Annotated in this window: 51 protein-coding genes, 1 pseudogene and 1 riboswitch (2 of these 53 cut by a window edge); of the genes and pseudogenes, 16 read left to right on the forward strand and 36 right to left on the reverse strand. The window is 63.1% G+C overall.

From position 1 onward, the window contains the following. The 6 genes in view from ACVENA_RS10525 to cyoA are tightly spaced (at most 14 nt apart) and all read right to left on the reverse strand, a layout consistent with a single transcriptional unit that may run on beyond the window. Positions 1 to 368, reverse strand: the 5' portion of a protein-coding gene (locus ACVENA_RS10525; RefSeq protein ID WP_449328746.1) for an ATP-binding protein. The gene continues 937 nt to the left of window position 1, outside the view; 368 of the gene's 1305 nt are visible here — the first part of the coding sequence; its start codon is at positions 366 to 368; its stop codon lies off the left edge, out of view. Then, positions 368 to 1060, reverse strand: a complete 693-nt coding sequence (locus ACVENA_RS10530) for an SURF1 family protein (protein WP_449328747.1) — start codon at positions 1058 to 1060, stop codon at positions 368 to 370. The genes ACVENA_RS10525 and ACVENA_RS10530 overlap by 1 nt, the downstream gene beginning before the upstream one ends. Beyond that, positions 1057 to 1428, reverse strand: a complete 372-nt coding sequence (gene cyoD / locus ACVENA_RS10535) for a cytochrome o ubiquinol oxidase subunit IV (RefSeq protein ID WP_449328748.1) — start codon at positions 1426 to 1428, stop codon at positions 1057 to 1059. The genes ACVENA_RS10530 and cyoD overlap by 4 nt, the downstream gene beginning before the upstream one ends. After that, positions 1425 to 2057 carry a cytochrome o ubiquinol oxidase subunit III gene (cyoC, locus tag ACVENA_RS10540; protein ID WP_449328749.1) on the reverse strand — a complete coding sequence of 211 codons (633 nt, stop codon included), beginning with the start codon at positions 2055 to 2057 and terminating at the stop codon, positions 1425 to 1427. Before cyoC ends, cyoD begins: the two co-directional genes overlap by 4 nt. A gap of 4 nt (positions 2058 to 2061) precedes the next feature. Beyond that, positions 2062 to 4068: a cytochrome o ubiquinol oxidase subunit I gene (cyoB, locus tag ACVENA_RS10545; protein WP_449328925.1), complete on the reverse strand. Its 2007-nt coding sequence runs from the start codon at positions 4066 to 4068 to the stop codon at positions 2062 to 2064. A 14-nt stretch (positions 4069 to 4082) separates the two neighbouring features. Further along, the gene (gene cyoA / locus ACVENA_RS10550) at positions 4083 to 5261 is read right to left on the reverse strand and encodes a ubiquinol oxidase subunit II (protein ID WP_449328750.1); all 1179 of its coding nucleotides are present in this window, start codon (positions 5259 to 5261) and stop codon (positions 4083 to 4085) included. A 167-nt stretch (positions 5262 to 5428) separates the two neighbouring features. Here cyoA and ACVENA_RS10555 point away from each other — a divergent pair, with 167 nt between their 5' ends. Then, a complete protein-coding gene (locus ACVENA_RS10555; protein ID WP_449328751.1) occupies positions 5429 to 6757 on the forward strand; it encodes an MFS transporter in 1329 nt (442 codons plus the stop codon). Next, positions 6754 to 7287 (forward strand): molybdenum cofactor guanylyltransferase, encoded by a 534-nt coding sequence (gene mobA, locus ACVENA_RS10560; protein WP_449328752.1) that lies wholly within the window; start codon positions 6754 to 6756, stop codon positions 7285 to 7287. The genes ACVENA_RS10555 and mobA overlap by 4 nt, the downstream gene beginning before the upstream one ends. Here mobA and ACVENA_RS10565 read toward each other — a convergent pair. Then, entirely contained in the window at positions 7284 to 8177 is an 894-nt protein-coding gene (locus ACVENA_RS10565) for an ROK family protein (protein WP_449328753.1), read from the reverse strand. The two genes, mobA and ACVENA_RS10565, sit on opposite strands and share 4 nt — an antisense overlap. Positions 8178 to 8256: 79 nt before the next feature. On the opposite strand from ACVENA_RS10565, the gene ACVENA_RS10570 reads away from it, so the two are divergent. Continuing rightward, the gene (locus tag ACVENA_RS10570) at positions 8257 to 9717 is read left to right on the forward strand and encodes a helicase HerA domain-containing protein (RefSeq protein WP_449328754.1); all 1461 of its coding nucleotides are present in this window, start codon (positions 8257 to 8259) and stop codon (positions 9715 to 9717) included. A 113-nt stretch (positions 9718 to 9830) separates the two neighbouring features. Here ACVENA_RS10570 and ACVENA_RS10575 read toward each other — a convergent pair whose 3' ends face one another. Both ACVENA_RS10575 and ACVENA_RS10580 read right to left on the reverse strand, forming a co-directional pair. Further along, positions 9831 to 10736 (reverse strand): oxygenase MpaB family protein, encoded by a 906-nt coding sequence (locus tag ACVENA_RS10575; protein ID WP_449328755.1) that lies wholly within the window; start codon positions 10734 to 10736, stop codon positions 9831 to 9833. 135 nt (positions 10737 to 10871) lie between these two features. Continuing rightward, positions 10872 to 13340, reverse strand: coding sequence for a TonB-dependent receptor (locus ACVENA_RS10580; protein ID WP_449328756.1), 2469 nt, complete (start codon positions 13338 to 13340; stop codon positions 10872 to 10874). Positions 13341 to 13471: 131 nt separating this feature from the next. Here ACVENA_RS10580 and ACVENA_RS10585 point away from each other — a divergent pair, with 131 nt between their 5' ends. Together ACVENA_RS10585 and ACVENA_RS10590 are read left to right on the forward strand one after the other, a co-directional pair. Beyond that, positions 13472 to 14230 carry a helix-turn-helix transcriptional regulator gene (locus tag ACVENA_RS10585; protein ID WP_449328757.1) on the forward strand — a complete coding sequence of 253 codons (759 nt, stop codon included), beginning with the start codon at positions 13472 to 13474 and terminating at the stop codon, positions 14228 to 14230. A gap of 55 nt (positions 14231 to 14285) precedes the next feature. After that, positions 14286 to 15422 carry an acyl-CoA dehydrogenase family protein gene (locus ACVENA_RS10590; RefSeq protein WP_449328758.1) on the forward strand — a complete coding sequence of 379 codons (1137 nt, stop codon included), beginning with the start codon at positions 14286 to 14288 and terminating at the stop codon, positions 15420 to 15422. Here the strand turns inward: ACVENA_RS10590 and ACVENA_RS10595 are convergent, their stop codons facing one another. From ACVENA_RS10595 to ACVENA_RS10625, 7 genes are all read right to left on the reverse strand, one after another. Next, positions 15423 to 16445, reverse strand: a complete 1023-nt coding sequence (locus tag ACVENA_RS10595; RefSeq protein WP_449328759.1) for an acyl-CoA dehydrogenase family protein — start codon at positions 16443 to 16445, stop codon at positions 15423 to 15425. It lies immediately after the preceding gene. Positions 16446 to 16549: 104 nt separating this feature from the next. Next, the gene (locus ACVENA_RS10600; RefSeq protein ID WP_449328760.1) at positions 16550 to 17122 is read right to left on the reverse strand and encodes a TMEM165/GDT1 family protein; all 573 of its coding nucleotides are present in this window, start codon (positions 17120 to 17122) and stop codon (positions 16550 to 16552) included. Between the two features lie 18 nt (positions 17123 to 17140). Beyond that, positions 17141 to 17328, reverse strand: a riboswitch (yybP-ykoY riboswitch). Beyond that, positions 17300 to 17524: a hypothetical protein gene (locus tag ACVENA_RS10605; protein ID WP_257550869.1), complete on the reverse strand. Its 225-nt coding sequence runs from the start codon at positions 17522 to 17524 to the stop codon at positions 17300 to 17302. It overlaps the preceding riboswitch by 29 nt. Further along, positions 17524 to 21753, reverse strand: a complete 4230-nt coding sequence (locus tag ACVENA_RS10610) for a translocation/assembly module TamB domain-containing protein (RefSeq protein ID WP_449328761.1) — start codon at positions 21751 to 21753, stop codon at positions 17524 to 17526. Before ACVENA_RS10610 ends, ACVENA_RS10605 begins: the two co-directional genes overlap by 1 nt. Beyond that, on the reverse strand, positions 21753 to 24059 hold the full coding sequence (locus ACVENA_RS10615) for an autotransporter assembly complex protein TamA (protein WP_449328762.1): 2307 nt from the start codon (positions 24057 to 24059) through the stop codon (positions 21753 to 21755). The genes ACVENA_RS10610 and ACVENA_RS10615 overlap by 1 nt, the downstream gene beginning before the upstream one ends. Before the next feature lie 173 nt (positions 24060 to 24232). Then, a complete protein-coding gene (locus ACVENA_RS10620) occupies positions 24233 to 25402 on the reverse strand; it encodes a nucleotide sugar dehydrogenase (RefSeq protein WP_449328926.1) in 1170 nt (389 codons plus the stop codon). A gap of 103 nt (positions 25403 to 25505) precedes the next feature. Next, positions 25506 to 27008, reverse strand: coding sequence for a protein adenylyltransferase SelO (locus tag ACVENA_RS10625; protein WP_449328763.1), 1503 nt, complete (start codon positions 27006 to 27008; stop codon positions 25506 to 25508). Between the two features lie 80 nt (positions 27009 to 27088). Here ACVENA_RS10625 and galE point away from each other — a divergent pair, with 80 nt between their 5' ends. Together galE and ACVENA_RS10635 are read left to right on the forward strand one after the other, a co-directional pair. Beyond that, a complete protein-coding gene (gene galE / locus ACVENA_RS10630; protein ID WP_449328764.1) occupies positions 27089 to 28117 on the forward strand; it encodes a UDP-glucose 4-epimerase GalE in 1029 nt (342 codons plus the stop codon). 380 nt (positions 28118 to 28497) lie between these two features. Then, positions 28498 to 30438, forward strand: a complete 1941-nt coding sequence (locus tag ACVENA_RS10635) for a polysaccharide biosynthesis protein (RefSeq protein ID WP_449328765.1) — start codon at positions 28498 to 28500, stop codon at positions 30436 to 30438. Positions 30439 to 30464: 26 nt separating this feature from the next. Here the strand turns inward: ACVENA_RS10635 and ACVENA_RS10640 are convergent, their stop codons facing one another. The 15 genes from ACVENA_RS10640 to ACVENA_RS10710 form a co-directional block, all read right to left on the reverse strand. Then, entirely contained in the window at positions 30465 to 31676 is a 1212-nt protein-coding gene (locus ACVENA_RS10640) for a DegT/DnrJ/EryC1/StrS family aminotransferase (RefSeq protein WP_449328766.1), read from the reverse strand. Beyond that, the gene (locus ACVENA_RS10645) at positions 31670 to 32257 is read right to left on the reverse strand and encodes an acetyltransferase (RefSeq protein WP_449328767.1); all 588 of its coding nucleotides are present in this window, start codon (positions 32255 to 32257) and stop codon (positions 31670 to 31672) included. The genes ACVENA_RS10640 and ACVENA_RS10645 overlap by 7 nt, the downstream gene beginning before the upstream one ends. Positions 32258 to 32307: 50 nt before the next feature. After that, complete coding sequence (locus ACVENA_RS10650; protein ID WP_449328768.1) at positions 32308 to 32904, reverse strand: sugar transferase; 597 nt, start codon at positions 32902 to 32904, stop codon at positions 32308 to 32310. A 1-nt stretch (position 32905) separates the two neighbouring features. Then, positions 32906 to 34024 carry a glycosyltransferase family 4 protein gene (locus ACVENA_RS10655; protein ID WP_449328769.1) on the reverse strand — a complete coding sequence of 373 codons (1119 nt, stop codon included), beginning with the start codon at positions 34022 to 34024 and terminating at the stop codon, positions 32906 to 32908. Between the two features lie 18 nt (positions 34025 to 34042). Continuing rightward, positions 34043 to 35068 carry an EpsG family protein gene (locus ACVENA_RS10660; protein WP_449328770.1) on the reverse strand — a complete coding sequence of 342 codons (1026 nt, stop codon included), beginning with the start codon at positions 35066 to 35068 and terminating at the stop codon, positions 34043 to 34045. A gap of 107 nt (positions 35069 to 35175) precedes the next feature. Next, positions 35176 to 36114 (reverse strand): glycosyltransferase family 2 protein, encoded by a 939-nt coding sequence (locus tag ACVENA_RS10665; protein WP_449328771.1) that lies wholly within the window; start codon positions 36112 to 36114, stop codon positions 35176 to 35178. A 3-nt stretch (positions 36115 to 36117) separates the two neighbouring features. Then, positions 36118 to 37332, reverse strand: a complete 1215-nt coding sequence (locus tag ACVENA_RS10670) for a polysaccharide pyruvyl transferase family protein (RefSeq protein ID WP_449328772.1) — start codon at positions 37330 to 37332, stop codon at positions 36118 to 36120. Next, positions 37329 to 38303, reverse strand: a complete 975-nt coding sequence (locus tag ACVENA_RS10675) for a nitroreductase family protein (RefSeq protein ID WP_449328773.1) — start codon at positions 38301 to 38303, stop codon at positions 37329 to 37331. Before ACVENA_RS10675 ends, ACVENA_RS10670 begins: the two co-directional genes overlap by 4 nt. A 17-nt stretch (positions 38304 to 38320) precedes the next feature. Then, on the reverse strand, positions 38321 to 39637 hold the full coding sequence (locus ACVENA_RS10680; protein ID WP_449328774.1) for an oligosaccharide flippase family protein: 1317 nt from the start codon (positions 39635 to 39637) through the stop codon (positions 38321 to 38323). 65 nt (positions 39638 to 39702) lie between these two features. Beyond that, the gene (locus ACVENA_RS10685) at positions 39703 to 40746 is read right to left on the reverse strand and encodes an NAD-dependent epimerase/dehydratase family protein (protein WP_449328775.1); all 1044 of its coding nucleotides are present in this window, start codon (positions 40744 to 40746) and stop codon (positions 39703 to 39705) included. Positions 40747 to 40766: 20 nt separating this feature from the next. Beyond that, positions 40767 to 41978 (reverse strand): hypothetical protein, encoded by a 1212-nt coding sequence (locus ACVENA_RS10690; protein WP_449328776.1) that lies wholly within the window; start codon positions 41976 to 41978, stop codon positions 40767 to 40769. Positions 41979 to 42012: 34 nt separating this feature from the next. Further along, positions 42013 to 44196, reverse strand: coding sequence for a GumC family protein (locus ACVENA_RS10695; protein ID WP_449328777.1), 2184 nt, complete (start codon positions 44194 to 44196; stop codon positions 42013 to 42015). Positions 44197 to 44213: 17 nt separating this feature from the next. Further along, positions 44214 to 44954 (reverse strand): polysaccharide biosynthesis/export family protein, encoded by a 741-nt coding sequence (locus ACVENA_RS10700; protein ID WP_449328778.1) that lies wholly within the window; start codon positions 44952 to 44954, stop codon positions 44214 to 44216. Between the two features lie 68 nt (positions 44955 to 45022). Then, positions 45023 to 46408 carry an O-antigen ligase family protein gene (locus ACVENA_RS10705; protein WP_449328779.1) on the reverse strand — a complete coding sequence of 462 codons (1386 nt, stop codon included), beginning with the start codon at positions 46406 to 46408 and terminating at the stop codon, positions 45023 to 45025. A 156-nt stretch (positions 46409 to 46564) separates the two neighbouring features. Continuing rightward, positions 46565 to 47353, reverse strand: coding sequence for a metallophosphoesterase (locus ACVENA_RS10710; RefSeq protein WP_449328780.1), 789 nt, complete (start codon positions 47351 to 47353; stop codon positions 46565 to 46567). A gap of 260 nt (positions 47354 to 47613) precedes the next feature. Between ACVENA_RS10710 and wecB the strand changes: the two genes are divergently transcribed. Genes wecB through ACVENA_RS10730 form a run of 4 tightly spaced genes read left to right on the forward strand, consistent with a single transcriptional unit; the run spans position 47614 to position 51916 of the window. Further along, on the forward strand, positions 47614 to 48732 hold the full coding sequence (wecB, locus tag ACVENA_RS10715; RefSeq protein WP_449328781.1) for a non-hydrolyzing UDP-N-acetylglucosamine 2-epimerase: 1119 nt from the start codon (positions 47614 to 47616) through the stop codon (positions 48730 to 48732). Next, positions 48719 to 50017 carry a UDP-N-acetyl-D-mannosamine dehydrogenase gene (gene wecC, locus ACVENA_RS10720; protein WP_449328782.1) on the forward strand — a complete coding sequence of 433 codons (1299 nt, stop codon included), beginning with the start codon at positions 48719 to 48721 and terminating at the stop codon, positions 50015 to 50017. Before wecB ends, wecC begins: the two co-directional genes overlap by 14 nt. A gap of 46 nt (positions 50018 to 50063) precedes the next feature. After that, a complete protein-coding gene (locus tag ACVENA_RS10725) occupies positions 50064 to 50867 on the forward strand; it encodes a class I mannose-6-phosphate isomerase (RefSeq protein ID WP_449328783.1) in 804 nt (267 codons plus the stop codon). Continuing rightward, a complete protein-coding gene (locus ACVENA_RS10730) occupies positions 50864 to 51916 on the forward strand; it encodes a mannose-1-phosphate guanylyltransferase/mannose-6-phosphate isomerase (RefSeq protein ID WP_449328784.1) in 1053 nt (350 codons plus the stop codon). The genes ACVENA_RS10725 and ACVENA_RS10730 overlap by 4 nt, the downstream gene beginning before the upstream one ends. Before the next feature lie 645 nt (positions 51917 to 52561). Here ACVENA_RS10730 and ACVENA_RS10735 read toward each other — a convergent pair. From ACVENA_RS10735 to ACVENA_RS10750, 4 genes and pseudogenes are all read right to left on the reverse strand, one after another. Then, positions 52562 to 52786 (reverse strand): annotated as a pseudogene (locus ACVENA_RS10735) (transposase domain-containing protein); the annotation flags it as partial. Between the two features lie 126 nt (positions 52787 to 52912). Then, entirely contained in the window at positions 52913 to 53491 is a 579-nt protein-coding gene (locus ACVENA_RS10740) for a lytic transglycosylase domain-containing protein (protein ID WP_449328785.1), read from the reverse strand. After that, positions 53488 to 53967, reverse strand: coding sequence for a S26 family signal peptidase (locus ACVENA_RS10745; RefSeq protein ID WP_449328786.1), 480 nt, complete (start codon positions 53965 to 53967; stop codon positions 53488 to 53490). The genes ACVENA_RS10740 and ACVENA_RS10745 overlap by 4 nt, the downstream gene beginning before the upstream one ends. 65 nt (positions 53968 to 54032) lie before the next feature. Next, the gene (locus ACVENA_RS10750) at positions 54033 to 54272 is read right to left on the reverse strand and encodes a helix-turn-helix domain-containing protein (RefSeq protein WP_449328787.1); all 240 of its coding nucleotides are present in this window, start codon (positions 54270 to 54272) and stop codon (positions 54033 to 54035) included. A 493-nt stretch (positions 54273 to 54765) separates the two neighbouring features. Here ACVENA_RS10750 and ACVENA_RS10755 point away from each other — a divergent pair, with 493 nt between their 5' ends. Both ACVENA_RS10755 and ACVENA_RS10760 read left to right on the forward strand, forming a co-directional pair. Then, a complete protein-coding gene (locus tag ACVENA_RS10755) occupies positions 54766 to 55002 on the forward strand; it encodes a hypothetical protein (RefSeq protein ID WP_449328788.1) in 237 nt (78 codons plus the stop codon). Positions 55003 to 55018: 16 nt separating this feature from the next. Beyond that, a complete protein-coding gene (locus ACVENA_RS10760; RefSeq protein ID WP_449328789.1) occupies positions 55019 to 55564 on the forward strand; it encodes a DNA -binding domain-containing protein in 546 nt (181 codons plus the stop codon). Here ACVENA_RS10760 and ACVENA_RS10765 read toward each other — a convergent pair. Further along, a complete protein-coding gene (locus ACVENA_RS10765) occupies positions 55561 to 56211 on the reverse strand; it encodes a helix-turn-helix domain-containing protein (protein ID WP_449328790.1) in 651 nt (216 codons plus the stop codon). The two genes, ACVENA_RS10760 and ACVENA_RS10765, sit on opposite strands and share 4 nt — an antisense overlap. A gap of 180 nt (positions 56212 to 56391) precedes the next feature. Here ACVENA_RS10765 and ACVENA_RS10770 point away from each other — a divergent pair, with 180 nt between their 5' ends. The 3 genes from ACVENA_RS10770 to ACVENA_RS10780 form a co-directional block, all read left to right on the forward strand. Next, positions 56392 to 56973 carry a GntR family transcriptional regulator gene (locus tag ACVENA_RS10770; protein ID WP_449328791.1) on the forward strand — a complete coding sequence of 194 codons (582 nt, stop codon included), beginning with the start codon at positions 56392 to 56394 and terminating at the stop codon, positions 56971 to 56973. A 126-nt stretch (positions 56974 to 57099) separates the two neighbouring features. Continuing rightward, on the forward strand, positions 57100 to 57243 hold the full coding sequence (locus ACVENA_RS10775) for a hypothetical protein (protein WP_449328792.1): 144 nt from the start codon (positions 57100 to 57102) through the stop codon (positions 57241 to 57243). A gap of 60 nt (positions 57244 to 57303) precedes the next feature. Further along, a protein-coding gene (locus ACVENA_RS10780; protein WP_449328793.1) for a lasso peptide biosynthesis B2 protein crosses the window boundary here: on the forward strand, positions 57304 to 57671 show its 5' portion. 223 nt of this gene lie beyond the right edge of the window; only the first 368 of its 591 coding nucleotides appear in the window; it begins with the start codon at positions 57304 to 57306; its stop codon lies beyond the right edge, outside the window.

Below are 57671 nucleotides of genomic sequence, written 5' to 3' on the forward strand. Positions count from 1 at the left end.
ATCGCGCCGATCACGACCTGAAGCAGGAAAAGCGAGGCGAAGGGATTGGCGAGCCCGCCGCTGTGATGAAGCTGCCAGCCGAGCGCCGCGACATCGAACAGCAGCGCCGCGGTCAGCTCGGCATTGGTCACCGCGCGCCCGCGCCGCAGCAGCGCGAGACTGGCGAAGTTGATCGCGATCAGCACCGCGATCGCCGCCACCAGCGGCGCAAGCGGCAGGTGGATGCGCATCGGGCCGGTGACGATGGCGATCGTCGCAAGCTGCCCCCCCACCGCGAGCCAGCGGAGCTGGATCAGCAGCGCCATGTTCCGACGCCCGGCATTCGCCTCGGCGGGCGCATCGACTGGCGGGATCGTGGGCTCGGTCATCAATCCCGGATACGCCACAGCCGTCCCGCGAAAAAGAGGCTCAATGCACAAAGCGCGAACCAGGTCAGCGCATAGACCATATGATTGTCGGGAAAGCGCACGATGGTCAGCCCGCCAACCGGATAGCCGCCGGGGTTGGGCGTGGCGTCGGCATCGACGAAATAGGGCGCCGTCCGGCCCAGCCCCCTTGCCTTCGCAATCGCCGCGACATCGCGCGAATACCAACGGCCCGCCGCCGGATCGTTCGCGCGCAGGAAGGCGCCGCCGGGCTCGGTGACGCGCAGCAGGCCGGTCACCGTCATATCGCCAGCGGCGTTCCCCACCTCGCGCGTGCATGGATCGCGCCGCTCTCTCGGCACAAAGCCGCGATTGACGAGCAGCGTGAAGCGCGGGGTTTCGAGCGGCGTCAGCACCCAATAGCCCGCGCCGCGCGCCGTCACCGCCTGCACCAGCGTCTCGCGGTCGTGGCGGAAACGCCCGCGCGCGGTCACGCGGCGATAGGCGTCGTCCTTCGCATCGATCCGCGGCCACGCACCGGGGCCCGGCGCCCCGACCGGCGCTGCGTGAATGCGCGCATCGACCGCGGCGACGAGGTCATGCTTCCAGACGCGGCGATCGAGCTGCCAGACGCCGAGCGCGGCGAAACCCGCCGCCACGGCGATCAGCGCCGCGACGACGAAGCCGCGCTTCAAGGAAGCTGGCTCACATCGTGCGGCATCGGCATCATGTTGGTGTTGAGATGGTGCATCACCCACAGCGATCCCGCGAGCATGATCACGACGATGATGATCGTGAAGGTCAGCGAGGTGATCGACCAGCCGCCCTCGGCCTTCGGCGACATATGGAGGAAGAAGACCATGTGGACGACGATCTGCACCGCCGCGAAGACCATGATCACCGCCGCGGTCGCGCCATCCGACAGCGGCCGCTCCATCACCAGCCAGAAAGGAATCGCGGTCAGGATCACCGACAGGATGAAGCCGATGACATAGTCGCGCATCGAGGCGTGCGGCATCTCGATCTCGTGCGGTGCGTCCGCGGCGTGGTGGGGATCGCTCATCGCAGCACTCCCATCAGATAGACAATGGTGAAAACGCCGATCCAGACGACGTCGAGGAAGTGCCAGAACATCGACAGGCACATGACGCGGCGCTTGTTCGCGGCGATCAGCCCATGCTTGCCGAGCTGGACCATCAGCACCACCAGCCAGAGCGTGCCGAAGGTGACGTGCAGCCCGTGCGTGCCGACGAGGGTGAAGAAGCTCGACAGAAAGGCGCTGCGCTGCGGTGTCGCGCCGATCTCGATCAGATGATGGAATTCGTAGAGCTCGATCCCCAGGAAGGCGAGACCGAACAGGCCGGTGACCGCGAGCCAGAGCTGCGTTCCCTTCACCTTGCCCTGCTGCATCTGCAGCACCGCGAAGCCGTAAGTGATCGACGAGAAGAGCAGCATCGCGGTGTTGAGCGCAACCAGCGGCAGCTCGAACAGATCCTTCGGCGCCGGTCCCGCGGCATAGCTGCCGCCGAGCACCGCAAAGCAGGCGAACAGGATCGCGAAGATGAGGCAATCGCTCATCAGATAGATCCAGAAGCCCAGCATCGTGCTGTGCCCCTCGGGATGCGCGTGCTCGTCGAGGTCGTAGAACTGCACCGGCTCGTCTGCGACTGCGGTGATGGTTTTGGCGCTCATCGCATCAGGCTCCGGCCGCAAGGTGGCGGGTCCGCACGTCCTCGACCGCCGCGACGGTGGCCGCCGGAATGTCGAAATCGCGCTTGTAGTTGAAGGTATGGAAGATCGCATAGGCGATCGTCGCGACGAAGCTGGCGATCACCAGCCACCAGATATGCCAGACCAGCGCGAACCCCATCACCAGGCAAAAGGCCGCGAGGATGAAGCCGGTGCCCGTATTGCTCGGCATGTGGATATCGCGGAAGTCCGCGACCGGGCGTTGATGCCCGCGCTTCTTCATGTCGTGCCACGCGTCGAGCGAATGGATCACCGGGGTGAAGGCGAAATTATAGTCGGGCGGCGGCGAACTGGTCGCCCATTCGAGCGTGCGACCGCCCCACGGATCGCCGCCTTCGTCGGCGAGCTCCTTGCGCCGCCAGATGCTGACGCCGAACTGGATCAGCATCGCCGCAATACCCACCGCGATCACCGCGGCGCCGATGGCGGCGATCACGAACCAGATTTGCAGGCTCGGGTCGTCGAACACGCGCATCCGCCGCGTCACCCCCATCAGGCCGAGGATATAGAGCGGCATGAAGGCCATCCAGAAGCCGACCACCCAGCACCAGAAGCTGATCTTGCCCCAGAAGACGTCGAGCTTGAACCCGAACGCCTTGGGCCACCAGTAATTGATCGCCGCGAACAGGCCGAACAGGACGCCGCCGATGATGACATTGTGGAAGTGCGCGATCAGGAACAGCGAGTTGTGGAGCACGAAGTCGGCGGGCGGCACCGCGAGCAGCACCCCGGTCATCCCGCCGATGACGAAGGTCAGCATGAAGGCGACCGTCCACATCATCGGCAGCTCGAAGCGGATGCGACCGCGATACATGGTGAAAAGCCAGTTGAAGAGCTTTGCCCCCGTCGGGATCGAGATCACCATCGTCGTGATGCCGAAGAAGCTGTTGACGCTGGCCCCCGACCCCATGGTGAAGAAGTGGTGCAGCCACACAATATACGACAAGATCGTGATGCAGATCGTCGCATAGACCATCGAGGTATAGCCGAAGAGCTTTTTGCCCGAGAAGGTCGAGGTGACTTCCGAATAGACGCCGAACAGCGGCAATACGAGGATATAGACCTCCGGGTGTCCCCAGATCCAGATCAGGTTCACATACATCATCGGCGAGCCGCCGAGGTCGTTGGTGAAGAAATTGGTGCCGGCATAGCGATCGAGCGCCAGCAAGGTCAGCGTCGCGGTCAGGATCGGGAAGCTCGCAACGATCAGGACGTTCGCGCAAAGCGACGTCCAGGTGAAAACCGGCATCTTCATCAGGCCCATGCCCGGCGCACGGAGTTTCAGGATCGTCACGATCAGGTTGATCCCCGACAGGGTCGTGCCGACGCCGGCTATCTGAAGCCCCCATATATAATAGTCGACGCCGACATTGGGACTGTAGGCGATCCCCGACAGAGGCGGATAGGCGAGCCAGCCGGTCTGGGCATATTCGCCGACGAACAGCGAGATCATCGTCAGCGCCGCGCCCGAAACCGTCATCCAGAAGCTGAAATTGTTGAGGAAGGGAAAGCTGACGTCGCGCGCGCCGATCTGAAGCGGGACGATATAGTTCATCAGACCGGTGATGAACGGCATCGCGACGAAGAAGATCATGATCACGCCGTGCGCGGTGAAGATCTGGTCGTAATGGTGCGGCGGCAGATAGCCTTCGGACCCGCCGAACGCCATCGCCTGTTGCAGCCGCATCATGATCGCGTCCGAAAAGCCGCGCAGGAACATGATGAGCCCCAGGATCATGTACATGATCCCGATGCGCTTGTGATCGACGGTGGTCAGCCAGTCGCGCCACAGCCAGCCCCACAGGCGATATCTGGTGATCGCGGCCAGCACCGCGATGCCACCGATCGCGACGGCGATGAAGGTGACGACCAGGATCGGTTCGTGCAGCGGCAGCGCGTCGAGCGACAGCTTGCCGAGGAAAGGGCCGGTTGCGGGGGCGGGTTGCGGGGTGATCACGAAGGCTGCCTTCAGCTTGTCTGGCGGGGAACGGCGTTCAGCGCGGTGCGCTCGGGCGCCTGATTGGGATGGGGCAGGCCTTCGCCCTTCAGCGGCGCCGGGTTCACCGGCTTCGCATCGGGACGGTCGGCCGAGTACATCTGCTGGCTGCACAGCGCCGCGACATAGCGGACGCTCCAGTTCGCGAGGCCACCAGTTCCGCGCGCGGCGAATTTGTCATAGGTGATCGAACGGACGTTCTGGATGCCGGCGATCCCCGCGCCACCCTTCGCATCGATCGCCATCATGTCGTGCATGCACATCTTTCCCGGTTCGACGCACATGTTGACCACCGCGTCGAAAAGCTGCGGATCGACGGCGGCAAAGCGACGCACGGGCTCCTTCTGGCTCGGCTTTTCGAGCTTCAGATAGGCGGCGCGGTCAAGGTCGGCCTCGCCCGACGCCTTTGCCTCGGCGATCCATTGGTCGAACGCGGACGGTGGCAGGCTCTTCACCTTGAAGCGCATGTCGGAAAAGCCCCACCCCGAATAATTGGCCGAAAAGCCGTCGAAGGTGCCGGTCTTGTCGAACACGCCGTGGAGCTTCGTCTCCATTCCCGGCATCGCGTAAATCTGGCCCGCAAGCGCCGGGATATAAAAGCTGTTCATGACCGACGATGCCGAAATGCGAAAGCGAACCGGCCGGTTCACCGGAAGCGCGAGTTCGTTCACCGTCGCGACGCCCTGTTCGGGATAGATGAACAGCCATTTCCAGTCGAGCGCGACGACATTGACGTCGAGCGGCTTCACATCGGCCGCGATCGCCTGCCCGGGCGCGGTGCGCGCGAGCGGGCGATAGGGGTCAAGCAAATGCGTCGCGACCCAGGTCACCGCGCCGAGGCAGATGATGATCAGCAGCGGCGCCGACCAGATGACGAGTTCGAGTTGGGTCGAATGATCCCAGTCGGGCTTGTAGGTCGCCTGCCTGTTCGCCGCGCGATAGCGCCACGCGAAAAAGACCGTCAGCGCCATCACCGGCACGATGATCAGCAGCATCAGCACGGTCGAGATGATGATCAGATCGCCCTGCTGGCGCGCGACGTCGCCCGCGGGATCGAGCACGATCAGCCCACAACCCGACAGCAAAGGCAGCGCGGCGAGCAGCGGCAAAAGCCGCAAGCGAGCGGGAAAACGGGGGAGATTGCTTGGCATGATGCGCGCCTAGGCCTCCTTTGTTGCACTGCACATAGGACATTTTGTCCAATCCCGCGATCGCCGCGGATCGCGCAGGGGCAATTTCATGAAGGGCGCTTTTGCCCTATGATCGACTCGCGCCGCAAAGTCCGCTCCGGACCGGCGCCAGTAGCAGGACGCATCTTATGTCTGCCGAAACCGCGCCGTCCACCACCCAGGCCGAACGCGATGCCCGCGCGCTCTACGAAGACGACCATCGCATTTCTCCTGCCGAAATCGCGATCGGGGTCATCATAGGGCGAACGTCGGAATTTTTCGACTTTTTCGTATTCGCCATCGCCTCGGTGCTGGTGTTCCCGAAACTGGTCTTCCCGCACCTCGATCCGCTCACCGGCACGCTGTGGTCGTTCGCGATCTTCGCGCTCGCCTTTCTCGCGCGGCCGGTCGGCACGATGGTCTTTTCGTGGATCGACCGCGTCTATGGCCGCGGCGCCAAGCTGACGATCGCGCTGTTCCTGCTCGGTGGGTCGACCGCCGCGATCGCCTTCGTTCCGAGCTACGAGACCGCCGGAATCGGCGCCGCGCTGCTCCTCGCGCTCTTCCGCATGGGCCAGGGCGTGGCGCTCGGCGGCTCGTGGGACGGGCTCGCCTCGCTGCTCGCGATCAACGCGCCGGAGGGGAAACGCGGCTGGTATGCGATGATCCCGCAACTCGGAGCGCCGCTTGGTCTCATCGTTGCGAGCTTGCTCTTCATGTTCCTGATCGCGGCGCTGCCGGCGCAGGATTTTCTCGACTGGGGCTGGCGCTATCCCTTCTTCGTCGCCTTCGCGATCAATGTCGTCGCGCTCTTCGCGCGGCTGCGCATCGTCGTGACCCCCGAATATGCCGCGCTGTTCGAGGATCGCGACCTCGAACCCGCGAAACTGACCGAAACGCTGCGTTCCGAATGGCGGATCATCGCGATGGGCGCCTTCGCCCCGCTCGCGAGCTTCGCCCTCTTTCACATGGTGACGGTGTTCCCGCTGTCGTGGGTGTTCCTGTTCACCGAAGAGACGCCGGTGCGCTTCCTGATGATCGAGGCGGTCGCGGCCGCAATCGGCGTGTTCGCGATCATCGCGTCGGGCTATCTCGCCGACCGCGTCGGGCGCCGCACGCTGCTGGGCGTCACCGCCGCCGCCATCGCCGCCTATAGCGGCTTCGCACCACAGCTTCTCGGCGCGGGCGAGGTCGGCGAGGCGGTGTTCATGGTCCTCGGCTTCATCCTGCTCGGCTTTGCCTTCGGCCAGTCATCGGGTGCGCTATCGTCGAACTTCGACCCGCGCCACCGTTACACCGGATCGGCGCTGACCTCGGACCTCGCCTGGCTGTTCGGTGCGGGTTTCGCGCCGCTGGTCGCGCTGTGGTTGTCGAGCCGGTTCGGGCTGATCGCCGCAGGCGCCTATCTGCTGTCGGGGGCGATCGGGACGCTCGTCGCGTTGTGGCTCAACCGCGAGCTGGCGCGGACGATCGATTGACGGCCGCCGTCGCCCTCGCCGGTGTCGTCCTCGCGGGCGGCGCGTCGTCGCGCTTCGGCCGCGACAAGGCAGAGGAAATATACGCGGGCCGAAGGCTGATCGACTGGTCGATCGCGGCGTTGGCCCCAATTTGCGGCGTCGTCTTCGTGTCGGGTCACGCCCATCCGAGCCACGAAAGCGTGCCCGACCGGCCGCGCCCCGGGCTGGGGCCTCTCGGCGGGCTCGCGGGCGCGCTGACAGCGGCGCGCGAGGCGGGATATGAGCGCCTGCTGTCGCTGCCCTGCGATACACCGCAGCTTCCCGAGGGGGTGCTCGATCGGCTCTGCAGGTCGGACGGCGCGGCTTTTGCCCTCTCCTGCCCCGTGATCGGCATCTGGCCGAGCGCCGACGCCGACCGCCTTGCCGCCTGGCTGGCAAATGACGGCTCACGAGCAGTGCGCGCCTGGGCCGAAGCGATCGGGGCGCAGGCGGTCGAAAGCGATGCAATCGTCAATATCAATCGCGTGCAGGATATGGAAAAGCTCGGCTAACCGTCGGCTGCGCGCAGATTCCCTTCGACCTCGGTCAACGCCAACGCTCCGAGCAGCCCCGCATCGCCACCGAGCGCAGGCGCCACGATCATCTCTTCGGGCTTGCCCACGAAATAGCCTCCCGCCGCCGTCACCACTTCTCTCCGCACGCGGTCGAGCAGCCCGGGCGTTTCCATCACCCCGCCGCCTAGAATGACGCGGTCGGGCGCAAGAATCGCCTGAAAACTAACAATTGCCCGCGCCAGATACCAGGCGATGATCGCGTGCGCTTCATGTTCGGCAGGCGGGTCCGAAAGCGACGCCCCCCACCGCGCCGCAACCGCCGGACCGCTCGCTAGCCCTTCGAGGCAATCGCCGTGAAACGGGCAGATGCCGCCGAAATCCGTATCGTCCGGGTGCCGCGGCATGGCGATATGCCCCATCTCGGGGTGCGAGGCGCCGTGGATCAGCCGCCCGCCGACCACCGCACCGCCGCCAATTCCGGTCCCGACGGTCAGGTAGAGCGCCGACCGGCACCCCTGCCCCGCGCCCCAGCGATATTCGGCGAGCGCGGCGCCGTTGACGTCGGTATCGATCGCAACCGGGCAGTCCAGCGCCCGCGCAAAAGGCGCCGCCATCGCCGCCTCGCTCCAGCCGGCTTTGGTCGTTCGCGTGATATGCCCCCAGGTGGGCGATGCCGGATCGAGGTCGAGCGGGCCGAAGGAGGCGATGCCGACCGCGGCATAATCGCCGCCCTGCGCGCGCAGCCAGTCGATCGCCGCGCCGATGGTCTCGGCGGGATTCGTCGTCGCTATGCGCGTGCGTGCCGCAATCGTGCGATCGCCGTGTGCGACCCCGACGACGAATTTCGTCCCGCCCGCTTCGATCAGCGCAATCCTGTCCGTCGTCATCGCCGGCATTCTCCTATTTCCAGCCTTCGGACAGGCTGACCGGTTGTCAAGCACGCGGCCGCCCGATAGGGCACGCGCGGTGAACAGCAGCATCGAAATCGGAACCGACGACCGGGGCAGCGCCGTTCACGTCAATGTGCAGGAACTGCTTGCGACGCGCCTGCTCGTCCAGGGCAATTCGGGGTCGGGCAAGTCGCATCTGCTGCGCCGCCTGCTCGAGGAAAGCGCGGGACTCGTCCAGCAGGTAGTGATCGACCCCGAGGGCGATTTCGTCACCCTCGCCGACCGTTACAACCATATCGTCGTCAACGCGGGCGACTATAGCGAGCGCGAGATCGCCGCGATGGGCGCGCGCATCCGCGAGCATCGCGCCTCGGTGATCGTCGCGCTCGACACGCTCGATATCGAGGCGCAGATGAGTTGCGCCGCGGTGTTCCTCAATGCCCTGTTCGATGCGCCGCGCGAGCATTGGTTTCCCGCGCTCGTCGTCGTCGACGAGGCGCAGATGTTCGCGCCGAGCGCGTCGGGCGACGTCTCCGACACCGTCCGCCGCGCCAGCCTGTCGGCGATGACGAACCTGATGTGCCGCGGCCGCAAGCGCGGTCTCGCGGGCGCGATCGCGACCCAGCGCCTCGCCAAGCTCGCGAAGAATGTCGCGGCCGAGGCGAGCAATTTCCTGATGGGCCGCACCTTCCTCGACATCGACATGGCGCGCGCCGCCGACCTGCTCGGCATGGAGCGGCGCCAGGCCGAAGCGATCCGCGACCTAGAACGCGGGCATTTCCTGGGGCTCGGCCCGGCAATTTCGCGGCGCCCGGTCGCGGTGAAGATCGGCTCGACCGAAACCGCGACCCGCGCCGGAACGCACGGCCTGCTCCCGCTGCCGAGCGCCGAGCCGCACGATATGCGAACCATGCTGTTCGCCGAACTGGAAACGCAGCCGCTTCCGACGCCAGCACCCGCGCCGAAGCCGGTCGCCGCGCAGGAGCTGATCCAGCGCTTCGCCGAGCAGGATGCGGAAGACGAAGCGCCCGTATCAGCGCCGACTTTATTCCCGGAAGCCGACGTGCCCGATGCCGAACCGGCGATCGTCGCGGCGCTCGAAGACATGCTCGCCGACCCCGATTGCGCCTTCCACCCCGAATCCTTTCTCTATCAGGATTTCTCGGTGCGCTGCCGGATGCAGAAGCTCGGCCGCGTTCCGCTCGACTTGGCGCAGTTTCGCAAACGGTTCGCGCTGGCAAAGGGCGGCATCTTCGACCCCGCCGAGGACAAGTGGCGCGAATTGCTGGCCGCTGCCGACCGGCTCCCCGACGACATGCTCGCGCCCTTCGTTCAGATCGCGCGCGCCGCGATCGAGGGCAGTCCCTGCCCCGACGACGATGCGCTCGGCCGCGCCTATGGCACGCGCTCGCCTGGCCGCATCCGTCGGCTCGTCGATTATATGGAAAAGCAGGGCGCGATCGTCGTGCGATCGGACTTCGGTGGGCGGCGGTCGATCGGCATTCCCGAATTGGGGCTCAGCACCGAGGCGGAATAGCGATCACACATCGTAATCCATGTCCCCGTCATCCCGGCGCAGGCCGGGATCTCACCCCATCGATATGACGCACCGGCGAGATCCCGGCCTTCGCCGGGATGACGACAATGGCATTATGCCGTCGCCAATATGTCCGATCGCCGTTCCAGCAACCGCCGCTGCTCAGCCTGCGAGCGGTAGAGAAAATCAGCAGGAAGCCCGAGGCGCAGGCTCGCCTGACATGGCGCCGACGTCCGGCTGGCGAAACGGTCGGCCAATTTGCCCGCCGCGCGCAGCATCAGCCTGTCCGCGCGCGTGAGGTCATATTTCGGCCCCAGGTCGAGCCGGCTCCGGAGGGTATCGGGGAGCAGCGATACCGACGCCCGCGCGATCGCGCGATGCAGGAAGCGGGGCGTCCCCGGCGCGGCGCGGCCCGACTGGATGATATCGAGAAACTCGAAGATAATCGGATGCGCCTCGAACCGCGATTCGAGCGCCCCCATCATCTCCATGAACCCGTCGACCGACGCCGGCGTATGCCGCGCGCCGAACTCGCGCCCGATCGCGTCGCCGTCGCGCATGAAGCGGTCCTTGTCGGCCTCGCCGAGCGGATGGACGAAACGGTCATAGGCCATCAGAAAGCCATAGGAGGCCGTCGCCGCGACCCAGTCGAGCAGCACCGGGTCGAGCGCGCGATAGGATTCGCCCGCGGGGGTCTTGCCCTTCACCGGCCCGTGCAGGCGATTGACCTTGCCGATCACCTCCTTCGCGAGGCTTGCCGGGCCGTAGCAGGCGAGCATCGCGACGAGCCCGGTGCGACGCGACCGGCCGATCGGATCGACCTTGTAGGTCGAATGATCCCACACCCCCGAGCGGATGCGCGGCTCGGCAAATTCGAGCAGCACCGCCGCGACGCCGCCGATGCCGAGCGCGATCGGGTTCTTGTAGACGCGCCACTGGACGCTGTCGGGCGCAAGCAGGGCCGGTTCCCCGGCGGGAGAGGCAAAATCGATTATCGTGCCCAGATAATTGTCCTGCATGTCTGCGTGCGCCCTTTCAGCAATTATTTGCGGCTTCCGCCGCGAGCGGCACCGGCCCGCTCCCCCTCCCGGCCTCCCCGACGATAGGAACCTATGGGAGACCGGGAGGGGGAGCGGGCCGGTGCGGGAACCCCGCTAAAAATCGTAACCCAGCGTCAGGCCGAAGGTTCGCGGCTGATTAGCGAAACGAACGACGACGTTGGCGTTGCTGGCGACCGACGACCAATAATATTTGTTGAACAGATTCTTCGACCACAGCGACAACGACCACCCGGCCTCCGACTTGAGGCCAAGGCTGGCGTTCACGACGGCGAAGGAGTCTATCTTGTAGAGCGGATCGTCCTCGAAGATGGTGTTCGACTTGCTCTGATAGCGCAGGCTGACCGCGCCATTGACGTTCAGCGTGTCGCTCACCGGCGTATCATAGGCGGCAACGATGCTGCCCTGGAAATGCGGGCTGTAGATGAATTCCGCGCCGTCGAAATTCTGCGGTTGACCGGCGGCATTGGTGCCGACATAGTCGATCACGCGCGTCTTCAGCCACAGGCCGTTGGCGGAAATCGTCACGCCTTGGGCCGGACGCAGCGTCAATTCGCCTTCGACGCCATAGGCCTTCGACTTCGGCACATTGTCGAGGCGGGCCAGCGCCGTATAGATCGGATCGGCGAAATAGGTGCTGATCTGCTTGTCCTTATAGTCGTAGTAGAAGGCAGCCAGATTCGCTTGAAGGAGGCGATCGGCCAGCGTCGCCTTCAGCCCCACTTCATAGGCGGTCAGCTTTTCCTGCGTGACCGGCGCGTTCTGGCGCGCCTTGCTCGCCGCGTTGACCGGCGAGGTGCCCGATTTATAGCCTCGGGACACCGACGCATAGACGAGCGTATCGTCGTTCGGCGACCAGTCTAGCACGACCCGCCAGGCGAGGTTGTTCTCGTCGAGCGTGGAGACCACCGGACCGAAGCTGTTCGTCACATCGTCATAGGTGTTGCACTGCCCCTCGACGATGGGCGCCGGGATCGGCAGCGTGCCGCCCGCCGAGAAGAGGAAGCGGTTCACGACGTTGACGTTCGGCAACATGCTGCCCTTATAGTCGCGCGAGCACCCCACATAGTCCTGCTTGTCCTCGGTATAGCGAAGGCCGACGGTCAGCTTGAGCTGCTCGGTCAGTTCGGCGTCGGCGTTTCCGAAGAGGCTCCACGTCTTCGTGTTCATCGTGCCGATGTCTTCGTAGGTGCGGAATGCCGTCGCCATGTCGGCGGCCGTGTAGCCGCCGGAATTGAACGGCGTTTCGAGCAGATTGACGCCGGGCACGACGAGATAGGGCGCCGCGCGGATGAAGCGTGCATTCGCATTTTCGCCGAGCAGCGTGCGGTTGCTGTCGACGATCTTGTCATGACCATAATAGCCGCCGACCAGCCAGTTGACGACGCCGCTCTCGCCCTCGAAATGAATCTCCTGCGCGAAGCTCTTGATGCGACCGTCGGCTTTCTGCAGCAGAACCTCGAACGGCGCGCCGCTCCAGTCGGACAGCGCCTTGCGCCGAAAATCATTGTAGCTGGTCAGGCTGACGAACTTCACCGTATCGGTAATGTCCTGATCGAGGCGCAGCTTCAGGCCCCAGAAGCGATTATTCTCGGCCAGGTCGCCGGGCAGTCCGGCCCCGCGCCCGATATCGGCCGAACGAGCGGCTTCGGGCGCCCAGTCGGCCTGGCTGGCCTTGGTCGGAAAATTGTCCGCAATATAGTCGGCAAGCCCCGGGACATTGAAAAAATGCGACGCGCTGGTGCCCGTCACGGGATTGGTCGCCGGCGTGAAGCCGATCCCCTGCCCGGCGACGGTGTCCGACTTGTTCCGCCACCAGGTCACCGACAGGTCGATGTGGGTGCCGGTGCCGGGTTCGACGGCAAGCGAGCCGCGGATGCCGAGCTTGTCGACCTTGCCGAGACGCTCGTCGGGGCGCGAATTGCTTACCTGCCAGCCCTTGTCGCTGTTCTCGCTGCGGATCGCGAGGCGCGCGGAAACGCCTTCGCCGAGCGGGCCGGAGATATGGCCGGCGAAATTATAGGTCTGGTAATTGCCCAGTTCGGCGCTGACCCCGGCATCGAAATGATCGGTCGGCTTGGCAGTGATGAAGTTGATGAGCCCCGCCGTCGTGTTGCGGCCATAGAGGGTGCCTTGCGGCCCCTTCAGCACCTCGACGCGCTCCAGATCCATGATCGGCCCGGTGTTCATGATCGGATAGGCGTAAGCGACCTCGTCGACATAGGTGCCGACGGTCGAGGTTGCGGACAGGTTGATCGTGTTGAAGCCGATGCCGCGCAGCGTATAGGTCGGCACCCCCTGATAGCTTTGCGACACGGTGAAGCTCGGCGCCACGGCGGTCAGGTCGCGCACATCGGTGACGCGCAGATTTTCCAGCGTTTCGCTGTCGACGGCCTGAATCGCCATGCCGACGTCGTTGATCGATTCGGCGCGGCGCTGCGCGGTGACGATGATGTCCCCCTCGACCGGCTCCGCCGCCTGGTCGGCCTCGGCAGCAAAGGCCGGCACCGTCCCGATCAGACCCGCCGCGGTTCCCGCGAGCAGAAAAATACGCATTGCCTTCATCGTCCATCCTCCCTCAAACAGCTTGTCGCGGAGTTCGTCTCTGTGCGAGCGTCGCGCGAAGCCGGACAGTGGCAGAGGACCGGATTGCGGGCCGGCAAACAAGCTGGCACCTGTGTCAGGATGAGGATGGAATGGGACGCGTGACCGACAGCCAGACGCTTTGCTGGTCAGAAATGCCCGCGCTGATCGCCGAGGTTCAGGCGGCGGGCGACGCGATCGGCCTTCCTTTCATTGCGGCGCAAGCCGATCTCGGCGATCCCGAACCGATGGCCGACGCCGATGGCCGTCCCTATGCCGAGACGAGCTTTCGCTGGATCGATCCGGCGCACGCCTATTGGCGCGACCGCAAGCTCGCGCTCCACATCGCTTTCCTGACCGCGGCGCGGCTCGTCGCCGAACCCTTTTATTACAGCGACGGCAGCCTCCACACCTGGCGCCCGACCGGGCTGCTCGACGCGGTCGATTGCGAGCAGGCGAAGAATACGCCCAATTTCGGCGAAGCGATCATCGCGCCGGTGCATCTGCCGCGCGGTCTCGTCGGCGCAGTCTTCTGGTGCTCGCGCGAGCCCGTCGGGGTCGAGGCATTGTTCGCGGACCATGCGGGCCACCTCCACAATCTTGCCGTCAAGCTGGTCGCGACGCACAATGAAGCGCGCGGACGGCCGCGCAACGCGACGGTGCCGCAGACGCTGACGCGGCGCGAGGTCCAGTGCCTGCGCTGGGCGGCGGCGGGCAAGACCGATGGCGAGATCGGGATCATCCTATCGCTGTCGGTCTCGACGGTGCGCTTCCACCTCCGCAACGCCGCGGCGAAGCTCGGCGCGACCGGGCGGGCGCAGTCGATCCAGATCGCCGCGGGCCTCGGCTTCGTCGGCGCGCGCGCTGCCTGATGCAGGTGCCAGCTTGGCTCGACAAGACGAGCGCCTGTAAGCCGGGCGCATGGACATGCTGACCGACGCCCTGATCGATCCCGGCCTCGCCGATTTCCGCGCCGAGGTGTGCGCCTTCCTCGCCAAGGAACTTCCCGACGACCTTCGCCGCGCCGCAAGCCGCGCGACGAGCGTCTTCATCGATCCCGCCGTCACGCTGCCGTGGCAACGCATCCTGAATGCGCGCGGCTGGGCGGCGCCCGACTGGCCGGCCGAGTTCGGCGGGCCCGGCTGGAGCGAAGTCCAGCGCTATATCTTCGCCGCCGAATGCGCTGCGGCGGGCGCACCGGGGCTCGCGCCGATGGGGCTCAAGATGGTCGCACCGGTGATCATGCATTATGGCACGCCCGAACAGCGCGCGTATTATCTGCCGCGCATCCTGTCGGGCGAGGATTATTGGTGTCAGGGTTTCTCCGAACCCGGCGCGGGCTCCGACCTCGCCTCGCTTCAGCTTCGCGCCGTGTCCGACGGCGACGATTATGTGCTGAACGGGTCCAAGATCTGGACCACCCACGCGCATTTCGCGAACCGCATGTTCGCGCTCGTCCGCACCTCGACCGAGGGCAAGCCGCAAGCGGGGATCAGCTTCCTGCTGCTCGACATGGCGACCCCCGGCATCACGGTCGAGCCGATCCGCACCCTCGCGGGCGATCACGAGTTCAACCAGGTCTTCTTCGACGATGTACGCGTGCCGCAGGCGAACCGGCTCGGCGGCGAGAATGAGGGCTGGTCGGTCGCCAAGCATCTACTGACCTTCGAGCGCGGTGGCAAATATGCGCCGGGACTGATCGGGCGGCTCGAACGGCTGCGGGCCGAGGACGGCATCGGTCCCGTGCTCCGCGCCGAACTCGACCGCGAAGCGATCGGGCTCGCGGCGTTGCAGGCCCTCGAAATCAAGGCGATGCGCGGCCTCGGCGGAAGCCCCGCGCTTTACGCATCGGTGCTCAAGATATTGGGAACCGAAGCCGCGCAGCGCATCGACACGCTCGCCTGTCAGATCGCGGGCCCCGCCGCATGGGCCGACGCCGACGGCCAGACCCCCGCCGAGCTTGCCGTCGCGGTGCCGCGCTATCTCAACGACCGCGCGGCGAGCATCTATGCGGGCTCGAACGAAATCCAGCGCGACCTGATCGCGCGGCTGATGCTGGGATGATCAGGCCGCCGCTTCGGCATAGCGCGCCAGATGATCGGCGCGCGACCCGAATGCCGCCGCGATCGACAGCGCGCGCTTGAAACAGGCGCCGAGGCTCAACTCCTCGGTCAGGCCCATTGCGCCATGGATCTGCACCGCGCCTTCGCCGACGATCCGAACCGCATCGGCGACCTCGACGCAGGCCGCGCTGACCGCGCACGCACGATCGGCGCCATCGCGGTCGACGCCAAGCACCGCAAGTTCGGTGAGCGCGGCCGCCTTCATCAGAGCAAGCTGCATGTCGGCGACACGATGGCGCAAGGCCTGGAACGACCCGATCGGCGCACCGAACTGCCGCCGCTGCCCCATATAATCCGCGCTGGCGACGACCATGCGCTGCATCAGCCCGACCGCTTCTGCGCAGCGCGCCGCTAGCATCAGGTCGGATATCCATTCGGCAAAACTGGCTGCCTCTGGCCCTGCCGCCAGCAACGCGCCGTCGGCGGCAGGCGCGGTGAAACCCAGGTCGGCGGTGACGCTGCCATCGTGCATGATCCGGTGGCGCTGCTCGACCTTGCCCTGGCCAGCCGCAAGCAGGACGACGCCGCCGCGATCGGCGACAAGGAACAGGTCGGCCTCGGCCGCCCCGGCAACGAGCCGCGCGACCCCATGCACCGCGCCGAGCGCGACATCGGGCATAGCGGCGCTCGATGCGGAGCAGATGATGGCCGCGCGCCGCGTCCCCGCCGCAAGATCGGGCAACACCTCGTGGCCCGCATCAGCCCGTGCGATCAGCATCGCGGCAGCGGCGTGCGACAACCAATCGGCGCCCGCAAGCGCCGGACCAAGCTCGGTCATGGCAACCGCGACCTCGATGACGCCGCCGCCGAAGCCGCCCGCGGCTTCCGGCACCGTCAGCCCGGCGAGCCCGATGGCATCGACCAGATCGCGCCAGCCCGGACGCGGATTGTCGGCAAGCAGGCGCCGGATGCTCGCCGCGAGCATGTCGCGCTCGACGCTGTGCGGCAGATCGAGCCCGTTCACCGCCGTCCTATCCCGTTATCGCGCATCTCGCTCTCCCTGCCCCCGCCTATGCGGCGATCGACAGGGCCGGACTAGCTGTCGGGCGTGACAGGTGGCAAGCCGGATCAGCCGATCAACCCTGCCGCCTGCGCAAGCACCCACAGGCCGATGACGAGGAACAGCGCCGCCGCGACCATCCGCACTTTCTTGAGGTCGACGCGCTTGAGCAGCTCGTTGCCGAGGAAGATCGCCGGGACGTTCGCGATCATCATCCCCAGCGTGGTGCCGGTCGTGACCGCAAGGACATTATGATATTGCGCGCCGAGCGCGATCGTCGCGACCTGCGTCTTGTCGCCCATCTCGACGAGGAAGAAGGCAATCAGCGTCGTGACGAACGCCCCGAAGCGCGGCTTCGGCGCCTCGTCATCCTCGAACTTGTCGGGGATCAGCGTCCACGCCGCCATCGCCACGAACGAGAGGCCGATCGCATAGCGGAAGACCGAGCTGTCGAGAAAGGCAGCCGCCGACGCGCCGAGCAGCGCCGCGAGCGCGTGATTGGCGATCGTCGCCGCCAATATGCCGAGGATGATCGGAACGGGCCGATTGAAGCGCGTCGCGAGCAGGATCGCGAGCAACTGCGTCTTGTCGCCGATCTCGGCGAGCGCGACGACGGCGGTCGAGGTAAGGATGGCTTCCATGGCAAAACTCCGGGGCCGGGCGGCAGGCGAACTCCAACGGACATCGCACCCTGCCGCCCGGCCCGGACGGAAGGTTCGATGCCATTGGTCTCGCCCGAACGATTTCCCGTTCCCACCGCACCACGGCCTCTCGACCGAGTATGTTGACGCGGCGGCCCGTCCGGATCGGACGGCTGGCTACTCCCCAGATGACGGGGGCGGATTAGACGGCTTCGCGGATGCTGGCAAGGCTTTTGGCTGCGACGTGGCCGCCGCGGCCCTCTCCGTCTCGGCGATGTCGGCGTCCATCGCCTTCGCGCGCGCCTCGATCTCCTTCGCCGCCTTGTCGTAACGATCGTCGAAGTCGGGCTCCTGGTGACAGGCAGCAAGCAGCAACGGCAGCAGGAGAGCGGCGCGGCGCATCAATAATCCTTGCGATAGCGGATGCTGACATTGGTCTGGCCCGATCCGCCCGCCTGGCTGAGCAGCGACAGCGCGCGCGTCAGGCTGATCTCGAGCTGGGTCGCGGTATAGCCGCGCGCGTCGGTGATCACCTCCAGATAAATGTCCTTGGTGATATATTGCCCCGCAGCCAGCGCGGTGCCGCGACCCGTCGTATCGTCGGGGCCGAGAACGCGCAGCCGGTCGATTCCCGCCGCCGACTGCAGCGCACCGAGCGGGTTCAGACCCCCGCCGCCGCTGCTCAGCGTGTTGAGCGACGAGGCGAGTTGCACCGCCTGAAGCGGCGACAGCGAGGTGATCGAATCGCCGAACAGGATACGCGAGACGATCTCGTCCTGCGGCAGGCCCGGCACGCTCGAGAAGGTCACCTGCGGATTGCTCGCGCGGCCCGACACATTCACCGACACCGTCACATTGTCGAAGGTATCGCTCGCCACCAGTTGCAGCGCCGGGTCATAGGCATCGCCGGTCGGGAAGGTCACTTTCCCTTCCTCCAGATCGAACGACCGTCCTGCAAAACCCAGCGTTCCGCGCACCAGCTCGACCTGACCGGTCACGCGCGGCTCGATGGTCGTGCCCTTAAGCTGAATATCGGCCTGCCATTCGGACTCGAGCCCCATGCCGGTGACATAGATTTCGTCGCCTGCACGCAAGCGAATGTCGAGGCGGATGAGGTCGAACAGGCTCCCGCCGACCGCAGCGAGCCCGTCGCCGCTGATCCGCCGCCGCCCCGTCGGCGGCTTGCGCCGCACACCCGTGAGAACCGGCACGGCGGCGGCCCCCTCGCGCACGATACGATAGCGGGTCTCGGGCAGGCGAAGGTCGCCCGACAGCAGCGCGGTCTGCCCCGCGACCTTTTCGAGCGTCAGCGTGCCCGTCGCGCGCGCCGCGATATTCTCGCTTCGCGCAAGCCGCGCATTGTCGAGCGTCGCGCTGAGGTTCATCGGATAACCGTCGGCCTGCGACAGGCTGACATAGCCCTTCGCATCGATGCTGCCGTCGCCCGCTGTCGCGGTGAGCTTTTCGATCTCCAGCCGGTTGCCGGTGAAGCGCCCGTCCACGACCATGTTGGTCAGCCGCGTGCCATAGGCCTGATTCTCATAGGTCATGCCATTGCCCCGGATCACGCCATTGAGGCACGGATCGTCGACCCGGCAGCTGAAATCGGCGGCGACCGCGATCGGTCCCGAAACCCCCTGCCCGGCAGGTCCAGCGAAGGAATAGAGCGTGTCGGCGGGGCCGTTGTAGCGCAGCCCGCCGCTCAGCGGCGCGGCGCGCAGCCGCGTCGTCCAGTCGCCCGCGTTCGGCCCCAGCGGCCGCAGCGAGGCCTGCAGCCGCCCGATCACGCTGCCGCGCTTGCGGATGACCGCCCGCGCCTCGCCGCCGTCGCTCAGCAGCTTGCCCGCGAAATTGATGTCGACCGGCTGGCTGACCGTCGCCGCGGTGGTGCGCGTGAAGTCGCTGATCGTCAGCCGCGCATCGGCGCGCGGAAAGGCGTCGGCGTTCGCCTGCGCAAAATCGATGCTGCCCGTCGCGCGCCCGCCGAGCCCCAGTCCCGGATAGACGGCGTTGACGACCGCCATATTCGCGCGGTCGAGCCGGCTCTGGACCATGATCCCCTCGCCGAAACGCCCCGCGAGCCGCGCGCTGCTGCCGCGGCCGAGGTCGATCGTCGTCGGGAGCAGCTCGTAATCCTCCTTGTGCGGGATGATCCTGGCGGGAGAAACGGTACGGAAATTGACCCCGGTCGCGCGGCCCTGCACCGACGCACGCCAGAGCCCGGGCTGCAAATCGGCGTTGGCAGCGATGCGGAAGGGCACGCCGCTCGTTCCCTCGACGAGCGCCTGCGCCTGGCCGCGTCCGTCGCGATAATCGACCTTCACCCGCCCGACCGCGATGTCGTAGGTGCGGATCTGCGTGTCGGCGATCTGGATATCGGCGACGACGCGCGGCTGATCGTAGAGAACGACATCGGCGTCAACGATCGCCGACCCCACCGCGAGCTTCGCGGCGCCGGGCAGCACGACATTGTTCGCGCGCACGTTGATCGCCGCCGCCTGATATGGACCTTCGCCGCTCAGCCGGACGAGGCCGCCGAGCCCCTGCCCCGATGCGTCGAGCCGACCCTCGAACGGCCCGGCAGCGCTCTTCACCAGCCGGCCGTGGAAACCGATCCCCGACAGGTCGCCGCGTTCGATGTCGATCGTCATCGGTCCCGCCGCGGTCAGCAGCACGACGTCGGCCGATAGCGGGCCATAGTCGGTGTCTCCCGTCGCCGCGAGGCGATAGCCGTTCGGCGCGCCATTGATCTTCGCGACCAGATTGGCGAGCCCGATGCCCAGCCCCGGCCGGTCGGCGGTCACCACGGCGCGCGGATCGCTGATCGTCCCCGCGAGCTGAACGCCGACCGGGCCGTAATCGGTCGAATGCGCGCGCGCCGCGAGCTTTATCTGTCCATCGGGCGAATAGCTGCCCTGCCCGCCCGTCACCCGCAGGCGCGGCGCGGCGAGCCGCAGATTGGCGAAACGGACGATGCCGTCGGTGCCATAACGCACGTCGCCGCTCGCGACGGCGTTGCCGCCCAGGAAATCGCGCACCCCCGAATTGAACAGCCGCGTCGAGCGCGCGCGCACCTTGCCGACGATCTCGAACCCGCCGCGCGGCGCGGTCTTCAAATCGGCATTGGTGTCGATGTCGAACAGGCCGACGCTCTCGATGCGATAGTCGTTGACCCGCCCGTCGATCGCGCCAGTGTAGAAGCCCTTGTTCAAATCGGCGATCACGATCGCCTTCGCGTCGATCCGCGGCGAGCGGAGGCGCAGATTGTCGCTGAGGATGCGCCCGTCCTTATAGGCGAGATCGCCGTCGAGCCGCACCTGCACCAGCGTCCCGCCAGCGACGGTATCGAGCCCGCGAATGCGCGCCACCCGCCCGGCGACGGGAACATAAATCTGATCGGCATCGACCCGCGCCTTGCCCGCAAGGCTCAGCGTCTCGACGATGACGTCGTTGAAAGCGAGGGCATTGGCGTTCGCCTGATAGTCCACCGTCGGCAGGCCAAAGGCGCCGTCGAGCTTCGCGGTCGCGCGCAGGCCGTTGCCGCGCAGATTCGGCGCGAGCGCATCGGGGCGCAGCAGCACCAAAGCGAGGCTCAGCGCATCGTAGCGACTCTCACCGAGATCGACCCCGCCGCTGATGCCGAGGCGGAAAGCGTCCGACGACAGACGGCCATCGAGATCGGCCTTGCGCTTGTCGAGCCGCGCGGTGACGTCGACCGCGGTCTCGCGGCTCAGCAGCGAAGCAACCGGCCCCTCGGCGAGCAGCCGCGATGCCTGTGTCGTGCCCTTGACCGCGAAGGTGCCGTCGCGTCCCGTCAGAGCCAGCCGTGCAAGCGGGTCGGTGCCGAGGTTGGCGGTCAGCGAACCGTCCCATTTTTTCCAGTCGCCGCGCCCGCCGAGCTTCGCGGTCAGCGGCGCAGTGAACCCGCCCATCGCCGCGAGCACGCCGCCCTGCGGCGCGTTGAGGTCGAGCGTCGCGGCAAGGCGGTTCTTGTCGGGCACCGCATCGAGGACGAGCGCGAGCCTGTCGCCCCTGGCCTTTTCCCCGATCGTCTCCGCATTCGCGGTGACTTGCGCGCGGCGGTCGGCAATGGCGATCTTGCCGCTCAGCGTTGCGACCTGCCGCTCGCCGGTGATCGCGGGCGCGAAGATCAGCCGGTCGACGCGCAGGGTCCGCAAGTCGATGTCGATGTCGGGGAGCAGCGGCTCGCCAGTGTCGGGCACCGGCTTGAAGGTCGGCAATTTCTCGACGACCAGCGTCTTCGCGGTCGCCGAACGGACATCGACATGGTTCGACAGAAAAGCGAGGGGCCGCCAGTCGATCCGGAGTTCGGGCGAACGCACGAACACCCCCTTGGGATCGGACAGCGTGAAATTGCGCACGACCATCTCGCCGAACAGCGATCCGTCGAGCCGGCCGATGCCGATCTTCATCCCGTTCTCGAACTCATATTTTTCGATCTGCGTCGCGACGAAGCGGCGTCCGGCGTCGCTGTTGAGCCCGACAAGGAAAAGCGCGACCAGCGCGATCAGGCCCAGCAGCGCGATTCCGGCGCCCTTGGCGATCCGGAACCCCAGCGACGGCCCCGCCGGCGTGTCGCCTTCGGTTGCGATGGCCGCGTCCTCCGCCATCAGAAGGCCTGGCCGATCGAGACATAGACGGTGATCCGAGCCTCGCCCGGGCGCCGGCCGAGCGGCGTTGCGATGTCGAGCCGCATCGGCCCGAAATTGGTATAGAAGCGACCACCGATCCCCGCGCCGAAGCGCAGGTTCGAGAAGTCGGGGGTCGATCCGCGATAGACCTGGCCGGCATCGAGGAAACCGACGATACCGTAATTGCCGAAGCGATAGCGCGCCTCGACCGCCGCCTCGTTGAGGCTGCGTCCGCCGATCGGATCGTCGTTCGGGTCCTTGGGACCAAGCTCCTGATAGCCGAAGCCGCGCACCGACCCGCCGCCGCCGGCATAGAAGCGCCGCGACGGCGCGAGCCGCTCGCGCGCCGCGCCGACGATCGAGCCGACGCGCACCCGTCCTGCGAGCACGATGCTGTCGGTCACCGGATAATAGCCGCTCGCATCGACCTGCGTCCGCGCATAGGGCGAAAAGCGGCCGGCGAGCGAGCCTTCGGGTTCAACCCGCGCGGTCAGCCGGAATCCCTTGGTCGGATCGAGCAAATTGTCGGTGCGGTCGATCCCGACCTGCCCGTTCAGCCCGACGATCGTGTAAAAGTCATTGACGCGCTGGCCGAGCGCAAAATCATAATCATCCTCACGCGTCGCGATCAGTTCGGCGCCGAAAGCATAGGTCAGCTTCTTCTGCCAGATCGGCGTCGAGTCATAGCTGATGCGCGCCGCAACGCGGCCGGTGATCGCGTTGAACGCATTATAGCGGCTCCGCGTCGCCTCGGTGATCAGCTCGAAAGTCCGGTCGCGGCGTCCGGCATTGGAACGGCGCATCGTCACGCCCAGCGACTGCTCCTTCGTCCCGGCCACGGCCCGCGCGATCAGCGCGCCTTCGGGCGGGAAGAAGTTGCGGTGCGTCCAGCTTCCCTCCAGGCGGATGCCCTGCCCTGTGCCATAGCCCGCATTCGCCGCGATCGTGCGCGGCGGGCCTGCCTGCTGGGTGACGAGCATGGTCACATATTCGCTGTCGTCGCCCGCGCTTTCGCCCGTCGGCTGCGGCTCGACCGCCACGGTCGCGAACAGGCCGGTCGCGACGAGCGCCTGCCGCAAATCGTCGACCTTGCGGCTGTCGTAGAGATCGCCGCGCTTGAAGCGTGCGAGGACATCGACATGCTCGGCGTCGAAGGCGAGCTTGCCGGTCGTCTCGATCCCGCCGAAGCGGCCGCGCGCGCCGATGTCGACGGGGAGCGTATAAAGCCCCTTCCCCGTATCGCCGTCGAGCAGGATATCGCGCTGCCCGATCTTGGCGAAAGGATAGCCTTCCTGCGGCAGCTTGAGCGCGATCGCCGCTTCGGCGCCCTGCACGCGCTGCGCAACGATCGGCTCGCCGATCACGAGCGGGAAATTGTCGTGGATCAGTCCCGGCGGAATCGTCGGCTTCGCGTCGATGACGATGTCGGAGAAAGTATAGCGCATGCCGGGCTTCACATCGATGACCGCGGTGATCGACCGATTGCGGGCGGCCGCGCCATTGGCCCCCGCCTCGGCTTCGCCGCGATCGATGCGCGTTTCGACGACGGCGTCATAATAGCCTTCGGAGGCGAGGATGCGCGACATCAGCTCGGAATCGGCGCTGAGGCGCGCGCGGAGCATCGCGAAATTGTCGGCCTTGCCATCGCCGTCGTGGAGCGCCGACAGATCGTCGAACAGGTCGGCGAGATCGGCATCGGTGCCATCGTCGGCTGCGGCAAGGCCGTTGACCTTTACCGCATAGTGGATCGTCCGCGTCTCGTTCTTGTCCTCGGGCTCGGCGAACTCGACCGGCGTGACGTCGAAACTGCCCAGCGGCGGCAGCGGCGCGGCGAGTTCGGCATCGCTGATCGGTGCATCGCCGATGGCTTCGACGCTGTCGCCGTCCGCCAGCGCCGGCACCGGCGCGCCATCGACCTGCGGCACATCGCCAGCGGTGGTTTCGGCCGGCGTTCCGGCCGCCTTGGCTTTCGCAGCCTCAGCCTGCCGACGCTCGAACTCCGCGATCGATTCGAGCGGCTTGTCGAGCTCGGGGTCGTCCTCGGCGCTGATCGGCGGAATCGCGGACTTGAACTCCTCGTCGGGGATGATCGGCGCGACCTCGGGCAATTGCGCCTCGGGCGGCGGCGGGGTCGGCGCGGCGATGTTTTGGGTTTCGGTCGCCTGCGGCTCCACCGTCGGCACGACTGCGGGCGGCGCCACATCGGTCTGCTGCGCGGCGGCGGCTCCGGTCCACGCAAGCCCGAACAGCGACGCGGACAGGATCAATCGCTGCCGGCGCCGCATTCGCGGCGAAGGATCAAATTCGCGAGATTTATCAATATGACGCATCATGTCCCGGCCGATGCGCGTTTGTGGCTCGCGAGGCGTGGCTGTGCAACCCGAATCTCCCCTGTTTCCAAGCCAACTCTCCGGCAATAGGACAGTTCCCGGCGTTGCGGTGGTTCGAGGGAGCGGTGTCAGCTGTCGGCGCCGAACAGGTCGCGGCTGTAAACCTTGTCCGCGACATCGGCGAGTTCGTCGGTCACCCGATTGGCGATGATGATGTCGGCCTCGGCCTTGAAGGCATCGAGATCGCGGACGACGCGCGAGTTGAACAGCCGATCCTCTTCGATGAGTGGCTCATAGACGACGACCTCGATCCCCTTGGCCTTGACCCGCTTCATCACCCCCAAAATGCTGCTGGCGCGGAAATTATCCGATCCCGCCTTCATCGCCAGCCGGTGAATGCCGACGACGCGCGGGTTCTGCTTGATGATCTCCGCCGCGATGAAATCCTTGCGCGTCGTGTTCGATGCGACGATCGCGGCGATCAGATTCTGCGGCACCTCCCTGTAATTCGCCAGCATCTGCTTGGTATCCTTGGGCAGGCAATAGCCGCCATAGCCGAAGGACGGATTGTTGTAGAAGCTGCCGATCCGGGGATCGAGGCACACCCCTTCGATCACCTGCCGCGAATCGACGCCGTGGGTCGCCGCATAAGTGTCGAGTTCGTTGAAGAAGGCGACGCGCATCGCGAGATAGGTGTTGGCGAACAGCTTGATCGCCTCGGCCTCGGTATTGCCGGTGTGAAGGATCGCTGCATCGGGCTTGAGCGAAGCCTCCAGCAGCAGCCGGGCGAAGGCCTCCGCGCGCGGGTGGGTATCGCCGACGATGATCCGCGACGGATGGAGGTTGTCGTAGAGCGCCCGCCCTTCGCGCAGAAATTCGGGCGAAAAGACGATGTTGTCCGATCCCGTCTCGGCGCGCATCCGGTCAGTGAAGCCGACCGGCACCGTCGACTTGACGATGACCAGCGCGTTCGGCGCCTGCTTCAACGCATCGGCGATTACGGCCTCGACCGTGCTCGTGTTAAAATAATTGGTGTCGGGGTCGTAATCGGTCGGCGTCGCGATGACGACGAAATCGGCGCCGTCATAGGCAAGTGCCCGGTCGGTCGTCGCGAGGAGGTCGAGCGGCCGGTTCGCCAGATATTCCTCGATCTCGGGATCGGCGATCGGCGAGGTCTTCGCGTTGATCATCTCGACCTTGCGCGCGTCGATATCGAGCGCGACGACGCGGTTGCGCTGGGCGAGCAAAACCGCATTCGATATGCCGACATAACCCGTGCCGACGACCGTGATCTTCACAGGCGTCGCCTGCTGCGCTTCTGCTTCGGGCAATGAACGATCCTCTGCTGGATATGGCGCGGTCCCTAGCAATTGCCGCGCAGCCACTCAACCCGCGTGCCTGTCAGGTGCCACAGAAGGTTTTATAGGGACCGAATTCGGCGGGCGCCGGCCCCTCGAACAGCGCCCATTCAAGGCGCCGGACAAAGGGATTGCGCACGACTTCAAGCAGTTCGAGCCACGCTGCAAGATCGCCTGCCTCGGCCGCACCCAGCGCCGCCTCGACCAGATGGTTGCGCGGGATATAGAGCGGATTCACCGCATCCATTGCATCAGCGCGATTCAGCGGCGCGTCGGTCTCGCGCGCCAGCCGCGCCCACCAGTCGGCGATCCACGGCACCATCGCCTCAGCGTCAGGCAATTGCGCCTCGAGCTCCGATCCGTCGCCGCGCAGCATCATCGCGAGACCACGAAAGAACAGGGTGAAATCGACCTGGTGGCGTTCGAGCTCGGCGAAGAGCGCGTCGAACAGCGCGACATCGCCGTCCTGTGCCTCGGCCAGCCCCAGCTTCGTGCGCAACCGCCCATGCCAGACCGCAGCAAAGCGGCCCGGAACCTCGGCCACCAGCGCCTTCGCCGTCTCGACATCGGCGGCATCGACCGAGTGGATCGCGGGAAGCAGCGCTTCGGCAAAGCGCGCCATATTCCAGTGCATGATCTGCGGCTGGCGGCCATAGGCATAGCGGCCATGGGCGTCGATCGAGCTGAACACGGTGTTGGCGGCAAAGCGGTCCATGAAGGCGCACGGACCATAGTCGATCGTCTCGCCCGAAATCGCGACATTGTCGGTGTTCATCACGCCGTGAATGAAGCCGACGCCCAGCCAGTGGGCGACGAGGTCGCATTGCAGCCCGATCACCCGGTCGAGCAGAGCAAGATGCGGATTGGGCGCCTCGACAAGGTCGGGGAAATGGCGGCGAATAGTGTAATCCGAGAGCTGGACGACGTGATCGGCGCCGAAATGTGCCGCGAAGAACTGGAAGGTGCCGACGCGGATGTGGCTGCTCGCGATGCGGGTCAGCACCGCGCCGGGGTGCGCCTGCTCGCGCTGGACCCGGTCGCCGGTCGCGACCGCGGCCAGCGCACGCGTCGTCGGCACGCCCATCGCCGCCACCGCTTCGGAGACGAGAAATTCGCGCAGCACCGGGCCAATCGCGGCCTTGCCGTCGCCGTTGCGCGAAAAGGGCGTCGGTCCCGATCCCTTGAGCTGCACGTCGAAGCGCGCGCCGTCGGGCGCGACGATTTCGCCGAGCAGCAGCGCGCGGCCGTCGCCGAGTTGCGGCGAGAAATGCCCGAACTGATGCCCGGCATAAGCGAGCGCGAGCGGGTTCGCCCCACCGGGCAGGTCCTGCCCCGAAAAGAGACGCGCGATCACCTCGTCGCCCGCGCCGGCACCATCGATCCCGAGCCGGCTCGCAAGCGCATGATTGAAGGCAAGCAGCTTCGGCGCCGAGGGCTTCGCAGCTTCGGCGGGGGCGTAGAAGCCTTCCATCGCATCATGAAAACTATTGTCGAACGCGAGATCCATCGCCTCTATGTCGAGCGCGACCGCCGCGATTGCAAGCATCGATGCGGTGCCTGCGTACCATAGCTGACGATCGATGAAGGCGATTGATCTTCGACCAATAGGCCGTCACAGGAGCGGATATGAAAGTTTTCGTTACCGGCGGAGCGGGCTATATCGGCAGCCATACGCTCGTCCAGCTTCTGTCCGCGGGTCACGAGGTCTGCGTCTTCGACAATTATTGCAACAGCTCGCCCATCGCGCTCGCGCGGGTTCGCCAGCTCACCAATCGCGACATGCGCGTGGTCGAGGCCGATATCTGCGATGCCGACGCGCTGACGCGCGCGGTCACGGACTTCGCACCCGATGCCGTGATTCACTTCGCCGGATTGAAAGCCGTCGGGGAATCGAACGATATTCCGCTGCGTTATTATCAGACCAACGTCAGCGGAACGATGAACCTGCTCGGCGCGATGGACGCCGCGGGATGCCGGCGCATCGTCTTCTCATCTTCCGCGACGGTGTATGGCGAGGCGCATTATCTGCCCTTCGACGAAAACCATCCGATCGCGCCGACCAATCCCTATGGCCGCACCAAGGCGATGGCCGAGGGCGTGATCGCCGACTGGGCGCGCGCGAACCCCGATGCTTCGGCCATCCTGCTGCGTTATTTCAACCCGGTGGGCGCGCATGAATCGGGCCGGATCGGCGAAGATCCGGACGGTATCCCCAACAATCTGATGCCCTTCGTCGCGCAGGTCGCGATCGGACGCCGCGAAAAGCTGGCGATCTTCGGCGACGATTATGACACCCGCGACGGCACCGGCGAGCGCGATTACATCCACGTCGTCGATCTCGCCGACGCGCATCTCGCAGCGCTCGACTACAGCGATACCGCGCAGGGCTGCGAGGCAATCAACGTCGGCACCGGCACCGGCGTCACGGTCAGGGAGCTCGTCGCCGCCTACGAACGGGCGTGCGGTCATTCTCTCGCCACCGAAATCGCGCCGCGCCGTCCGGGCGACGTCGCGAGCAGCTATGCGGCGACCAAAAAGGCGACGGATTCGCTGGGTTGGAGCGCCAAATTCGGGATCGACGACATGTGTGCCAGCTCCTGGCGATGGCAATCGAGCAACCCCGACGGGTTCGGGGACGCCCCACGCAGTTCATGATCTCCCCTTCCCGACGGTAATGCGAAGCGCCCGCATCCTTGGCGGCAAGAGACACTTTCGCGGCTGGCTATGACCCCGGTCACAGCGCTGCGCGCCAGCCATTTCCAATGACGTCGGATACAAACGAATCATGACTATTTCGCCTGCGAATCCCGCGCCCTGGGATCGATATGCGTCGCGGCGAGTTATGCCAGGCTGAGGGAGGTCTTTCCAGGTGGGGCGACTACGGCGATCGACATTGAAAAATCTCGGTTTCTCCTTTATGCGGAGGCAGAAACCGGTCCGATTGAGCGCGGCTCTGCGGAGGAATTTCCCGTGATCTGCGGCTCTCCCCCTCGCTGTGCAGATGACTTAGAAAGCGGTTGGCGACAAAAATGATAATGCCGAACGATGATCGCTGGCGTAGCCTGCGCGCTCAAATGCTGTCCTTTTTAGCTGACCGCCCGCGCATCCAGCGTCAACTCGCGGCGGTCGCGATTGATGGTCTTCTTTGCATCGCTGCGGTGTGGATTGCCTTTTCACTCCGCCTTGGGGTGTGGGACCTGTTTTCGATACCCATCGCGACCTTCGCGGCCGTGGCGCTGCTGGTCTGGTATCCCATCGCCTGGAAAATTGGCGTTTATCGCTCTTTGATCCGTTTTTCGGGGGCGAGAACGATCGCCGATCTGGCCGTTGCGTGCGCCATTCTGGCTCTCCCCCTCTTCGTCGTTTGCGTGGTGTTCCGGCTCCCCTCGGTCCCGCGAACGCTCTGCGTGCTGCACCCGATCATCTTTCTGCTTCTGCTCGGATCGAGCCGGATCGCAATCCGGTTCGTCCTGCTCGACCTTCTCAAGGTCGTATCGGTCGATGTGCGCCGCGTGCTCGTTTACGGCGCCGGCCGCGCCGGACAGCAGCTTGCACTGTCGCTTCGCCACGAACCCCAGGTGCTACTCGTCGGATTTGTGGACGACGACCTGCGGCTCGATGGCCAGCGCCTTGATGGCGTGCCGGTTTTCGGCGCCAATCGCCTGGCCGAGATACTCGCGGATACCGACGTCGACGAGGTGCTGCTCGCGATCCCGAGCGCATCGCGCGCCCGGCGGCGCGAGATAATCGAAACGCTTCAGGATGAAGAGGTCTTCGTCCGCTCGCTTCCCAATCTGACCGGCATCATCGAGGGTTCGGTTACCGTCAACGATCTGCGCGAAATCCAGATCGAAGAGCTTCTTGGGCGCGAAACCGTCGCGGCGAACGAGTTACTTATGAGCAAGACGACCGCCGGGAAGGTGGTTCTGGTCTCGGGAGCGGGCGGCTCGATCGGCAGCGAATTGTGTCGCCAGATCATCCAGTGCCGCCCGGCGCGCCTCATTCTGCTCGAGCAGTCCGAATATGCGCTGTACGCGATCGAGCAGGAACTGATCGAATTGATGCACGAGCTTGAAATCGAAGTGCCACTGGCACTCGAATTGGCGAACGCATCCGAACGTTCGTCGATGAGCCGCATCTACAAGCACCACAGACCCAACACGGTATTCCACGCTGCCGCCTACAAACACGTTCCGCTGGTCGAGGCCAACCCCATCTCGGGCCTTCGCAACAACATCATGGGCACGCTGCACAGCGTCGCCGCGGCCGAGGCCGTGGAGGTCGCCAATTTCATTCTGATCAGCACCGACAAGGCGGTCCGCCCGACCAACGTCATGGGCGCCTCGAAACGCGTGTGCGAGCTCATCCTTCAGGCGCGCGCCGCGCAGCCGGGGGTGACGACCGTGTTCAGCATGGTCCGCTTCGGCAACGTCCTCGGATCGAGCGGCTCGGTAGTGCCGCGCTTCAAGGCGCAGATCAAGGCCGGCGGCCCCGTCACCGTCACCCATCGCGAGATCACGCGATATTTCATGACCATCCCCGAGGCCGCGCAGCTCGTCATCCAGGCAAGCGCGATGGCGAGGGGCGGCGAGGTATTCGTGCTCGACATGGGCGAGCCGGTGAAGATTTTCGACCTCGCCACCAGCATGATCCATCTGTCGGGACTGAGCGTGCGCACCGCCGAGCATCCCGACGGCGACATCCATATTGTTGAGACGGGGCTCCGCCCCGGCGAGAAGCTTTACGAGGAACTGCTGATCGGCGACAATCCCCAGGAAACCAATCACCCGCGGATCATGCGCGCCCGCGAGCGGATGATGTCCTGGGAGGATCTCGATCGCGCGTTGCAGACGCTCGATACGGAGATTCGCGGCGGCGGCGACGGCACGGCCGCGGTGCGGATCATCCGCGGGCTGGTTCCCGAATATGTCCCCGATGCGGGATGGGTCGAGCGGCTGAGCGTCGGCAGGAAATAACCGCAGCCCGCGCCGCGATATCCGGGTCAGGCGCTGGCGGCGGCCACGACGGCATAGGCGGCGGCCGCCGCCGCCTGCATCTCCTCATCGGTCAGCGTCGGATGGACCAGCCACATCAGACTGGTGTCTCCCAGTTCGCGGGCGACGGGCAGCCGCTGCGCGGGCCTTGCGCCCGTGCCGTCGAATGCCTTCTCGAGATAGACTTCCGAACAGCTTCCCTGATAGCATGGCACGCCGCGCGCGTTGATTTCCGCAATGATGCGATCGCGACCCCAGCCATCCGCCAGCCTGTCGGGCCGGACATAGGCATAAAATTTATACTCGGCGTGAACGCTGCCGTCCTCGCTGGGCAATCGCGGCACCCGAATGCATCCCTCCGGCCCCGCGAAAGGCGCCAGCGCGTCGCGAAGAACGGCCGCGTTGCGCGTCCGCGCCGCGGTCCATTCCGCCATGCGCTTTAGCTGGATGCGGCCGATCGCGGCCTGCATCTCCAGCATGCGCCAATTCGTCCCGATGCTTTCATGCAGCCAGCGGAATCCCGGAAGATGATCGCGATCATATACCGCGTCCCAGCTTTTCCCATGATCCTTGAACGCCCACATCCGCGACCAGAGGGCCCGATCGTTGCAAGTGACCATGCCCCCTTCCCCGCCGGTCGTCATGATCTTGTCCTGGCAGAAGGACCAGGCGCCGACGTCGCCGATCGATCCCACGCTGCGTCCCTTGTAGCGCGCGCCGTGCGCCTGCGCGCAATCCTCGATCACCCGGATTCCGCGAGCTTTGGCGAGCCCCATGATCGGGTCCATATCGGCGGGCCATCCGCCCAGATGAACGACGATGATCGCTCGCGTGCGCCCTGTCAGCCGCGGCGCAATGGTCGCGGCCGAAATATTGCCGCTGTCCGGGTCCACATCGGCAAAGACCGGCACGGCCCCCGCGTTGAACACGCAGCTGACCGATGCGAGGAAGGTCCGCGGCGTGACGATGACCTCGTCGTCGGGGGCGCCACCGTTGACGCTGCCGATTCCCAACCCCTGCAGCGCGAGATCGAGCGCGACCGTTCCGTTCGCCAGCGTGATCGCATGATCCGTTCCCGTCCATGTCGCGAATTCGCGCTCGAACTGACGGCATTCATCGCCGGTCCAGTAATTCACCTTGTTGGAACGAAGCACGGCGGCAACAGCCGCCACCTCTTCCTCACTGAAGCTCGGCCAGGGGGCGAAGGGGGTATTCAGCATCTATCTTTTTCCATGATACGCGCCGGATTTCCAACAACGGTGGCGCCTTCGGGCACGTCCTTCGTCACCACCGCCCCCATGCCGACAGTCGCACCGGCACCGATACGAAGGCCTTGGCGGATAATCGCCCCCGATCCGATATAGGCGTGATCGCCAATAGCGACATTGCCGTTGCAATGCACGCCCGGCGCTAAGGTCACATAGTCGCCGATCACACAATCATGCTCGACATAGCTGTAGAGATTGGCGTGAAAGCAACGGCCGATGCGAATGTTCGAGGTCAGCGTGACGAACGGCGACAGCAGCGCGCCAGGGGAGATCTCCACATCGTCCATGATGACGACATTGGCGGCTGTCGTCCCGATCACCGCGACCCCCGCCTCGCGACAACGCCGGTCGAGCCTTTCCCGGATGCGCGAGTTGGCAATCGCCAGAGCCGTTGCCCCCGCCCCGGCGCTCTCGCTCACGAAGCGGTCGAACGTCCAGACCAAATGGCCGTTCACCGTCTCCGTCTGCGGAGCGTCGTCGATGAATACCAGCTGGGCACCAGCTTCGGCCAGCTCGGCGCGCAGCAGCGGCATGATGCCGCGCCCACAGCCACTCGCGCCATAGATGCCATAGAGCGCTGCGGTCATTGCCCCGGCGTCCCCTGGAACTTGCTCATCGTCACCTCACCCTCCGCGCTGATGCCGTCGCGCCGCAATACTTTGGCTATCGTCATCAGGATGATCTTCAGGTCGAGGCCGAGGCTGCGATGATCGACATACCATGTATCCAGCACGAATTTTTCTTCCCATCCAAGCGCGTTGCGCCCTTTGACCTGGGCCCATCCGGTGAGGCCGGGACGCACTTCATGCCGCCGCGCCTGCTCCGCATTGTATAGCGGCAGATATTCCATCAACAGGGGCCTGGGGCCGACAAGGCTCATGTCACCTTTGAGGACGTTCCACAGTTCCGGCAGTTCGTCGAGACTGGTTGAGCGCATGAGCTGCCCCAGCCGGGTCATTCGTTTCGCATCGGGAAGCGGATTGCCGTCCCGGTCATTCGCGTCCCTCATGGTACGGAACTTGATCATCCTGAACGGCCGACCGTGAAGACCGGGGCGCCGCTGCACAAAGAAAACGGGACGCCCCGTCCTCCAGCCTATGGCTATCGCGCATGCCAGCAGCACCGGTGAAAAAAGCACAAGGCCGATCAACGATCCAAGAATATCGACCAGCCGCTTCATTTCATAAGTCCATGAAAGCCAAAAGTTTCTGATTCTGCTTATGGACGTCGAAGCGCTCCTCGGCCAGTTTCCGGCTTTCCGCGCCCATCGGCACGATGGCGTCCGGATGATCGGCGAAATACCGCATTGCCTCCGCCAGGGCGGCTGGATCACGCGGGGGGACCAGAAAGCCGTTACGCCCTTCTTCCACGGTTTCACGACAACCCGGCACGTTGGTGGTCACGATCGGCAAACCCATCGCCATCGCCTCCTGCGTGCTGCGCGGAACGCCTTCACGATAGGAAGGGAGAACGAATATGCCGGCCTGGGACAACCAGTCCCGGACGGGAACATGGCCCGGCCATTCGATTAGGCCTTCCTCCACCCAGTCCTTCACTTCTTCCAGGGGAATGGCGGCGGGATTGGCGTCATATCCGCCCACCAGCAGGAAGCGGGTATCGGGACGACTCTGCCGCAGGATACGAGCGGCGGCGACATATTCGCGTACCCCCTTGTCCCCCAGCAGCCGGCCGATCATGATGAAGGTGATCGGCGCATGCACGTTGGGCAAGCTATAGTCCCATTCCTTCAGGTCCAGCCCGATGCCGCCCAGCAAAGCCGCTTGCGATGGAGAAACCAACCCACGTTCGATGAATTCCGCGCGATCGTCCGGGTTGAGAAAAACGACACTGTCCGCCCGGCGCAGCGCCACGCGATAGAGAGCCGATACAATCCGCTGTAGCAGCATCTTGCGCCAACCGATCTCCGGTCCGTGCGTGAAGGCGAAACCCAGCCCCTCGATCATCGTGTAGCGCCGCGGAACGCCGGCCAGCCAGGCCGCGATCGTCCCGTAAATGACCGGCTTGATATAATAGCCAAGGATGGCGTCGGGCTTGTGCAGGCGCAGCAGGCGTCGCAAATTCAGCAGCGACGCCGCATCCTTGAGAGGATTCATCCCCGTCCGCGCGAGACCGAAATCGACCGGCACGACCCCGTTGTCGCGCAGCCACGCCCGCGACGCATCGTCGTGATCGGGCGCAAATGCCAGGACTTCGTACCCCCGGCGCACCATTTCGATCAGCAAAGGTCCGCGAAAATTGAGCAGCGACGACGCGAAGTTGGAAATTACGGATATTTTCATAAATAGCCGACTCGACAATCAGATAATACCGAAAGTTAAAGATATTACATACTTTATCAATCCAAATGTCATTGCAACAACCGCAATAATATTAAATGAAGTTTTACTAATTTTTATAGAGTCAAAAAATGATGCATACATAAATGGTATAAACAACCAAGACATAAATGCAAATCTATTGGAGTAACCTCCGTGAGCAAAGAAAAAATATGGCATACATAGAAGTATATAAATTTTAAGAATAAGTGATACATACTCCTTATTTTTTATAGAAAAGAAATTACTAGAAAAGTAAAAAACAACCCCAATTGCAAATGTATATATGAAATAGTATATATTAAATCCATAAAATTCCGACTGTGATCCATAGCTAACTACATCATCATAAAAAGATGATTCAAAATACATTGAAAATCTATTAAATATTATATCTGTTATTCCAAAATAATATCCAAGAGCAGCAGCAACAAATATTAAAAACGCCTGATGCTTATTTGCAAATAATATGACAACAAAAGGAATTATCATTACAGATGATTTGTGCATTCCAAATGAAATGATGAAAAATATGGTTGAAAATATGTACCTTTTGCATGAGAAAAAATAGATAGCTATATATGCAATTGGGAGGGAAAGCCCCTGTCTTAAGCCATTTAATGTTGCAGCAAGATACCAATTTGATGAAAGTAAAAATCCATATAGTAAAAACAATCTCGAGCTATCTATTCTCTTATGAAAGAGAATAGCTAAACATATTAATAGAGAGTTAAGTGTAATAAATAATATTATAATATAGAAATTATAACTAAACCCTAAAAATGATATAATTTTTGATAAAATCTGGAATAAAAATTCATATTCCCATGCGTTATATCCTGTAGATAGGGATTTATAATAGTTCATATACGCGTTATAATCAGTACCAATATCTGAATCTCTAAATCCAACTAACGCAGACATGGCAAAAATTAGAAATATAAGATAGTAAAACCCGAAATTTCTACTAAATGGTTTCTTTTTAATATCTTCTTGCGATCGAATCATAAGATCGACCTTTCAGGGAAAAAATTGAAATTACATCTGATATATAATGAAAACATAATAACAATCCGCGATATCAGACACAAATTCCATCAATGCCAAACGACTTATTAAGCAAATTGATGATGTCGCCTTCTTTGCATTATCCGAAGAACAGGTTCCGGAATAATGGACAACAGCCTCAAGGGGAGCCACAAGGCGAAGGATTTCGCAATATCCAGTTCGCGGTAAAGATTGAGACAAAATGTATCGCCGCGCAAGGCGCATCCGGCCGCATTGAACAGCGCTGCTCGATACAGGAATTTTCTGGCTTGCGGAGCCGTATCGGCGGCGATGCGCCTCTCCTGCAATTGCCTGTCCAGCCAGGCAACGAAAAATGGAATCTCACGGCTCGGGTTCCGATCGCTCCTGTTTTCGGCGTCCTCGTTCACACAGGCCCCCAATGCGGTGCTATAGGCGATCCCTCCGGCAAACGCCGCCTGAATCCATATGATCACATCCTCGCCCTTTTTGACATTTTCCGGGAATCGATCAATTCCGGAAAGGATATCCCTCGCAACGCAGGCGGTCGAACTGTTCACGAGCGAGAAGCTCCGGGAATATTCCGCGAAAAAGCCCGCGGCATCGGCAACGAAATCGGGCGCCTCCGGCTGCCTTTTACGATATTTGACCCCATTCCTGACGACCGCATGCGCGCAACTGTAAAGGCCGCGCTCCGGATAGGAAATGATCAGTCGATTCAGTTCCTTCAGATGCTGCGAGGTCCATGTGTCGTCCGCATCGAGAAATGCGACATATTGGCCCTTTGCTTCCGATATTCCGCGATTGCGGGCAGCGGAGACGCCCGAATTCTGCTGCGTGATCATTCTCACTCTGTCCGATGTGAGGCCACGCACGACGTCCGGGCCAGCGTCGGTGGAACCATCATCCACGACGATGACCTCATAATCTTCGAATTGCTGCCCCAGCACGCTTTGCAGCGTCGATCCGATATGCGATCCCTTGTTGAACAAGGGGATGACCACGGAAAATCGGGGAGAAGCGGCCATCTGCTAGCAGGCCTCGGCCAGCTTGCTCGCAGCATCGCGCGCGCGCGCGCGCCATTGCGGGATATTCTCCGCGAGGATATCCCTTATGCGCCCCTCTTCCTTCAGAAGAAGCTCAAGTTTTTCGGTGAGCGTCTGCAAACTCAACATCGGGGTGTCCAGCACCACGGGGATATCCCCAAAGAGGTCCCTGTTGATCCCCCTCGCCTTGACGCTGTAGGAAATGGAGATCGTCGGCACGCCCGACGACAAGCCGGCAATCGTCGCATGCGTCCGCGCGCCGATGAAGAAGCGCAGCTTCGCGATCACGCCTTTGATCTGTGCGGCGTTGAAAGTCGACGGCATGATCGTCACCGCCTTGCCCAGATCGCCGAGATCCCCGAGCATCGTCGCCATATAGGCGGCGTCGCCGCTTTCAGGGCCGGCCCCGACGGGATCGACATGGGGTATCAGAAGGACGCCAAATCCTTGCGCGACGGCGAAGCGAATGAACCGCATCGTTTCCTGGCGCAGATCCTGACCTTCCCTCCGATAGCGTTCGATAAGCGGGGAGATGTTCAGACCAAGAACGCCCGCGCCGCCGCTGGTCGGCCAGAAGGGCGCGGTATCAACTGGCTCGAGGACGAGCGTGAAGGCGGGGTCTGCCATCAGCGAAACATTGCCGAGGCCGAGCGTCCGAGTCAGATAATCATAGGAAACCTGCTCACGCACCGCGATGTTCGACATGCGCGCCAGATGATCGCGGATGACGGGCACGAACTGCGGCTCGGCTTCGAACGGCCCCACCGATGCTCCCCACAGGAACATGGGACGCCCCATATCCATCGCCAGCCGGTCGATCCCCATCGTCAGCGAGGGCAAGCGATAATCGAGCGAATAATTATCGCCGCCCACGGCGATCACCGCATCGACGCCGCCGATCTGCTCGTTCAGCCAGCGCGGAAAGGGAAAAGGCCAGCCGCTCCGTTTCAGCACGCCCAGCGGAATACGCTGCAAATGGGTCCAGAAACGGGTGTGCGCGGGAACATAGGCTTTCACAAACCGCACGCCGAAGCGATCGGCATCGGGCCACTGCCGGCTGTCGCGCGCGATATCGTCCGAAGGGACCAATATCTCGCACGGTCCCGCCACCTCGTTCAGCATCATCGCGGTGCTTCGCACGATCGCCTCGCATCCGCGATTCTCGAAGGTGCGGTGGCCGGTGAAATAGAAACGTTTCAACTCAGAATCTCCAGATGGTCGCGGTGCGGCTTCCGCGCGGAATAGCAGGTCTTTATATTTTCGTTCGGCAGGCCCACCGCGAGCATCATCATGATGCTGTGCTCGGGCCTGACCGGCAGCAATTTGCGTATCTTCCTGTCGTCGCCTGGCGTTTTGCTCCAGTTCAGGCAACAGCTTGCGTAGCCAAGGGCGTGCAGCGCCCAGACCAGCGACATCGAGAACATTCCCCCATCGATCCAGTGCTGATACCGCTCGCCTGCCGCATCGAACGCCGTGAGATCGGAACAGATGATCAAAAGGCAGGGAACCTCATGTCCGAATCCGCGATTGCCGTTCTGAAGCGACAGCGCGCGGTCGATAATCTCCCTCGACCGCAAGCAATAGACATAAGACGCCTGCCGATTGCACACCGACGGCGAATGGAGCGCCAGGCTGACCGCTTCCTCGACCACGTCCAACGGGACGGGAGCCGGGGAAAAATCGCGCACCGATGCACGGCTCCGAAAAAAGCTCTCTGGATCGGCAAGGCGCCCTGAGGCCAACTGGTCGGCGGACAGATCGCGAACGCCACCGATATCCAGTGCCTCGGCCGCATGCCGATCTCGGAACGCAACGATCCGCTGGTCGGAAATCGGTGCATTTGCGGAATCGACATAATCGCCAAGGACCTTGAAACCGATTTTTTCGTGAAAGGTAAAGCCGGACCCCGCCCGCCCTCCCTTTTCAAGATGTCGGACGAGATCCTGGGCGGCACCGATCCCCGATTGCCCCCGACGCTCGCGAAAGCTCAGGCTTTTCTCGAGCCGGTGATAGATTTTGACCGCCTTATAATCGCGTACGGTCGAGCGGTCCGTCCGCCGCCAGCCCGCATAGCGGTAGAAGCGCGCATAATCGTACAAAAAGCCAAGGCCTGCCGATGCGATATCGCGAAAGGGACGAAGGACGTCCTTCGCGAAATTGATAAAACTCATGATTCAGCCTCGAAAAATTAAGCGCTGGTTCTCAAATCCACATATTTTCTGCTGTACGTATAATAGAGGACCAGCAAAACAAGCTCACAGAGTATCGTGGAAATCGCGGCCCCGTATAATCCATATCGAGGAATGAGCAGGATATTCGCGCCCAAGTTCAAGAGCGCGACTGTCCCCATGATGTAGGACTTGTTTGCCATATTCCTTCCCGAAACGAGAAGCGATCCCACGCTGGTCGCTACGAACCGGATCGGGATCGCAATCGACAGAATAGATAATATGACGTGAGCATCTTCATATTTCTGGCCGAACAATGTCGATATGATGAAAGGGGAAAGAATGCTTACAAAAATCATGGCTGCAATGCCGGTCAGCAGCATGAACGCCCTGCCTTTTTTATAGGCTTCGACGAATCTCTCCTGATTGTGATTGGCCCAGATGTGGATTTTGGGGAGAAGAAACTTCTGATATATCACAGAGGGAAACAAATAGACTGCGGACATGACGACAAAGGCGACGTTGTAGACGCCCGCCGCCTCGTCACCTCTGATATATTTCAGCAATATGATATTGCTTTGAAAATATATGAGATGGAACACGCCCGCCGCGCCGAAGGGCCAGGCTTCCGCAAATATTCGCCGCAAGCTTGGCGCGGGGCCAGCCGGCATCGTTTCCGGCTTCGGACCATGTCCATGCAGGCTGAAATGAGCATGATACATTTGCCATAGATAATATGCACCGATTGCGACGACGATCAGCGAAACGCCCGCGTACGCAAGCGCCGCCTGTTCGAGCGAGATATGCCTGGTCAACAGGAAGGCGAACGCGGCGAGCGCGATCAGCCGCAGGAGGTGCGGCAAAAACTGCCACAACGCCAAGGCGAGGTAACGGGCCTCAAGTTGCAGCCGTGAACTCACCAGCTCGACCGCAATCTGGCTGAGAAGGAACGCCGACAACAGGACCAGCAGCCCGCGCATAGTGGCGTCGTGCGGCCCATAAAAAGCCCAGAGCGCAAGTCCCGCAAGCACAAGCGCGGTCGATCCGACGATATAGCGCAGCGATCCGCGAAGCCAGCGCATACCCCCCCATCCCTCTTCGCCAAAGATCCGGAGCCATAACGCTCCCAACCCAAAGCTTGCCAGGGGCGCGATGAGGGTGACCGTGTTCAGCGCGGCGGCGAACGCCCCAAATTCCGCTGCGTCCAATCGGCGGGCCAGCAGGACCTGCACCAGAAATGCGCAGCCCGCTCCCGCGAGCGACCCGAACCAGAGCAACGACACCGCGCTCGCGGCGCGTAAATGGCCCGCCGATATCCGATTATTGGTTGTTGCCATGCGAAAGCTAATGCCCCTCGGCAACAGCGGACGTCATCCAGGGCCGAGCCGATCTCATTGCTCCATCACTTTCGATAATAATCGCGGAACCAGGCTACGAACTCGGCGATTCCGTCGCGAAAATCGGTCTGCGGGCGGTAGCCGGTGAGGCGCTGGAGAAGCTCGGCATTGGCCCAGGTCGCGGGTACGTCACCCTTCTGCATTTCCATATAATTGCGGATTGCCTTCTTGCCGAGGCAATCCTCGATCACATCGACGAAATCGAGCAGGCGCACCTTGTCCGAATTACCGATGTTGACGATGCGGAAAGGCGCCACCGGTGAAAGGCTGTCGCCCGGCTCGATCGCTTCATCGGCAGCAGGCCGCATGGGTACTGCGTCGATCAGCAAGCGGATGCCGCGCACCAGATCGTCCACACAGGTAAAGTCGCGGTACATATTGCCCTGGTTGTAGATATCGATCGGGCGGCCATCGAGGATCGCATCGACGAATTTGTACAGCGCCATGTCGGGCCGTCCCCATGTGCCATAGACGGTGAAGAAGCGGAACATGGTAATCGGCAGGTTCCAAAGATGCGCATAGCTGTGCGCCATGCTCTCATTAGCTTTCTTGGTAGCCGCATAAATGGTCAGTTGCGTGTCGGCCTTCTCGGTCTCGACGAAAGGCATTTCCTCGTTCGCGCCATAGACCGAGGAGGTGGACGCCATCAGCAGGTGGGCGACCTCCAGCCGCCGCGCTGCCTCCATGACGTTGAAGGTGCCGACGATATTGCTGTCGATATAGGCGCGCGGATTTTCGAGGCTGTAGCGCACGCCGGCCTGGCCGGCGAGATGGACGATGACGTCGGGCCGGAACTCGTCGGCGACGCGGTCGAACTGCATATCAGCCTCCAGCATCCCCTCGACGGCAGTGAAGCCCGCCGACTGAAGCAGCATAGCATGCCGGCGCTGTTTGATCCGCACATCATAATAATCGGTTATCCCGTCATAGCCGCAGACGCTGAAACCCTCGGCAAGCAGCAGCTTCGCGAGGTGAAAGCCGATAAAGCCCGCTGTGCCCGTAATCAGAACCCGGCGCGCAGACGAAGCAGAGAGAGGAACCGCAGCCATTATTCTACTATTCCTTCCGCCTAGTTGAGGCGCCTCAGATTCAGATAGCGGAATTGCACATCGATGCCCGCCGACATGTCTGGGACGTTCACGTTGATCGAAAACCAATACCAGCGGCAAGCGTCGTTCGCGATAGTCAGACTGGTGCGCCTATGTCCGGCATCCAAACCTAAGATTTGCACGGCATCGGGATCGCTTCCCTTTTCAGCACAGGCGACGCGCGCCGTCAGCACACCCTTTTCGAGCGCAGCATCCGGATCAATTACCCACTCCATCTCATAGATCCCAGGCGCGAGTTCTACCAATTGACGGATGGCATAGCCCCGCGCGCCAGCGATCGCCGAAATCGACAAAAGCTTCCGCTCCGGCTCTATCGTCGCACCGAGATTACCCGATGAAGCGAATTGCCAATTGATCGGCGGCAGAACAGACGGCCTCGAAAAATCGGGATTGTTAAGGATCGCGTCCGTTCCCCGCGACAAGGGCGTCCGACTCAAAGCGGCCACCATTCGTCGCGCGACATCGAAATGCTGGTTATTAACCAAGCGCTGGACAAGGGCGCGGTCCGCATTGTTTATTTCGGTTTGCCGCCAAGGCGCCCCTGCGACGAGGATGCGCAGCTTTGCCGCATTCTCCAGGCTTGCCGGCTCAGATATCACCGCGTTCCAATAATGAATGGACCAGTTCGGCTTCGGTCCGATAACCGGCGCCAGCGTCGAGGCCACTTCAGGCCTCGCGGTCGCTTGGGCCATCGCCTTGATATAGATAGATCGCAACGCTTCATTGGTCGAGACGGCACGCGACAGCCACAAAAAAAAGGATGCCTCGTCACCGCGGAGCGCCGCAGCCTGGATCGACGCCGAGGTTATCAGCGAACTCCGCCGCGTAAGCTTTCCGCCGAGACCGAGCAACGCTTGCCTGCGCGCGCTGCCCGCGCGATCTGTCGATGCAATCAATATCCCCAGCGCCGCGGACGACAGCGGCTCACTGCGATATGCGGCCGACGCCAGTTTCCGCTCACGCATGGAAATCACGGCCTTCGGGTTCTGCTTTTGCCGCACGGCATAGGAAGCGAAGGCCAGATTAGCCTTCACTTGCCCCATCGGCCCCACACCGATGGCGGTCGACCGGCTCGGATATTTGACCTGGCTTGCGATCGAAGCGCTCGCCGCACCGACCAGTCCAGCCAGCACGACGGCTGCCAGCCAAAGCAATATTCGCGCGATAGTCACCGTTTCACCAAATTCTCATGTCGGCCCGACAGGATCATACGTCTTCGGTCTTGTCGGGACCATAGCTGAAGCCATAGCCATAGCCATAGCCATAGCCATAGACCTGGTTGCGAGCGCCCACTTTGGTGACGATCGCGCCAAACAGCTTCGCTCCCGACATGCGGAGCCGGTTCAGCGCCGTCGCGATGGCGCGGTTCTTCGTGGCATTGGCCTCGATCGTGAACAGCACGCCTTCGACCCGGCGCGCGATCAGCGGCGCATCGGCGAGCCCCAGAAGCGGTGGCGAGTCGATCAGGACATGGTCGAAGCGTTCGAGCAGCGTCGCGATCAGCGTCGCCAGGCGTTCGCTGCCGAGCAATTCCGCGGCGTTGGGCGGCATCTTACCCGCCGTGATGATCGAGAAGCCGAATTTAGGCAGCTCCGCGATCATGCCGCTCAGATCCTCGTCCCCCGAAAGATAGTGGCTGAGTCCCCGCTGGTTGGGAATATCGAGATAGCGATTGAGCGACGGGTTGCGAACGTCCGCATCGACCAGAATGACCGATTTCCCGGTCGCCGCCAGCACAGTCGCAAGGCAAAGCGACGAATTGCTCTTGCCTTCCTTCGGCCGGGAGGAAGTGAGCATGATCGCGCGCGGCGCGCCATGCTCGGTCAGAAAGGTTAGGTTGGTCATCAACGAGAAATAGGCCTCGTAAATCGCCGATTTCTTGTCCGCGATTGCGTCTGCAATCGGCCTGTTGAGCACCTCCGGGATCGCGCCGAGCAGCGGCAGGCCGAAGCGCGGCAGAACATCCTGCGGATCGCGCACCGAACTGTCCATCTTTTCAAGCACGAAGACGAGACCTGCCGCGAGGGCCATCCCTGCGAGAAGCGCGACGGCCAGATTGATGAGCAGGCTGGGACTGGATGGGCGCTCCGCAGGCTTCGCGCGATCGACCAACGATACGTTGTTCGTGCCAACGCCGGCGACGCCGATTTCCTTGTAACGCTGAAGTAATCCCTCGTAGAGTTGGCGATTGGAGTCGACCTCGCGTTGCAGGATCGCCATTTCGATCGATTCCCGCTGCTGATCATTGTAGCGGCTGGTCAGACCGGTCAGTTCCGCTTCCAGATCGCGCTCGCGCTTCAACGCGGCGTTATAGGCTTCCCGGTTACCCTGCGACGAGCGCCCGACCTCTTCGCGGATGCTTTTGTCGAGATTCGCGATCTCCGATCGCAGCGACGCGACCGCGGGATAATCATCGGCAAAGGTCGTGCGCAGCTGCGCAAGTTCAGCCTGTGCCACCGCACGCTTCTGGCGCAGCGCGCTGATCGTCGGGGCGTTGACCTGAGCGACGCCCGTCATCGTATTGGCGAGTTCGGCTTCTGCGGCAATGCGACCCTCGCGCGCCTTGGCGAGCGCCTGACTGATCTGGACGATGTCCGATCCCACCAGCGTTTGCGTCTTCGTCCTGCCATTATTGTCCGTTTCGGACGAAACCGTAACAATACCCTTTGAAACTGAATAATTGATCAGCGCGCGCTCGGATGTTTCCAGATTCTGTCGCAATGCGTCGAGCCGAGCCTCGAGATATTTGCGAGCATCGGAGGTCGCCGCAAACCGGCGATCGATCGTTGCCTGCACAAATTGGGCAACCCATAGATCCGCCAGTTTCGCGGACAACGCCGGCGACGGCGTCGAAAAGCCGATATCGATGAGGCTCGACGTTCGCACCGGGGAAACGCTGACTTTGTCGATCAGGATATCGACGGCCTTGTCCGTCAGGCTGCGCCTTTCGGCGCTCGACATTCCCGCATCTGAAGTCTTCAGACCGAAGGCCTCGATAAAGTCCTTATCCGCGGTCAAATTGCCCGCCCGAACGACACGTTCGGCAAGAGATTCGGATTTGAGCAACGAATATTGGGTGTTGTAGAAGGCGATCTCGTTGACAGTCGAGCGATCCCGCTGATCGTCTACCGACGTATCGACGGGCGAATCCGGCAAGACTTCGATGCGCGCGGTCGAAGTATATTCCGGGGTCGCGAGAAACGTCGCGAGAAGACCGAGCAGCAACGCGCCGACAATCGCCGACATCACCCAGTTGCGATGGCTCAGGATCGCTGAGAATATCCGCTCAATTTCGGGAAGCGACGTGGAAAATTCCCCTTCGCCCTCTTCACCATAAAGCGTCGGCGCAGGGCCGGCAGACACGATCGGTCCGCGGGCAATATCGTTCATCTGGCGGTCCATCCCTATCAAAATTCCCGAGCGAGAAGGATAAGCGGCGACAGCAGCGCCGGCGCAGCCGCCAGAACATCCTTGAACATGCGACGCTGCGGCGAATCGCCTACGATCACCACGTCATTGGGGAAAATCTCCGGATCGGCGTAATTTCCGCGGCGGATCGCCCCGATATTATAGATGCCGACATATTGCTTCGTTCCGACATCCCGGAACACCACAACATCGTCGAGTTTGGCAAATTCAGTAAGGCCGCCCGCCAACGCGACCGCACGCATCAGCGTCATGCGGCCCGCGACGGGATAAGACCCCGACCGCTTGACCTCCCCATCGACCGACACTGACATCGACTGGAAGGCCAGCGCGCTCGCGCTGGTGGGCGCCTTGAAGTTCACCGTTACCTGGGGGTCGCGGATGTATTTCCCCGCAAGCTGAGATCGGATCTGATCGGCCAGCGCCAGCGGGGTTTTGCCGGCGGCAGCGACGGTGCCGATGAGTGGGAACGAGAAATTCCCCTCCCCATCCGTCATGATGTCGCGCTGCAAATCAGGCACACCGAAGACTTCGATGCGCAATTCGGTAAAGGGGCCGACGAACGCCAGCCGGGTCGAACGGATCACGTCGGACGCCTCGGGCGGCGGCAGCGCCGACAAAGCGGTGATCGGCGTCCCCGGCACACTGGCAACCGGGGGCGCGCTTTTCACGCACCCCGCAAGCAGCGCGGCCATTGCGGTACACAGGAGGATATTTTTCATGGAAGAACTGTCAAACCCCGTAATCGACGGCGAAAAAGGCTATAGTGGATCGGCTTTTGCCCGCAAGCCTATTCCCGCCGGGCCGTGGCAGGCTTGGGACATACGAAAAGAACCAGGAGCATGATAGTCATCGCCTGCAACGAGGGCAGCCGAAGCGGATAGTCGACCACACTGGCCGCAGCGAAGAAGCCCACGGTCGTCAGCACGGGCAGGCGACAGTCACCGCGATGCCCCTTGATCAGCCGTGAAAAACTCGCACGCATGGCAGCGCGACCGAACCATACCAGCGCAGCCACGACAATCAGCGCCATCGGCAAGCCGCCGGTAATGAGCATTTCAGCCCAATCATTATGTGCGTGATTGAAGTAAGCAGGCTGGAGAAGCAAATCCCGTTCGAAAATCTGATATATGCTAGGAAACGAGCCGAATCCTCCACCGGATATCCAATAGGTTTCGATCATTTGTCGAACGGTGGGCCATGCGAGAACCCGAAGATCATCCGCTGCCCGGTTTTCCGCGATGCGGCCCAGCGACGTTTCGCGGCTCGACAGAACAAGGATGGTAATCAGAAGCGCCGCGAACAATATCGGCGGAGTGTAGACGAGCCATCGCGTTTGAGAAGCAGCGCTTCCGGCCTCTCCCTTACGATGCCGCGCGGCCGCCGGCCGACCGCCCCACGCTGACACAACCATCATGTAGCCGAGTGCGAAAGCCACTCCGCCCGCGACCGCCCCCGCTCGCGAGCCGATTAACATTGTCATTGTAGCGCACAGGATCGCCGCAGCGACGTAGCCCAGCTGTGCCATCGAATTCTGCTGCCGCCGCATCAGTTCGTCGCGCAGAAGAGTAGCAGCAAAAATGACGGCGCAGGCCAGAAATATAGCGTGGTGGTTGCGGTTGGCGAAAAAGCCGACGATCGAATCACTATTGGTGATTCGGTAGAGATAAGCGGCGCTGCCGGCGCCCGAGACGATCTGCAGTAGTCCAAGCAAACTACTCGCAACCGCAATGATCACCAACGCTTGCATTACCCGCGACATGTCCTCCGCGCCCAGCCGGCCAGCGACCAGCAGCGCCGCCAGCGGCACCGTCATCGCGAGAAAGCTGTCCCACGTCTCCGAGGGGGTCAGCGAGATAGGACGCCAAAGGTCTGGTTGCCCTAGCAGGCCATCGATCGCGACGATCAGTTCGCGACCAGGCAACGTGTGCCAAATCGAGGGGGCCAGCGGGATGAGTTGGATGGCCATCCAGGCGATTAGGACAAGCAGAATCGTCAGCGGTGTGCGAATGCGGCGCCAGTCCTCACGCGTCATGTCGACGATCGCCCAGCAAGCGAACAGCACCGAGCCGCCCCGCAGGATCGGCAGCGACGCCATATCGCTCCGCGACCCACCACCGGTCAGGAACACGAACAGCAGAAACAGGAGAGGCATCCAGCTGCGTACGTCGGGCAAACCAAGGCCCCTGGGATGCATCGACCCTGTAGTTTTTCTACCCATTATTTCACTATTCTAGCGTCGATTTTAGACAAGACGGACACACAGTCCGTATCCGCGCGGGCGAATAGACGGTCCTGCGAAAGCTGACAAGGTTCGGCAGGCAGAAGCCAGTCAGGCCGCATGTGCCCTCGCCTTGCTCGCGCGCGCGAAGAGGAACCAGCGCTTTCCGCCTTCGAGCCCCAGGGCAGCAAGTGAGCCACTGCGAAACGCGCCGATGTCGATGCCGATACGATTTGCCTGTTCGTCGGGCTCGTTGGTGATGCTGTGGCCATGGACGATGACCTTGCCGTGATCGCCGAGATCATCAAGAAACTCTTCGCGGATCCAACGCAGATCGGAAAGCGCCTGCTTTTCGAGCGGAACACCGGGGCGCACCCCCGCGTGGACGAAAGCATAGTCGCCGATCTCGACCATATCCTCGCCGCCGCCGAGGAAATCGACGTGGCTCGCCGGCACCAGTCCGGGCAATCGCTCGGCGACCCCCTCGAAACTCGCGTCTTCGAACGCCAGATCGCCGCGCCAATAGCTGCGGATCGTGGCATCGCCACCGATCCGCATGAAATAGCGGACGCGGCGCACGTCGCCCGTCAGCGCCGCGAGAAAGCATTCCTCATGATTGCCGATCAGCAAGCGAACGTCGGGAAGTTCGCACCGGAGGCGCATCGCGCGCTCGACGACCTGCGCCGATTCCGGGCCGCGGTCGACCAAGTCGCCCAGCAGGATCAAGGTCATCTCGGCCGGCGCGCGCGCCGCATGATCGGCGCGGATAAGGTCGATCATCTCGGCGAACAGGTCGTCGCGCCCGTGAATGTCACCGATGGCGTAGACACGCTTTCCCGCCGGTATTTCATGTCCCCGGGGCGCGGACGGGGCCGAGCTTTTGCTGCGCTTCCAGAACATGACTAACGAACCGATCCAACCTCAAAATATCGAATGACGGGGCTTAGGCGGCGCGATGGCCGCACTATTTCCCCCTAGCCCTCCACCCCGTGGATGACAACATACACCGCTAAGCGCGAAAAGTTGCGCCTCGTCTGCCAATTTTTCGGGCTGGCATATCTTCGTGCTTAAGAGAGCCGAAAGCATTTGCAAGCTAAAGCGATGAAGAATCATGATATCCTGGCGCGAAACATCGAGCCGCGCGATTCAGGGAACGACAAATGAAGATAGTGACGGTTTTCGGCACGCGGCCGGAAGCGATCAAGATGTTTCCCGTCGTGCACGCTCTTCGCAGCCAGCCAGGGATCAAAGCGCGCGTTTGCGTCACCGCCCAGCACCGCGAAATGCTCGATCAGGTACTCCAAATCGCGCGGATCACCCCCGACAACGACCTCGACGTCATGCAGGCCAACCAGACGCTCGACGCCCTGCTTGCGCGACTGGTCACCGGCCTTGGCGAGGCGTTCGATGCCGAAAAGCCAGACCGTATCCTTGTCCACGGCGACACGTTAACGACGATGGCGGCGACGCTCGCCGCCTATTTCCGCAAGATTCCGGTCGGCCATGTCGAGGCGGGCCTGCGCAGCGGCAATATCTATCATCCTTGGCCCGAAGAGGTGAATCGCAAGGTCGCCGGCGCGGTCGCCGACCTGCATTTCGCACCGACCGAAACCGCTGCCGCCGCACTCCGCGCCGAGAATGTGCCCGCCGACCGCATTCACATCACCGGCAATACGGTGATCGACGCGCTACTCGCGACGCAGGCGCGGCTTGTTGAGGAACCCTCGCTGGCCGCCGGTCTCGACCCGCTCGCCGCGCGCTTCGCGGGCAAGCGCATCATCGCCGTCACCTCGCACCGCCGCGAGAATTTCGGCGACGGCATGAAGGCGATCGCCGAGGCCATAGCGGGCATCGCTGCGCGCGACGACGTCGCGGTGATTTTCCCCGTCCACCCAAACCCGCATGTGCGCAGCGCGATGGAGCCGATCCTCGGCAATCTCGCGAACGTCGCGCTGATCGATCCGCTCGACTATCCGCACTTCGTCCGCCTGCTCGGCCTCAGCCACCTGGTGCTGACCGACAGCGGCGGGGTGCAGGAGGAAGCGCCCTCGCTGGGCAAACCGGTGCTCGTGATGCGCGAGACGACCGAGCGGCCCGAGGGTATCGAAGCGGGTACTGCGCGGCTCGTCGGCACCGACAAAAATCGGATCGTTTCGGAAATTTTCAGCCTTTTAGACGATGAAGGCGCCTATAATGCCATGGCGCGCGCGCATAATCCCTTCGGGGACGGTCGCGCCGCGACACGAATAGCGGAGATAGTTGCGCGTGCCCATCGATAACGACCAGCAGGTTACCGTCCTCGGACTCGGCTATATCGGCCTGCCGACCGCCGCGCTGATCGCGCGTTCGGGCAGCCGCGTCACCGGCATCGACGTCAGTCAGCATGTCGTCGATACCGTCAACAGCGGCAAGGTGCATATCGAGGAAGTCGATCTCGACGGTCTCGTCCAGGGCGTCGTGTCGCGCGGCGCACTCGTCGCTTCGACCGAAGTCGCGCCCGCCGACGTCTTCGTCATCGCGGTGCCGACCCCGCATGATGAAGAACATCGCCCCGACATCACCCACGTCCTATCGGCCGCGCGCGCGATCGCTCCGAAGCTCGAGGTCGGCAATCTCGTCATCCTCGAATCCACCTCGCCCGTCGGCACCACCGAAAAGGTGGCCGCGTTGCTCGCCGAGCTTCGCCCCGACCTCAACGTGCCCGGCGCCTGCACGGGCGCCGCCGACATCTTCGTCGCTTATTGCCCCGAGCGCGTGCTGCCAGGCCGCATCCTCGTCGAGCTCGTCGACAACGACCGCTGCATCGGCGGCATCACCCCGCGCTGCGCCCGCCGCGCGATGACCTTTTACCGCCAGTTCGTCCGCGGCGCCTGCGTCACCACCTCCGCACGCGCCGCCGAGATGGTGAAGCTGGTCGAGAACAGCTACCGCGACGTCAACATCGCCTTCGCCAACGAACTGTCGATGATGGCCGAGCATCTGGGCGTCGACGTGTGGGAAGTGATCCGCCTCGCTAACCGTCATCCGCGCGTCAACATCCTTCAGCCCGGACCCGGCGTCGGCGGTCACTGCATCGCGGTCGACCCCTGGTTCCTCGTCCACGGCGCGCCCGAGCATAGCCGCCTGATCCGTACCGCGCGCGAGGTCAATCTCGCCAAGACCGCGCATGTGATCGGAGCCGCGGAGATGCTCGTCTCGCAGCATCCGGAGGCACGCGTCGCCTGCCTTGGCCTCGCCTTCAAACCGAACATCGACGATTTCCGCGAAAGCCCCGCGGTCGAGGTCGCCACCGCGCTCGCGCGCCGCTTCGGTCGCCAAGTTCAGATCGTCGAGCCCTATGCGCGCGGGCTTCCGGCCGAATTCGCCGGCACCGGCGCCGAACTGATCGACCTCGACAGCGCGCTCGCGACCTGCGACCTACTGATCGTCCTCGTCGATCATGACCTGTTTAAGTCGATCCCACTTGAGGAACGCGGCAACAAGATCGTCTACGACACGCGCGGCCTGTGGCTCGACCAGCCGGGAGGCGGCGCGAACGGCAGCCGCCTTCACCGGGCAGCCTGAGGCAGCGCGCTTGACCTATCACGCCCGCTGGCCGCATTCTCGCGCGATGACCCGGCTCGAACCGATCATCGTCGAAAAGCCATGGGGCCGCACTGACATCCCTGCCGATTTCGGCGATTTCGGCGGGCGCCGCATCGGCGAAATCTGGTTCACCCGGCCCGACGGCGATACCGCACCGCTGGTCAAATTCCTCTTCACGTCCGAGCGGCTGTCGATCCAGGTCCACCCCGACGATGCTGCCGCACAGGCTGCGGGCTATCCGCACGGCAAAGAGGAATGCTGGCTGGTGCTCGATGCCGAACCGGGCGCCGAACTCGGCGCCGGCCTCGCCGCGCCGACGACACGCGAAGCGCTCCGCGATGCCGCGCTCGACGGGTCGATCACCAGCCTGATCGACTGGCGCGCGGCAACGGCCGATGATTTCCTTTACAATCGCGCCGGGACGATCCACGCGATCGGCGCCGGTCTGACGATCGTCGAGGTGCAGCAGAATGTCGACTGCACCTATCGCCTTTACGATTATGGCCGTCCGCGCGCGTTGCACCTGGACGCGGGGCTTGCGGTCGCGACGCTGGAGCCTCGCCCCGCCCCACGCGACGCGCACGTCGACCCGACGCGCGGCCGATTGCTCGTCGACGGCCCGCATTTCAGCCTGCTCCACCTGGCCGGCGCTGATACCGCCGGCTTGCTGCCGGACTGGATCGACGATTTCACCTTCGTCCCGCTGTCCGCGGGTTGCCGGATCGAGAGCGAAGCGGTGCGGCTCGGCGAATGCGTCGCGACCACCCGCGCCGACACGATCCGCCTTACCCCCGGCGCGCGCGCGCTGCTGAGTTGGCCCGCACGTTGATCGTTCCCGTCATCCTGTCGGGCGGCACCGGCACGCGCCTCTGGCCCATATCGACGAGCGAGACGCCCAAGCAGTTCCAGCCGCTGATCGGCGACGGCGACATGTTCCGCCAAACGCTGGCGCGCGTCGTCGACCGCACGCGTTTCGCGCCGCCGCTGGTTGTGTGCGGTTCCGCTCACGTCGCCCATGTCGAGGCAGATCTCGCCATTGCCGCCATCACCGACGCTACCATCATCGTCGAGCCCGCCGCGCGGAACACCGCGCCGGCCATCGCCCTCGCCGCTCTCGCGGGCGACCCGCAAGCCACGCTGCTCATGATGCCAGCCGATCATTTGATGACTGATGTCGCTGCCTTTCATCGCGCGATCAATGCCGCGCTTCCCGCGGTCGAGGCGGGCGCGCTCGCGACCTTCGGGATCGCGCCGTCGCACCCCGAAACGGGCTACGGCTATATTGCGTCAGGCGACATTATTGCCTCCGGCGTCAATCATGTCCGCCGCTTCGTCGAGAAACCACCGCGCGACAAGGCCGAAGCGATGCTCGCCGATGGCGGCCATTATTGGAACGCCGGCATCTTCCTGATGCGCGCCGACCGTTTCCTCGCCGAACTCGACCGGCAACAACCGCCGATCGGGCGCGCCTGCGCCGGCGCGATGGCGACGGCGCGCCGCGACGGAGCGCTGATCCACCCTGATGAAGACGCGTTCCTGTCCAGCCCGTCGCAATCGGTCGACTATGCGGTGATGGAGGGTGCGGAGCAACTCGTCGTCGTGCCAGTAGACCCCGGTTGGTCCGATGTCGGCGGCTGGGCGGCGCTCTACGAACTCGCCGACAAGGACGACGCGGGCAACGTCCGCATCGGCGAAATCGTCGCACTCGATGCGCGTGGCAATTATCTGCGCGCCGACGGCGGCAAGCGGCTTGCGGTCATCGGCGTTTCCGACCTAATCGTGGTAGCGCATGGCAACGATATATTGGTGATCCCGCGCGAGCGAGCGCAGGAAGTCAAGTCGATCGTCGAATATCTGGCAGCGACTTCACCTGACTGATCGACCGGCATTGCGGGTCGACGATGGCGACCTCCTATTTTCGCGGATGCACGCGACGCCAGCGAAGTCCGACCATCAACACCAATGGCCAGAAAATCGCGTTAATAATGTCGAACGCGGTGTCGGGCATCCTCCACGATCCATGCGCGACACGGTCGGACGCCCGTTTGAGTAAAGCCGCAGCCAATACGAAAGGGAACGGCGTCCAGGCAGCCAGCGACCGTCGCGTTACAATCCGGACCAAGAACATTACTGCCAGCCCGCCATGCATATGCAGGAGGCTATCGGATGCGCCGGTGCGGTCTCCGATCGCGAACCATAATATTGCAACAGATGTTCCATGGATCAGACATGACCGCCCGACAGGTGAGAAACAAGACGCGAGTTGACGAGGCATCCTGTGCGCCGCCCACCACGACACATTATAGGCCGCGGCCCACATCGACATGTCGACGCGGGTTGCAATCGCGGATAAGACTCTCGATCAGCAAGCCCTAACGAAAATAGCGGCTATTCGCTGTCTCGGTCGAACCGGAATCGTTGCGAGGATCGGAAAGAATTGCGAAACTTCGCCGCCAGAGCCGATATCTTGGCGGGAATCGGCACTCAGACGCAGCGAAGTGAGCTTGGGCTGGAGACCGCAGATCAGGCGGCTGCGGCGATCGGTTGCTGATCGGGCCGCCAGTTCCACGGCATGAGTTCTTCCCAGCTGGCAGCAGGCCATTCGCCAGCGATCTTGGCGATGACGTCGGCAATATAGGCCAGCGGTTCGAGGCCATTGAGTTTGGCGCTCTCGATGACGGAGTAGACAGCAGCGGCGCGATCTCCGCCTATCTTTGAGCCATCAAACAGACAGTTTTTACGGCCCAGGTGTTTGACCCCATGGTTTGATGGTGCGATCCTTTCGTTGGATTAGAAGGCAGCATTATGGGACGAGTTCGCCATGGGAGCGCCACGACCACGCACGCCATCCCGAGAAATTCCACGCCTTCCGCCTTATCGACGGATGAAGAAAATTTGCGGGATGTCCTCGCGGCCATCGACAATGGCGGCTCGATCCGGCGCCGAAGCGAAGGTATCGGCGCGCAGCTTCGCACCCGGCAACGCCGCGCGATCCGCGACTGCGGCCATATAGACGCGCGTTTCCCGAGGAAGTCCTGACCGCCCGACCAGAAACGCCGAATAGCGCGCCGGTCCCGCATTATAGGCGCCGAACAAGCCGGGATAGCCGAAGCGGTCATACATCAGGCGCAGATAATAGGTTCCTGCCAGGATATTGTCGCGCGGCGCGTGGGGATCGCTGCCCAGCCCAAGCCGCGCGCGCATGTCGGCCCATGTCCCTGGCATGAGCTGCATGAGGCCCATCGCCCCCGCACGGCTGGTGATCGGGCGGCCGTCCAGCGTCGTGCGGCCGCCGCTCTCGGCGCGCATGACGCGCTCGATCCAGTCGACGGGAACGCCGAAGCGTGTCGACGCCTCTTCAATATAGGGTCGCCACGCCTCGACCGACCGGGCCTCGGCCGGCGTCGCGAGCGCCACGCCGACCAAGACCATCCAGAGTCTCACCGACTTCATAATCGATGCGCCTTGCCGATGATGTCGTTACGGCTGGTTGGACCGAAATAGCGCCCGTCGAAAGAATCGGGGCCATCGCCCAGCAGCAGATATTCGCGCTGGCCGAGCGTCGTGCAGCCGTGCCAGTCCGGCATGTCGCGCCCGCGCCCGTCGGCAAGGCGGCGGATAGCGACGCCGCGGCCGTTGATCCGGACGAGTGTCCCGATCGCACAGACGCGATCACCGGGTATCGCGGCCACTCGTTTGACGAGCGGCACGTTGACCGGAATGTAGCGTCGCCGGCCGGCCCAGAGACGCCAGAGCGCCGGAACGCGTGCAATGACCGTATCGCCGGCGGCGATCTCGCCTTTGCTGCTGACGGCGTAGAGGCCAAGCGGCGCGCTGGCCGAGAGATTCCATACGAACCGCGGCGATGGCCGCACGATCGCATCGAGCACGGCCGCCGCGCCGAGCAACGCCAGGCCCGCACCCGTCATGAGGAGCACCCGTCTCGCATGCGCCGGGCATCGCGGGCGGGACGGTCGGCGCGAAATTCCGGCCATCAACCGGCCTCCCCCGAACCGAGATCCTGTCCGTTCATCAACGACCATTGGTCGAGATCGTCGATATGATATCGGATGTGGCGGCCGTGCCGCCGGAAGCGGGGCCCACGACCCTGCCGTCGCATGACTTCGAGTGTGCGGTAGTGCAAACCGACATAGTGCGCAGCCTGTGCGGTGTTGAGAAAGGGATGGCCGTGTCGCGCCCGCTCGGCCCGCGCATTGGCATCGTAATCGTCCACAGGCCTTCTCCCCGGATCATGGCCGCGTGACGGCGGCCTTCCGGCAGGATGAAAGCATCAAGACAGGCTGCGCAGGATGGTCGAAAATGGCCCCTGACAGAATCGACCGACCCCGCGCGACGGTACAGGCCCACGGACCCCTGCCTTGATACGACGGCCGAGTGCGGCTACGCCGCAAGCGCGGGCGCCGTAAGACAGGTGCGTGCCAGCGACCGGGGGTAATCGGTGACCGGCGCGGACCGAAGTAGCGGGCCTTTGCATAAAGGTTCCAACGCCCGCCCCTTTTCCCTCAGCGGCGATGACTGACGCAGCGGAATTCCCCGCACGCCTTTGCGCGACAGCCCCATCATGGTTGCGCTGAGCCGCAGCGGCATCGCGAAATGCTCTGTAAAGGCCCGCTAATTTGCGGCCAGCGAGGATATTCAGAACTTCGTTTAGGGGTCCCGGCGCCCAATCCGTCCTTGTCCCTAGGACGGAAAGGATGACCAAGCCAATGAGAAAAAAGGCCGAGAGCTTCACGCTCGTCGCACGCGACCTGCCCCCGACCAACAGTCTCGATGACCTGCGAACATTCGCGTGGGAGATATTGCGACGACGGGCCGATTTCCGCGGCGTGCCGGCAACGGTCAGCCAGATCGGTAGCCCGCAAGCTCCGATCGAACTCATTACGCCGCTCGCCTCCTCGATCGAACGGGCGCTGCGCTTTCGCCGAGACGCCGAACCGATGTAGTCCCGACGCCCGGCTGATGTGGGATGCCGAATATGATCCGCTGACCGTGCGGGCCGCTGCGGCACCCTGTCCACCCGGCGACACCGAGGCTTTCGACCTGCATGCCCTCGCTTGCTCGGCAACCCTGTTCAAGGATACGAAGGGCGAGGACCTATTGATCGGACGCGGACGCACGGCCGTTCGGCTCAGCATCCACGACGGAACCCTGCTCAATGGCCCTGTCCGGCTGGCTTATCGGCTCGAAGGGCGTCGCCGACTGGGTCGCCGCTTGCTCGCGCTGCGACAGTGGGACGCGATGATGCGGCTGGGACGCGTCCCGCGTTCCCTCGCCGCGCCTGCGGCCAATGCGAACCGAAATATGCTCCTGCTCAGGACGGTTAATGCCCTCGCACGCTCGCCCCGAACCCGCGATGTGGCCATCGCCCTTTTCGGCGAGGCGCATGTATCAAGCGATTGGGATCATGAATCCGACTATCTCAGAATGAAGACGCGGCGTCTGATCGGCAAGGCCCGGGACCTTGTGGCGGGCGGCTATCTCGCGCTCGTCGCTGGCGGCCGCTAAGCCTTCCGCCGCCTGAGGCCACGCACGCTCAACGAACCGAGGCTGATCGAGCCCCCCTTTCGCCCCTCGAACCATTGACGGAGGAAGGCTTCATTGTCGTCGAGCTTTGCGCCCAATTCCTTGAACACGCGCTCGAAGCCACCGATGATGTTGGGCGGATCAAGATAGGCGATGTCGGCGCCGCGATCCTCGTGGAAGCCTTGCAGGTGCATCATCAGAATGAGCGCCAGCTTGGTATCGGCGCAATCGACCGCGAATTCGGGGGATTCGAAGGGAACCGACAGCATGATCGCGAACGGGTCGCTGTCGGTCGCCTCAGCGAAGGCGAAGAGCCGTTGCATGTCGAACCGCCCGCCTCCGGCCTCGAAGAGTTCGTAGCTGCGCAAAGGCATACCCATTCGCTCTGCAACGACGTTCGCACGCAGATCGCGCAGCCGCCGAATATCGCGAACGGCGCGGGCCAGAATCTGCCGTCCTTCGGAAAATTGGACGGACGATAGGTCCATGCCTGCAAGTCTCCGCAATTGCCCGGCTTGCTTTCCGCCATTGGGTCGCCCGCCAAAAACATAGCCTATGTCATTCCATTTCACGGGGAAACGGGTTTTTGAGCCAGATCTGGCTCTATTCGCGATGCCCGGAATCACCATGTGGGATGATGAGCAGCATCGCATCAAATTTGCGGACCGTCCGCAATAGAGCTGCGGACCGCCGCACCGGCTGCTCCGATGATCCTCGCTATGCGACGTCCGAGGGCGTGGGGAATGGCGGAAACTCGACCATCCAGCGATCGCGCCCTAATTTTTCAGAATGATGACGGCGGTGAGACGATGAGCGGCAAGCGCCGCCTGGCCGGTCCGAAGGTCATTCGGGCGGTCATGCGACGGATCGAAGGGGGCACACTCGATCCGGGCGAGCGGATCATGCCTCGCGAAATCGCCAATAGCCTTGGAACCAGCGACATCCCGGTGCGCGAGGCCTTCTATCAGTTGGTCGGCCAAGGGCTGTTGATCGAGCGGCCAGGCGAAGGTTTCTATGCCGCCACGGTGAGCAGCACCGCGCTCCGCACCTATTATGTTGCCCATGGCAGCATCGTCGATGCCTTGCTGAACCTCTGGCAAGGCGACGGCGCGGTCAGCGTCCGGTCCGCGATGCCATGGAAGATGTTCGAGGCGCTCGCGCGGCGGTCGAGCGACGATGCATTGGCCGTGATGCAGCATCATGTGTCGAGCCGCCTCGCCCTCGCGCGCAGCCACGAGGTGGCCGTCGCTGGGTATGACGCCCTAACCGAAACGCTGAAGCTGGCACTGACACAAGGTAACTCGAGCGCCGCGCGCAAGGCGTCGCGCGATTTCCATCGTGCCTGCGCGAAAGAGGCCGCCGCCATCTGGAAGGCCATGACAGACAAATAGAGAATCCGTCGCGTATATTATGAATATATTTAAAATATTATTTGAATAATTCTTCCATAGTCTTCCTAATAGGAATGCGGCTCAGATAATTGAGTCGATTTTCCGATGATGTACTGGAGAAAAGCCATGAAGAAGACATCGCAACTTCCGAAGGATCGGACTCGCAAGGGTCTGATCAAACTGGGCAGAGCGAACGAGCGCACCCAGTCGAGCTTCGACGGTCTCTATCTCGAACCCGGGAGCGTCAAACGCTATACGATTGGCGGCTGACGGACCGTGCGGGGTTTCGTCCGCGACACGCGTGCGGAGCCCCGCACCTCAGGGTTAGTTGTGATCGACCCGGCAATCTTCGAAGTTCGGTCAGGCGAAGGCCTTGTCCTTTTCGATCTCGAAGGCGACGATTATAGTTGCACATATCAGCCCGAACATCCGATCCCCGCATATCGGACGCTCGCCTCGACCGAGGACGCATCGGATCGACCTTTGGCTGGAGGCGAATGGATTCCGCCCCGCCCCCGACCTGACGCACGGGTCTCGCTTCGCGATATCAAACGCTTCGTCCAGGCGCTGATCCAATCCCACCTTTGGTTTCGTGGACGAAGCGTGCACGAGCTCGCCGGAATTGCAGAGCGGCTTCGTGCGGAGCCCCGCGGGCACGGCCTTGATATCCGCGATGTGGCGGATCGCTTCCAGACATT

The organism is Sphingopyxis sp. 550A, from assembly GCF_053569535.1.

Coding starts and splice junctions, on each gene's coding strand:
- cyoD (WP_449328748.1), bottom strand. CDS start 1,428: ATGAGCGATCCCCACCACGCCGCGGACGCACCGCACGAGATCGAGATG.
- cyoC (WP_449328749.1), bottom strand. CDS start 2,057: ATGAGCGCCAAAACCATCACCGCAGTCGCAGACGAGCCGGTGCAGTTC.
- cyoA (WP_449328750.1), bottom strand. CDS start 5,261: ATGCCAAGCAATCTCCCCCGTTTTCCCGCTCGCTTGCGGCTTTTGCCG.
- ACVENA_RS10555 (WP_449328751.1), top strand. CDS start 5,429: ATGTCTGCCGAAACCGCGCCGTCCACCACCCAGGCCGAACGCGATGCC.
- ACVENA_RS10565 (WP_449328753.1), bottom strand. CDS start 8,177: ATGACGACGGACAGGATTGCGCTGATCGAAGCGGGCGGGACGAAATTC.
- ACVENA_RS10575 (WP_449328755.1), bottom strand. CDS start 10,736: ATGCAGGACAATTATCTGGGCACGATAATCGATTTTGCCTCTCCCGCC.
- ACVENA_RS10580 (WP_449328756.1), bottom strand. CDS start 13,340: ATGAAGGCAATGCGTATTTTTCTGCTCGCGGGAACCGCGGCGGGTCTG.
- ACVENA_RS10585 (WP_449328757.1), top strand. CDS start 13,472: ATGGGACGCGTGACCGACAGCCAGACGCTTTGCTGGTCAGAAATGCCC.
- ACVENA_RS10590 (WP_449328758.1), top strand. CDS start 14,286: ATGCTGACCGACGCCCTGATCGATCCCGGCCTCGCCGATTTCCGCGCC.
- ACVENA_RS10600 (WP_449328760.1), bottom strand. CDS start 17,122: ATGGAAGCCATCCTTACCTCGACCGCCGTCGTCGCGCTCGCCGAGATC.
- ACVENA_RS10605 (WP_257550869.1), bottom strand. CDS start 17,524: ATGCGCCGCGCCGCTCTCCTGCTGCCGTTGCTGCTTGCTGCCTGTCAC.
- ACVENA_RS10610 (WP_449328761.1), bottom strand. CDS start 21,753: ATGGCGGAGGACGCGGCCATCGCAACCGAAGGCGACACGCCGGCGGGG.
- ACVENA_RS10615 (WP_449328762.1), bottom strand. CDS start 24,059: ATGCGGCGCCGGCAGCGATTGATCCTGTCCGCGTCGCTGTTCGGGCTT.
- ACVENA_RS10625 (WP_449328763.1), bottom strand. CDS start 27,008: ATGCTTGCAATCGCGGCGGTCGCGCTCGACATAGAGGCGATGGATCTC.
- galE (WP_449328764.1), top strand. CDS start 27,089: ATGAAAGTTTTCGTTACCGGCGGAGCGGGCTATATCGGCAGCCATACG.
- ACVENA_RS10635 (WP_449328765.1), top strand. CDS start 28,498: ATGCCGAACGATGATCGCTGGCGTAGCCTGCGCGCTCAAATGCTGTCC.
- ACVENA_RS10640 (WP_449328766.1), bottom strand. CDS start 31,676: ATGCTGAATACCCCCTTCGCCCCCTGGCCGAGCTTCAGTGAGGAAGAG.
- ACVENA_RS10645 (WP_449328767.1), bottom strand. CDS start 32,257: ATGCCGCTGCTGCGCGCCGAGCTGGCCGAAGCTGGTGCCCAGCTGGTA.
- ACVENA_RS10650 (WP_449328768.1), bottom strand. CDS start 32,904: ATGAAGCGGCTGGTCGATATTCTTGGATCGTTGATCGGCCTTGTGCTT.
- ACVENA_RS10655 (WP_449328769.1), bottom strand. CDS start 34,024: ATGAAAATATCCGTAATTTCCAACTTCGCGTCGTCGCTGCTCAATTTT.
- ACVENA_RS10660 (WP_449328770.1), bottom strand. CDS start 35,068: ATGATTCGATCGCAAGAAGATATTAAAAAGAAACCATTTAGTAGAAAT.
- ACVENA_RS10665 (WP_449328771.1), bottom strand. CDS start 36,114: ATGGCCGCTTCTCCCCGATTTTCCGTGGTCATCCCCTTGTTCAACAAG.
- ACVENA_RS10675 (WP_449328773.1), bottom strand. CDS start 38,303: ATGAGTTTTATCAATTTCGCGAAGGACGTCCTTCGTCCCTTTCGCGAT.
- ACVENA_RS10680 (WP_449328774.1), bottom strand. CDS start 39,637: ATGGCAACAACCAATAATCGGATATCGGCGGGCCATTTACGCGCCGCG.
- ACVENA_RS10685 (WP_449328775.1), bottom strand. CDS start 40,746: ATGGCTGCGGTTCCTCTCTCTGCTTCGTCTGCGCGCCGGGTTCTGATT.
- ACVENA_RS10695 (WP_449328777.1), bottom strand. CDS start 44,196: ATGAACGATATTGCCCGCGGACCGATCGTGTCTGCCGGCCCTGCGCCG.
- ACVENA_RS10700 (WP_449328778.1), bottom strand. CDS start 44,954: ATGAAAAATATCCTCCTGTGTACCGCAATGGCCGCGCTGCTTGCGGGG.
- ACVENA_RS10710 (WP_449328780.1), bottom strand. CDS start 47,353: ATGTTCTGGAAGCGCAGCAAAAGCTCGGCCCCGTCCGCGCCCCGGGGA.
- wecB (WP_449328781.1), top strand. CDS start 47,614: ATGAAGATAGTGACGGTTTTCGGCACGCGGCCGGAAGCGATCAAGATG.
- ACVENA_RS10725 (WP_449328783.1), top strand. CDS start 50,064: ATGACCCGGCTCGAACCGATCATCGTCGAAAAGCCATGGGGCCGCACT.
- ACVENA_RS10740 (WP_449328785.1), bottom strand. CDS start 53,491: ATGAAGTCGGTGAGACTCTGGATGGTCTTGGTCGGCGTGGCGCTCGCG.
- ACVENA_RS10745 (WP_449328786.1), bottom strand. CDS start 53,967: ATGACGGGTGCGGGCCTGGCGTTGCTCGGCGCGGCGGCCGTGCTCGAT.
- ACVENA_RS10755 (WP_449328788.1), top strand. CDS start 54,766: ATGAGAAAAAAGGCCGAGAGCTTCACGCTCGTCGCACGCGACCTGCCC.
- ACVENA_RS10760 (WP_449328789.1), top strand. CDS start 55,019: ATGTGGGATGCCGAATATGATCCGCTGACCGTGCGGGCCGCTGCGGCA.
- ACVENA_RS10765 (WP_449328790.1), bottom strand. CDS start 56,211: ATGGTGATTCCGGGCATCGCGAATAGAGCCAGATCTGGCTCAAAAACC.
- ACVENA_RS10770 (WP_449328791.1), top strand. CDS start 56,392: ATGAGCGGCAAGCGCCGCCTGGCCGGTCCGAAGGTCATTCGGGCGGTC.
- ACVENA_RS10775 (WP_449328792.1), top strand. CDS start 57,100: ATGAAGAAGACATCGCAACTTCCGAAGGATCGGACTCGCAAGGGTCTG.